The sequence below is a fragment of the Bradyrhizobium sp. ARR65 genome (assembly GCF_000472385.1).
Lineage (GTDB): Bacteria > Pseudomonadota > Alphaproteobacteria > Rhizobiales > Xanthobacteraceae > Bradyrhizobium.
In genome coordinates this window covers 1-57,142 of the sequence record NZ_AWZU01000030.1, presented here as the reverse complement: position 1 = coordinate 57,142, position 57,142 = coordinate 1, and the positions used below count along the sequence as shown (strand labels likewise).

The 57,142-nt window shown below is 62.5% G+C and carries 53 protein-coding genes and 1 tRNA gene (1 of these 54 cut by a window edge); 37 read left to right on the top strand and 17 right to left on the bottom strand.

Features of this window, described 5'->3' with window-relative positions; all coding sequences use genetic code 11:
* The 5 genes in view from F758_RS0127725 to F758_RS0127705 are tightly spaced (at most 19 nt apart) and all read left to right on the top strand, a layout consistent with a single transcriptional unit that may run on beyond the window.
* On the top strand, positions 1–53 hold the 3' portion of the coding sequence (locus F758_RS0127725; protein ID WP_035723281.1) for an ABC transporter ATP-binding protein. It extends 1,057 nt beyond the left edge of the window; the window shows 53 of its 1,110 coding nt (coding positions 1,058–1,110); the start codon falls outside the window, past its left edge; it ends in the stop codon at positions 51–53.
* Positions 54–55: 2 nt separating this feature from the next.
* Positions 56–1,636 carry an FGGY-family carbohydrate kinase gene (locus tag F758_RS0127720; RefSeq protein WP_024510945.1) on the top strand — a complete coding sequence of 527 codons (1,581 nt, stop codon included), beginning with the start codon at positions 56–58 and terminating at the stop codon, positions 1,634–1,636.
* Positions 1,629–2,669 (top strand): 2-hydroxyacid dehydrogenase, encoded by a 1,041-nt coding sequence (locus tag F758_RS0127715; protein ID WP_024510944.1) that lies wholly within the window; start codon positions 1,629–1,631, stop codon positions 2,667–2,669. The genes F758_RS0127720 and F758_RS0127715 overlap by 8 nt, the downstream gene beginning before the upstream one ends.
* Before the next feature lie 19 nt (positions 2,670–2,688).
* Positions 2,689–3,423, top strand: a complete 735-nt coding sequence (locus F758_RS0127710; protein ID WP_024510943.1) for a class II aldolase/adducin family protein — start codon at positions 2,689–2,691, stop codon at positions 3,421–3,423.
* Positions 3,420–4,934 carry a glycerol-3-phosphate dehydrogenase gene (locus F758_RS0127705; protein ID WP_024510942.1) on the top strand — a complete coding sequence of 505 codons (1,515 nt, stop codon included), beginning with the start codon at positions 3,420–3,422 and terminating at the stop codon, positions 4,932–4,934. Before F758_RS0127710 ends, F758_RS0127705 begins: the two co-directional genes overlap by 4 nt.
* Positions 4,935–5,055: 121 nt before the next feature.
* Here F758_RS0127705 and F758_RS0127700 read toward each other — a convergent pair whose 3' ends face one another.
* The 3 genes from F758_RS0127700 to F758_RS0127690 all read right to left on the bottom strand — a co-directional run bounded on the left by F758_RS0127700 (position 5,056) and on the right by F758_RS0127690 (position 7,360).
* Complete coding sequence (locus F758_RS0127700) at positions 5,056–5,838, bottom strand: fumarylacetoacetate hydrolase family protein (protein ID WP_024510941.1); 783 nt, start codon at positions 5,836–5,838, stop codon at positions 5,056–5,058.
* Between the two features lie 5 nt (positions 5,839–5,843).
* Positions 5,844–6,863 carry a 2-dehydropantoate 2-reductase gene (locus tag F758_RS0127695; protein WP_024510940.1) on the bottom strand — a complete coding sequence of 340 codons (1,020 nt, stop codon included), beginning with the start codon at positions 6,861–6,863 and terminating at the stop codon, positions 5,844–5,846.
* Between the two features lie 83 nt (positions 6,864–6,946).
* Entirely contained in the window at positions 6,947–7,360 is a 414-nt protein-coding gene (locus tag F758_RS0127690; RefSeq protein WP_024510939.1) for a CBS domain-containing protein, read from the bottom strand.
* Between the two features lie 237 nt (positions 7,361–7,597).
* Between F758_RS0127690 and F758_RS0127685 the strand changes: the two genes are divergently transcribed.
* The 10 genes from F758_RS0127685 to F758_RS0127640 all read left to right on the top strand — a co-directional run bounded on the left by F758_RS0127685 (position 7,598) and on the right by F758_RS0127640 (position 17,587).
* Positions 7,598–8,449: an IclR family transcriptional regulator gene (locus tag F758_RS0127685; RefSeq protein ID WP_024510938.1), complete on the top strand. Its 852-nt coding sequence runs from the start codon at positions 7,598–7,600 to the stop codon at positions 8,447–8,449.
* A gap of 180 nt (positions 8,450–8,629) precedes the next feature.
* A complete protein-coding gene (gene gcl, locus F758_RS0127680) occupies positions 8,630–10,417 on the top strand; it encodes a glyoxylate carboligase (protein WP_024510937.1) in 1,788 nt (595 codons plus the stop codon).
* A 45-nt stretch (positions 10,418–10,462) separates the two neighbouring features.
* On the top strand, positions 10,463–11,248 hold the full coding sequence (gene hyi / locus F758_RS0127675) for a hydroxypyruvate isomerase (protein WP_024510936.1): 786 nt from the start codon (positions 10,463–10,465) through the stop codon (positions 11,246–11,248).
* A 24-nt stretch (positions 11,249–11,272) separates the two neighbouring features.
* A complete protein-coding gene (locus tag F758_RS0127670; protein ID WP_024510935.1) occupies positions 11,273–12,160 on the top strand; it encodes a 2-hydroxy-3-oxopropionate reductase in 888 nt (295 codons plus the stop codon).
* 260 nt (positions 12,161–12,420) lie between these two features.
* A tRNA-Gln gene (locus F758_RS0127665) sits at positions 12,421–12,494 on the top strand.
* 424 nt (positions 12,495–12,918) lie between these two features.
* The gene (locus tag F758_RS0127660; protein WP_024510934.1) at positions 12,919–14,169 is read left to right on the top strand and encodes an ABC transporter substrate-binding protein; all 1,251 of its coding nucleotides are present in this window, start codon (positions 12,919–12,921) and stop codon (positions 14,167–14,169) included.
* Between the two features lie 83 nt (positions 14,170–14,252).
* Positions 14,253–15,116 (top strand): branched-chain amino acid ABC transporter permease, encoded by an 864-nt coding sequence (locus tag F758_RS0127655; protein ID WP_024510933.1) that lies wholly within the window; start codon positions 14,253–14,255, stop codon positions 15,114–15,116.
* Positions 15,116–16,114, top strand: a complete 999-nt coding sequence (locus F758_RS0127650; protein ID WP_024510932.1) for a branched-chain amino acid ABC transporter permease — start codon at positions 15,116–15,118, stop codon at positions 16,112–16,114. The genes F758_RS0127655 and F758_RS0127650 overlap by 1 nt, the downstream gene beginning before the upstream one ends.
* Positions 16,104–16,871 carry an ABC transporter ATP-binding protein gene (locus F758_RS0127645; protein WP_024510931.1) on the top strand — a complete coding sequence of 256 codons (768 nt, stop codon included), beginning with the start codon at positions 16,104–16,106 and terminating at the stop codon, positions 16,869–16,871. The genes F758_RS0127650 and F758_RS0127645 overlap by 11 nt, the downstream gene beginning before the upstream one ends.
* A complete protein-coding gene (locus F758_RS0127640; RefSeq protein ID WP_024510930.1) occupies positions 16,868–17,587 on the top strand; it encodes an ABC transporter ATP-binding protein in 720 nt (239 codons plus the stop codon). The genes F758_RS0127645 and F758_RS0127640 overlap by 4 nt, the downstream gene beginning before the upstream one ends.
* Positions 17,588–17,639: 52 nt before the next feature.
* Here the strand turns inward: F758_RS0127640 and F758_RS0127635 are convergent, their stop codons facing one another.
* Positions 17,640–20,783, bottom strand: coding sequence for a multidrug efflux RND transporter permease subunit (locus F758_RS0127635; RefSeq protein WP_024510929.1), 3,144 nt, complete (start codon positions 20,781–20,783; stop codon positions 17,640–17,642).
* Positions 20,780–21,949: an efflux RND transporter periplasmic adaptor subunit gene (locus tag F758_RS0127630; RefSeq protein WP_024510928.1), complete on the bottom strand. Its 1,170-nt coding sequence runs from the start codon at positions 21,947–21,949 to the stop codon at positions 20,780–20,782. The genes F758_RS0127635 and F758_RS0127630 overlap by 4 nt, the downstream gene beginning before the upstream one ends.
* A gap of 149 nt (positions 21,950–22,098) precedes the next feature.
* On the opposite strand from F758_RS0127630, the gene F758_RS0127625 reads away from it, so the two are divergent.
* Complete coding sequence (locus tag F758_RS0127625; RefSeq protein ID WP_024510927.1) at positions 22,099–22,560, top strand: MarR family winged helix-turn-helix transcriptional regulator; 462 nt, start codon at positions 22,099–22,101, stop codon at positions 22,558–22,560.
* Between the two features lie 213 nt (positions 22,561–22,773).
* Here F758_RS0127625 and F758_RS0127620 read toward each other — a convergent pair whose 3' ends face one another.
* Positions 22,774–23,037 carry a hypothetical protein gene (locus F758_RS0127620; RefSeq protein WP_024510926.1) on the bottom strand — a complete coding sequence of 88 codons (264 nt, stop codon included), beginning with the start codon at positions 23,035–23,037 and terminating at the stop codon, positions 22,774–22,776.
* Here F758_RS0127620 and F758_RS0127615 point away from each other — a divergent pair.
* The 4 genes from F758_RS0127615 to F758_RS0127600 all read left to right on the top strand — a co-directional run bounded on the left by F758_RS0127615 (position 23,036) and on the right by F758_RS0127600 (position 28,118).
* On the top strand, positions 23,036–24,268 hold the full coding sequence (locus tag F758_RS0127615) for an MFS transporter (RefSeq protein WP_024510925.1): 1,233 nt from the start codon (positions 23,036–23,038) through the stop codon (positions 24,266–24,268). The genes F758_RS0127620 and F758_RS0127615 overlap by 2 nt on opposite strands.
* A gap of 152 nt (positions 24,269–24,420) precedes the next feature.
* The gene (locus F758_RS0127610) at positions 24,421–24,660 is read left to right on the top strand and encodes a hypothetical protein (protein WP_024510924.1); all 240 of its coding nucleotides are present in this window, start codon (positions 24,421–24,423) and stop codon (positions 24,658–24,660) included.
* Positions 24,661–24,867: 207 nt separating this feature from the next.
* Positions 24,868–27,420, top strand: coding sequence for a TonB-dependent receptor (locus F758_RS0127605; protein ID WP_024510923.1), 2,553 nt, complete (start codon positions 24,868–24,870; stop codon positions 27,418–27,420).
* An 8-nt stretch (positions 27,421–27,428) separates the two neighbouring features.
* On the top strand, positions 27,429–28,118 hold the full coding sequence (locus tag F758_RS0127600; protein WP_024510922.1) for a Fe2+-dependent dioxygenase: 690 nt from the start codon (positions 27,429–27,431) through the stop codon (positions 28,116–28,118).
* Between the two features lie 280 nt (positions 28,119–28,398).
* On the opposite strand, the gene F758_RS0127595 is transcribed toward F758_RS0127600, so the two are convergent.
* Both F758_RS0127595 and F758_RS53375 read right to left on the bottom strand, forming a co-directional pair.
* Entirely contained in the window at positions 28,399–30,594 is a 2,196-nt protein-coding gene (locus F758_RS0127595; protein ID WP_084305680.1) for a TonB-dependent receptor, read from the bottom strand.
* Positions 30,595–30,796: 202 nt separating this feature from the next.
* The gene (locus tag F758_RS53375; RefSeq protein WP_084305676.1) at positions 30,797–31,204 is read right to left on the bottom strand and encodes a DUF2946 family protein; all 408 of its coding nucleotides are present in this window, start codon (positions 31,202–31,204) and stop codon (positions 30,797–30,799) included.
* A 530-nt stretch (positions 31,205–31,734) separates the two neighbouring features.
* On the opposite strand from F758_RS53375, the gene exbB reads away from it, so the two are divergent.
* The 3 genes from exbB to F758_RS44655 are packed head-to-tail and all read left to right on the top strand — an operon-like array spanning position 31,735 to position 33,972.
* A complete protein-coding gene (gene exbB / locus F758_RS0127580; protein ID WP_024510919.1) occupies positions 31,735–32,673 on the top strand; it encodes a tonB-system energizer ExbB in 939 nt (312 codons plus the stop codon).
* A gap of 17 nt (positions 32,674–32,690) precedes the next feature.
* On the top strand, positions 32,691–33,164 hold the full coding sequence (gene exbD / locus F758_RS0127575; protein ID WP_024510918.1) for a TonB system transport protein ExbD: 474 nt from the start codon (positions 32,691–32,693) through the stop codon (positions 33,162–33,164).
* A gap of 19 nt (positions 33,165–33,183) precedes the next feature.
* Entirely contained in the window at positions 33,184–33,972 is a 789-nt protein-coding gene (locus F758_RS44655) for an energy transducer TonB family protein (protein ID WP_035723253.1), read from the top strand.
* Positions 33,973–34,026: 54 nt separating this feature from the next.
* Here F758_RS44655 and F758_RS0127565 read toward each other — a convergent pair whose 3' ends face one another.
* From F758_RS0127565 to F758_RS0127555, 3 genes are read right to left on the bottom strand one after another with little or no spacing between them, the layout of a single operon-like run.
* Positions 34,027–34,452 (bottom strand): hypothetical protein, encoded by a 426-nt coding sequence (locus F758_RS0127565; RefSeq protein WP_024510917.1) that lies wholly within the window; start codon positions 34,450–34,452, stop codon positions 34,027–34,029.
* Positions 34,453–34,511: 59 nt separating this feature from the next.
* Positions 34,512–35,189 (bottom strand): site-2 protease family protein, encoded by a 678-nt coding sequence (locus F758_RS0127560; protein ID WP_024510916.1) that lies wholly within the window; start codon positions 35,187–35,189, stop codon positions 34,512–34,514.
* Entirely contained in the window at positions 35,186–36,109 is a 924-nt protein-coding gene (locus tag F758_RS0127555; protein ID WP_024510915.1) for a LysR family transcriptional regulator, read from the bottom strand. The genes F758_RS0127560 and F758_RS0127555 overlap by 4 nt, the downstream gene beginning before the upstream one ends.
* A 111-nt stretch (positions 36,110–36,220) precedes the next feature.
* On the opposite strand from F758_RS0127555, the gene F758_RS0127550 reads away from it, so the two are divergent.
* A complete protein-coding gene (locus F758_RS0127550; protein WP_024510914.1) occupies positions 36,221–37,135 on the top strand; it encodes a DMT family transporter in 915 nt (304 codons plus the stop codon).
* Here F758_RS0127550 and F758_RS0127545 read toward each other — a convergent pair whose 3' ends face one another.
* The 4 genes from F758_RS0127545 to gntR form a co-directional block, all read right to left on the bottom strand.
* Positions 37,136–37,882 (bottom strand): SDR family NAD(P)-dependent oxidoreductase, encoded by a 747-nt coding sequence (locus tag F758_RS0127545; RefSeq protein ID WP_024510913.1) that lies wholly within the window; start codon positions 37,880–37,882, stop codon positions 37,136–37,138.
* 78 nt (positions 37,883–37,960) lie between these two features.
* Entirely contained in the window at positions 37,961–38,695 is a 735-nt protein-coding gene (locus F758_RS0127540; RefSeq protein ID WP_024510912.1) for an SDR family oxidoreductase, read from the bottom strand.
* A 181-nt stretch (positions 38,696–38,876) separates the two neighbouring features.
* Entirely contained in the window at positions 38,877–40,706 is a 1,830-nt protein-coding gene (locus tag F758_RS0127535) for an IlvD/Edd family dehydratase (RefSeq protein WP_024510911.1), read from the bottom strand.
* Between the two features lie 210 nt (positions 40,707–40,916).
* Positions 40,917–41,948: an HTH-type transcriptional regulator GntR gene (gntR, locus tag F758_RS0127530; RefSeq protein ID WP_024510910.1), complete on the bottom strand. Its 1,032-nt coding sequence runs from the start codon at positions 41,946–41,948 to the stop codon at positions 40,917–40,919.
* Positions 41,949–42,152: 204 nt separating this feature from the next.
* Between gntR and F758_RS0127525 the strand changes: the two genes are divergently transcribed.
* The 9 genes from F758_RS0127525 (at position 42,153) to F758_RS44650 (ending at position 51,974) form a co-directional block, all read left to right on the top strand.
* On the top strand, positions 42,153–43,214 hold the full coding sequence (locus F758_RS0127525) for an ABC transporter ATP-binding protein (RefSeq protein WP_024510909.1): 1,062 nt from the start codon (positions 42,153–42,155) through the stop codon (positions 43,212–43,214).
* A 64-nt stretch (positions 43,215–43,278) separates the two neighbouring features.
* Positions 43,279–44,601 (top strand): ABC transporter substrate-binding protein, encoded by a 1,323-nt coding sequence (locus tag F758_RS0127520; RefSeq protein ID WP_024510908.1) that lies wholly within the window; start codon positions 43,279–43,281, stop codon positions 44,599–44,601.
* Between the two features lie 105 nt (positions 44,602–44,706).
* Positions 44,707–45,666, top strand: coding sequence for a carbohydrate ABC transporter permease (locus tag F758_RS0127515; RefSeq protein ID WP_024510907.1), 960 nt, complete (start codon positions 44,707–44,709; stop codon positions 45,664–45,666).
* Complete coding sequence (locus F758_RS0127510) at positions 45,659–46,567, top strand: carbohydrate ABC transporter permease (RefSeq protein WP_024510906.1); 909 nt, start codon at positions 45,659–45,661, stop codon at positions 46,565–46,567. Before F758_RS0127515 ends, F758_RS0127510 begins: the two co-directional genes overlap by 8 nt.
* Positions 46,568–46,632: 65 nt before the next feature.
* A complete protein-coding gene (gene denD / locus F758_RS0127505; RefSeq protein ID WP_024510905.1) occupies positions 46,633–47,619 on the top strand; it encodes a D-erythronate dehydrogenase in 987 nt (328 codons plus the stop codon).
* A 25-nt stretch (positions 47,620–47,644) separates the two neighbouring features.
* Positions 47,645–48,589, top strand: coding sequence for a sugar kinase (locus F758_RS0127500; protein WP_024510904.1), 945 nt, complete (start codon positions 47,645–47,647; stop codon positions 48,587–48,589).
* The gene (gene eda, locus F758_RS0127495; RefSeq protein WP_024510903.1) at positions 48,586–49,236 is read left to right on the top strand and encodes a bifunctional 4-hydroxy-2-oxoglutarate aldolase/2-dehydro-3-deoxy-phosphogluconate aldolase; all 651 of its coding nucleotides are present in this window, start codon (positions 48,586–48,588) and stop codon (positions 49,234–49,236) included. Before F758_RS0127500 ends, eda begins: the two co-directional genes overlap by 4 nt.
* A gap of 52 nt (positions 49,237–49,288) precedes the next feature.
* Positions 49,289–50,458 carry an acetyl-CoA acetyltransferase gene (locus tag F758_RS0127490; protein ID WP_024510902.1) on the top strand — a complete coding sequence of 390 codons (1,170 nt, stop codon included), beginning with the start codon at positions 49,289–49,291 and terminating at the stop codon, positions 50,456–50,458.
* 73 nt (positions 50,459–50,531) lie between these two features.
* The gene (locus F758_RS44650; RefSeq protein ID WP_024510901.1) at positions 50,532–51,974 is read left to right on the top strand and encodes a DUF5107 domain-containing protein; all 1,443 of its coding nucleotides are present in this window, start codon (positions 50,532–50,534) and stop codon (positions 51,972–51,974) included.
* 75 nt (positions 51,975–52,049) lie between these two features.
* Here the strand turns inward: F758_RS44650 and F758_RS0127480 are convergent, their stop codons facing one another.
* Positions 52,050–52,550, bottom strand: coding sequence for a DUF2000 domain-containing protein (locus tag F758_RS0127480; protein WP_198026578.1), 501 nt, complete (start codon positions 52,548–52,550; stop codon positions 52,050–52,052).
* Between the two features lie 137 nt (positions 52,551–52,687).
* Here F758_RS0127480 and F758_RS0127475 point away from each other — a divergent pair, with 137 nt between their 5' ends.
* From F758_RS0127475 to F758_RS0127460, 4 genes are all read left to right on the top strand, one after another.
* Positions 52,688–53,158, top strand: a complete 471-nt coding sequence (locus tag F758_RS0127475) for a MarR family winged helix-turn-helix transcriptional regulator (RefSeq protein ID WP_024510899.1) — start codon at positions 52,688–52,690, stop codon at positions 53,156–53,158.
* A gap of 172 nt (positions 53,159–53,330) precedes the next feature.
* Positions 53,331–55,028 (top strand): methyl-accepting chemotaxis protein, encoded by a 1,698-nt coding sequence (locus F758_RS0127470; protein ID WP_024510898.1) that lies wholly within the window; start codon positions 53,331–53,333, stop codon positions 55,026–55,028.
* A gap of 240 nt (positions 55,029–55,268) precedes the next feature.
* Positions 55,269–55,556: a type II toxin-antitoxin system ParD family antitoxin gene (locus F758_RS0127465; RefSeq protein ID WP_024510897.1), complete on the top strand. Its 288-nt coding sequence runs from the start codon at positions 55,269–55,271 to the stop codon at positions 55,554–55,556.
* 7 nt (positions 55,557–55,563) lie between these two features.
* Positions 55,564–55,920, top strand: coding sequence for a type II toxin-antitoxin system RelE/ParE family toxin (locus tag F758_RS0127460; protein WP_024510896.1), 357 nt, complete (start codon positions 55,564–55,566; stop codon positions 55,918–55,920).
* Between the two features lie 158 nt (positions 55,921–56,078).
* Here the strand turns inward: F758_RS0127460 and F758_RS0127455 are convergent, their stop codons facing one another.
* A complete protein-coding gene (locus tag F758_RS0127455; RefSeq protein WP_024510895.1) occupies positions 56,079–56,516 on the bottom strand; it encodes a hypothetical protein in 438 nt (145 codons plus the stop codon).
* Between the last annotated feature and the right edge of the window lie 626 nt (positions 56,517–57,142).

Genomic DNA, 57,142 nt, shown 5'->3' with positions numbered 1-57,142 from the left:
TCCACATTTTTGGAGCCGATGGCACCTGCATTCGCCACGCGGAGGTCTCCTGACTATGGCAGCTGCGCAGCGTCGCGATGTGATCGTCGGTATCGATGCCGGCACCTCGTTGATCAAGACCGTAGCGTTTACGCGCGCCGGTCGGCAGCTTGGCAATCTCTCGTTGCCGAACAGCTACAATGCCTCCGCTGGCGGTCGGGTCGAGCAGGACATGGCGCGGACCTGGCGCGATGCAGTCGCGGCGCTACGTGGATTGGCCGGCGCGGTACCCGAGCTTGCGTCGCGGATAGCAGCGATCGCTGTTACCGGACAGGGGGACGGCACCTGGTTGATCGACGAGGAGGGGCGGCCGGTTGGGCCGGCGCTGCTGTGGCTGGATTCGCGCGCAGCGGTTCTGGTCGAGGAGATACGGCACAGCGAGCGCAATGCGGCTCTGTACCAGCGAACGGGTTCTGGGCTCAACGCCTGCCAGCAGGGACCGCAACTGGCCTGGATGCAGGCGCATGCGCCGGAAGTCCTCGCGCGCGCCGCCACCGCGTTCCACTGCAAGGATTGGCTCTATTTTCTGCTGACGGGACAGCGGGCGACCGACCCGTCGGAGGCGACGTTCACGTGCGGAGATTTCCGCAAGCGCCGCTTTGATGTCGAGACGGCGCGGTTGCTGGGCATCTCCGATCTCGTCGGCCTTTTTCCGGAAGTGGTCGACGGGGTATCGGTAACCCATCCGCTCAGCCGGGCTGCGGCGCTGGAGGCCGGTTTGCCCGAGGGCATTCCGGTGTCGCTCGGCTATGTCGACGTGATCTGTAACGCGCTCGGTGCCGGCCTCTATGATCCCGCGCCTGATGTCGGCTGCACCATCATCGGCTCGACTGGCATGCACATGCGCCTCGTCCCCGACGCAGGTGCCGTGACGCTGAACGCCGAGGCGACCGGCTACACCATGCCATTCCCGGTACCCGGACATTATGCCCAAATGCAATCCAACATGGCGGCAACACTGAACATCGATTGGCTATTGGATCTTGCGCTTGATGTGCTCGCTGCTGAAGGCGTCACGCGCTCGCGCGCCGATCTCATCCACCGCATCGACGAACACGTGCTTCAGGTGAAGCCGGGCGAGGTGCTGTTTCACCCATTCATCTCCGATGCTGGCGAACGTGGCCCGTTCGTCGCTCACGAAGCCTGCGCGCAGTTTTTCGGCCTGCGCTCGCACCACCGTTATTGGGACCTGATGCGCGCCGTGATGGAAGGGCTCGCGTTTGCCGCACGCGATTGTTACGCCGCAATGGGCGGTCTGCCCTGCGATGTGCGGATCACCGGTGGCGCCGCGCGCAGCCGCGCGCTTTGCACGATCCTCGCCGCCGCGCTTGATTGCAACATTCGCGTCTGCAGCCGCGCTGAGGCGGGTGCGGCAGGCGCGGCGATGATCGCCGCTGTCGCAACCGGCAGCTATCCGGATATGACGAGCTGCGCGGAGGATTGGGTACGGCCACATCTCAAGGAGGCGCAGCAGCCGGATGGGGGATTGGCCGCGCGTTACGACCGGCTGTTCCCGGCCTATCTCGAGGCGAGATTGGCGTCGCGGCCGGTCTGGAAGCAGCTCGCCGCGTTGCGGGCGGGAGGTGCACATGTCTAGGTCCATCGCCATTGTCGGCGACCGCTTCATGCTGCCGTCGGTGTTTGCCGAGCGGATCGCGTCCGCGTGCGGCAACGGCGTCGACATCCGCACGCTGGAGCAGCCTTGGCCGGACCAGCCAATGGAGCATGGCTATGCTGGTTCCTCCCTCCACGGGTTGAAGGAGTTCATGGGGGATCCGGAAGAGGTCGCGGGCTTCATCGGCGATGCCGCGCTGCTTGTTACGCATCTGGCGCCGATCTCGCGGTCGATGCTTGAACGGCTGCCCAAACTCAAATTCATTGCTGTGTCGCGCGGCGGCCCTGTCAATATCGATTTGCAGGCCGCACGCGATCACAACATCCTGGTCGTCAACACCCCCGGCCGCAACGCGAGCGCCGTGGCGGAGTTCACCGTCGGCGCCATTCTTGCCGAGACCCGCCTTATTCGCAGCGGCCATGAAGCGCTGCGGGCAGGCGAGTGGCGCGGCGATCTCTATCGCGCCGATCGGACCGGGCGAGAGCTCAACGAGATGACTGTCGGGGTCGTCGGCTACGGCGCCATCGGCAGCCGCGTCGTCAAGCTCCTGAAAGTGTTCGGCTGCAAGCTGCTGGTGGCCGATCCCTACGTCCAGCTGAGCGCCCAGGACCGCAACGACAGCGTCGAGCACGTGGGATTGCACGAGCTTCTGGCACGCGCCGACGTGATCAGCCTGCATGCGCGGGTCACAGCCGAGACCACCGGATTCATCGGCCGCGAGGCTCTAGGCCGCGTGAAGAGGGGCGCATTCCTCATCAACACTGCGCGCGGTCCACTGGTCGATTACGAGGCGCTGTACGACGCGCTTGCCTCCAGACAACTCGGCGGGGCGATGCTCGACACCTTCGCCGTCGAACCTGTGCCCCCCGATTGGCCGCTGTTGCGGCTGCCCAACGTCACGCTGACGCCGCACATCGCCGGCGCCTCCGTGCGCACCGTCACTGTTGCCGCCGAGCAGGCGGCCGAGGAGGTTCGCCGCTTTCTGGCTGGCGAACCGCCGCTCAATCCGTGCTGAACATGAAAGGTTGCAGGACATGACCCGCGAGGAACGAGAATTGCGTGAGGCGATCATCGCCAAGTGTCGATGGATGAACGCCTCCGGTCTCAACCAGGGGACATCTGGCAATATCTCCGCGCGCTATGAAGACAGGATGCTGATTACGCCCTCGGCCACGCCGTACGATGCGATGAAGCCGGAGATGATTGCGTCAATGCCGCTTGAGGGCGCTTATGGCGAGTGGACGGGGCCGTTGCAGCCGTCGACCGAATGGCGATTCCACCTCGACATCATGCGAGCGCGCCCGGATGTGGGAAGCGTCGTCCACACCCATTCCACCTATGCGACCGTGCTGGCAATCGCGCGCAAGTCGATCCCGGCCTGCCACTACATGATGGCGGCTTTCGGCGGCAACGACATTCGCTGCGCCGGCTACGCGCGCTACGGCACCAAGGAATTGTCCGAGTTCGCACTCGCGGCGCTCGAGGGCCGCAACGGCTGTCTGCTGGCCAACCACGGCATGATCGCAGTCGGCGCCAATCTGGATAAAGCGATGTGGCTCGCCGTCGAGCTGGAGACGATCGCGCGCCAGTATTACCTCTCTCTTGCGCTCGGGCCCGTCATCCTCAGCGGTGAAGAGATTGCCGACACGGCCAAGGGATTTGCGACCTACGGTCTCCAGACCGCGCAGTCGAGGCCTGTGTCAAACGCGCCTGCAACGGCGAAGGCGGCGCCGCAGCCGACTGAGAAGAGAGTTAGCGGCAAACGATGACGGGGACTGCGCCGGTCGCCGGAAGGGACCATGGTCTGGTCGACATCGCCGTGATCGGCGGCGGAATTAATGGTGCCGGCATCGCGCGCGATGCCGCGGGGCGTGGCCTCAAGGTCCTGCTCTGCGAGAAGGATGATTTTGCCGAAGGGACGTCGTCGCGTTCGGGCAAGCTCGTGCACGGCGGCTTGCGCTATCTCGAATACTACGAATTTCGTCTGGTTCGCGAGGCGTTGATCGAGCGGGAGGTCCTGCTCGCCTCCGCGCCTCACATCATTTGGCCGCTGCGTTTCGTGCTGCCGCATTCGCCGGAGCAGCGTCCCGCGTGGCTGATCCGGGCCGGCCTGTTCCTTTATGATCATCTCGGCGGCCGCAAGCAGCTACAGGCGAGCCGGAGCCTCGATCTTGCGGATGCGCCCGAAGGCAAGGCACTGCGGCCGGAGTTCCGTCGCGGCTTCGAATATTCGGATTGCTGGGTCGACGATGCGCGGCTCGTCATCCTCAATCTACTCGATGCGGCGCAGAACGGCGCTCGCGTGCTGCCGCGAACCCGCGCGGTCCGCGCATACAGGGCAGAAGGCCTTTGGCGGCTCGAGATGCAAGACGAGCAGGGCAACGCAGAGGTCGTCTCCGCGCGCGCTTTGGTCAACGCGGCGGGGCCCTGGGTTCAGGAGGTCGTTCAGGGCGTGGCGGGCGTGAATTCGACCCACAGCATCCGGCTGGTGAAAGGCAGTCACCTCGTGGTGCCGAAATTCTGGAGCGGTGCGCATGCCTACCTGCTGCAGAATGATGACCGGCGCGTCATTTTCGTCAATCCATACGAAGATGATTTCGCCCTGATCGGCACCACGGATATTCCCTATAATGGGACTCCCGAGGACGTGGCGGTCGACGAGGCCGAGGTCGCGTATCTCCTGCGGGTGCTGCGGCGCTACTTTCGCAATGCTCCCGATATGCGCGACATTGTCCATGCGTTTTCGGGCATTCGCCCACTTTACGACGACAATGCGAAGAATCCGTCCGCGGTGACCAGAGATTATGTTTTCGAGGTCGATGGCGTCCCCGGGACTCCGCCGCTGCTGTCGATCTTCGGTGGCAAGATCACGACCTATCGCAAACTGGCGGAACATGCCCTGCAGCGTCTGGCGGCATGGTTTCCGAACCTGCCGTCAGCATGGACGGCCAAAAAGCCGCTTCCCGGCGGCGACATTTCCGGAACGTTCGCGGATTTTGCCGCGGATCTGGCGCGCGACTATCCCGGCCTTCCGTGGTCAGTGGTACTGCACTATGCGCGACTATACGGTACGCGCGCACGCGAGCTTCTGGGGCCGGCCCGTAGCTGTGCGGATCTCGGGCGTCACTTCGGAGGAAATTTCTATGAGCGTGAAGCCGCCTATCTCCGGCAAACGGAATGGGCAACGCGGGCTGCTGATTTTCTCGATCGACGAACGAAGCATGGCCTTCGTCTGACGCCAGCTCAACGGACCGCCTTTGAGGCCGAGCTCGGAAAGTGAGGAGCAGGCCCATGAATCTAATCAGGTGAGTTATGCTGACAGCCGATGCGGCGACGTCCTTCCAAAGCAGAGGCTTCTTGTTCGATTTGCTGTTAATTTCGCTTGATTTGCCGCCCACCGCTTACAGGCGAAATTCGTTGGTCAGCTCGCCAATGCCATCGATCGCGACGGTGACTGTATTGATGGCTTCCTTCATCACGCCGACGCCGATCGATGTTCCGCAACAGATGAGGTCGCCCGGCAGGAGCGTCATGTCGTGCGAGATCTTGCTGACCAGTTCTTGCGCGCTGAAAATCATATCTGCGATCGGGTAATTCTGGCGCTCCACACCGTTGAGGATGGTGCGTACCACCAGACTTGCGGGATCGAGGCCCGAGGCAATCACGGGGCCAAAGGGACCATATCCATCGAAGCCTTTGGCCCGTGCCCATTGGGCGAAGGTCGGATCGCGATTGAGGATATCGGCTGCAGTGATGTCGTTGGTGCAGGTGTAGCCGAAGATGAAGGCCTCCGCCTCCTCAGGAGCGACAGCGGTGCAGGTCCTGCGGATGACGATACCGAGTTCGCCTTCGTAGGTCGTCTTGCCCTCGTAGGTCGATGGGCGCCTGATGACGGCGCCGGGTGCAGTGACGCTGGTCGGTGCTTTCAACAGATACAGTGGCTCGGGCGGCTCGGGCGATTTCAGCTTGGCCGCCAGAGCGTGAAAATTGTTCCAGAGCGCGACGATCTTGGTCGGCTGCGTCGGGGCGAGCAACTCGACATCGTGCAGCGCCAGCGTCTGTCCAGTCGGGCGCGCGTCGCTGAACATATCACCGGCGTGCACGGAGATGCCCGACGAGGTGAGCTGTCCCAAGCCGATCTCGGCCTGGTGGCGGAAGCGAACCCAGCGTGTAATCTCGGCCATCGGGATCACGCCACCGCTAGTGATCGTGCTTCACTAAGACCGCCTGCGCCGTCGTAAAGACCCGCGAGGCGGCAGCGCTGGGCGACAAGCGCCAGCACCGCATCAATCGCGGGCGTTGCAATCCCGGTCACCCGACCCATCTCCTGGACCACAGTGATGAGCGGATCGATCTCGACCGGGCGTCCGCGCTCGAGATCCTGCAGCATCGATGTCTTGTGCGCGCCGACCTTGCGGGCGCCTTCGATGCGGCGTTCGACATCGACACGAAACTTGACGCCAAGACTTTCCGCAATTGCCTGGGCCTCCAGCATGATCGCCTTGGAGAGCGCGCGCGTGCCGACATCCGTGCATATCACGTCAAGCGTCGCGTGGGTCAGCGCGCTGATCGGGTTGAAACAGACATTGCCCCACAGCTTGAGCCAGATCTCGTCGCGGATGCGTTCGAGGACCGGCGCCTTCATGCCCGCCGCCGTGAACAGATCGGAAAGCCTCTTGATGTCGGGCGTGATTTCGCCCGAAGGCTCGCCGAGCGGAAAATTGTTGCCATAGACGTGACGGATCACGCCGGGCGCTTCGATCTCGGTCGCAGGATAGACCACGCAGCCGATGGCGCGTTCGGGGCCAAGCTCGCGCCACTGCCGGCCGCCGGGATCGATGCTCTCCAGCGTTGAGCCTTCGTGCCGACCCCCATGCTTGTAGAAATACCAATAGGGAATCCCGTTGACGGCCGTGACGATGCGCGTCCGCGGGCCGAGCAGGGGCTGCATCCGCTCGATGACGCCGGTGATCGAATGCGCCTTGAGGCAGATGATGACGAAATCCTGCTCGCCAAGTTCGGCAGGATCGTCGGTGCAGCGCGGATGCACCACGCGCTCCTCACCACCGATCAGGAGCTTCAACCCGTTCTGCCGCATCGCGGCGAGATGGGCACCGCGCGCGACCAGGCTGACATCGGCGCCAGCGCGCATGAATTCGACACCGAGATAACCGCCGATCGCGCCGGCGCCGTAGATGCAGATCCTCATGAAACCCTCGCGAGCAGAGTGAAGACACAGCACGAGCCGCGCCGGCTCGAACCGATTTGCGTAGTAATGACCGAATAGAATTCTTAGGCCGCCTGCACCGCACCGGCGGCAGCTTCATCGTAGGCAAAGGCGATGTCCCGCAGGCTGACGACGCCGACAAGTCGCCCATTGTCGATGACGGGGACGTACCGGATTTGGTGGCGGGTCATGAGATGCTCGACATAAGCGAGCGTGTCCTGCGAACTGCAGGACACCAGCGGCCGCGGCGAGACGAATTGGCGAAGCTTCATGGCAAGACCGGTCGCGCCGCGCTCGGCGATCGCCGAGACGATATCGCGCTCGCAGAATATCCCGACCACTGCGTACGAAGCATTCCTGACGACAAGTGCGCCGACGTTGCTGGCGCGCATCAGGCCCGCCGCAATGCCGACGGTCTCGTTCGAACCGATCGCCACCGCGTGCGGGCTTTTGTTGCGCAGGATGTCTCCAACGTACATGGCAGCGTCCTCCCGGATTGAGAATGAGTGTCACGAGACAAGCGTGGTATACATTATTCCAGGAGTCAAACGAAAACTAGCGGCAGATTCCGACGAAAAGTGGCACTGTTGCTGACCTATTTGGGTGACCGGTGGCCTTGACAGCGTGGCCTTTTGGCATGCCAAATACCACAACTGGCGCGCTTTTCCGTGCATGTGCAACGAGATCCGAACCGCGAATCCAGAAGGCACCTCGTCATGAAAAGAGATCTGGTCCGGCGCAAGCCATCCGATCCCGGCATTCGCGCCCAGTTGGATCAGGACGCGCGAGACGGCGGCGTTCAATCCGTCGATCGCGCACTGCAAATCATGGAAACGCTTGCCGAGGACGACGAAGGTTATCGGCTCACCGATCTTGCGATCCGCACGGGCTTGTCGCCCTCGACTGTTCATCGCTTGCTGACGACGCTCGAGAACCGCCGGTTCGTGCAGTTCGACCGCGAGGAATCCAAATGGCACATTGGCGCGCAGAGCTTCGTGGTCGGTTCAACTTTCGTGCGCCGCCGGAATTTTGCCGCCCAGGCGCTACCATATTTGCGCAAGCTGCGTGACCAGACCAGGGAAACGGCCAATCTTGCCGTTGTCGACGATGAATCCATCATCGTCGTGTCCCGCATTGAGAGTCGGGAGATCATGCGTTCGCTGACCAAGGTTGGTGGACGCGTCGCAATGATCGCTTCGGGACTCGGTAAGGCGGTGCTCGCCACTTATTCCGATGCCGACGTCAACGCCATCATCCGCCGCCAGGGCATGCCGCGCCTGACGGAAAAGTCGATCGTGCGACCTGGTGAGTTGTTCAAGGAATTGGAGGCCGTGCGGCGCCAGGGCTATGCAGTGGATGATGAAGAGGCTCGGCTCGGCCTGCGCTGCGTGGCTGCGGTCGTCTTCAATGATTGCGGCGAGCCGTTTGCAGCAATCTCGGTATCGGGTATGGCGGATCGGCTGACGGATGAGCGCTTGCCGGAAATCGGCGCAATCGTGCGCGAGGTCGCAGCCGAATTGACGGCCGAGCTGCGCGGGAGCGGCCGCACGCGGGTGGAACGGGCGTGAACCTTGCTCCTTCCCATCTGGCGCGATTTCCAAGGTTTTGCCGTGGCTAATCATTTGAAGACGCGCGGAAAATCGCACGCGCTGCCATAGCGCGGAAAATTCAATCGATTGCATTGAGATCGATGCTCCCCGGCTTGATGATCCTGCTCACGCCAACTCGTAACGAAGCGGGGTCATCAGATGAAAATGCGAGCGGTGGATGCAGCGGTGCGCATTCTCGAACGAGAGGGGATCACTTGCGCGTTCGGTGTCCCCGGGGCCGCGATCAACCCGCTTTACTCGGCGCTGAAGCGGCGGGGTTCGATCCGCCACATCCTGGCGCGTCACGTCGAGGGTGCCTCCCACATGGCCGAAGGCTACACGCGCGCCAACGCGGGCAATATCGGAGTGTGCATCGGCACATCGGGGCCCGCTGGTACCGACATGATCACCGGTCTCTATTCGGCGATTGCGGATTCGATTCCGATCCTCTGCATCACCGGACAGGCGCCGCGGGCGCGGCTCTACAAGGAAGACTTCCAGGCCGTCGACATCGAGGCAATCGCAAAGCCGGTGACGAAATGGGCGGTCACGGTCCGTGAGCCGGCGCTGGTGCCGCGCGTGTTCAGCCAGGCCTTTCACCTCATGCGCTCGGGACGGCCGGGGCCCGTGCTGATCGACCTGCCTCTCGATGTGCAGCTTGCCGAGATCGAATTCGACGACGAGACCTATTCGTCGTTGCCGGTCTATAAGCCCACAGCGACCCGCAGGCAGATCGAGAAGGCGCTCGAGATGCTCAATGCCGCCGAGCGCCCATTGATCGTCGCAGGCGGCGGCGTGATCAACGCGGACGCATCAGATCTTCTGGTCGCCTTCGCAGAGACGGTGAACGTTCCCGTGGTGCCGACGCTGATGGGCTGGGGCGTCATTCCCGACGATCACCCGCTCATGGCGGGAATGGTCGGCTTGCAGACCAGCCATCGTTATGCCAACGCCACCATGCTCGAGTCCGATTTTGTGCTCGGCATCGGCAATCGCTGGGCCAACAGGCACACCGGCTCGATCGAGACCTACACAAAGGGGCGCAAATTCGTCCATGTCGATATTGAGCCGACCCAGATCGGGCGCGTCTTCAATCCCGATCTCGGCATTGTGTCGGATGCAAAAGCCGCACTGGAATTGTTTGCGAGCGTTGCCGCGGAGTGGCGCAAATCGGGGCGGCTGCGCGACCGTCAGGCTTGGCCTGCCGCCTGTCGCGACCGCAAGCGCTCGATGCTGCGCAAGAGCCACTTCGACAATATCCCAATCAAGCCGCAGCGCGTGTACGAGGAAATGACCAAGGCCTTCGGCCGCGACACCTGTTATGTGACGGTGATCGGATTGTCGCAGATCGCCGGTGCGCAATTCCTGAGCGTCTATCGACCGCGCAACTGGATCAATGCGGGGCAGGCGGGGCCGCTCGGGTGGACGCTGCCGGCCGCACTCGGGGTGCGTGCCGCCGATCCCGATCGCGAGATCGTCGCGTTGTCAGGCGACTATGATTTCCAGTTCCTGATTGAGGAGCTTGCGGTCGGGGCGCAGTTCAATCTGCCCTATATCCACGTCGTCGTGAATAATTCCTACCTCGGGCTGATCCGGCAGGCCCAGCGCGGCTTCGATATGGACTACCATGTCCAACTGTCGTTCGAGAACATCAACGCGCCGGAGATCGGCGTCTATGGCGTCGATCACGTCGCAGTGGCCGAGGGTTTGGGCTGCAAGGCGATCCGCGTCACCGATCCCAACGATGCGCAGACGGCATTTGCAACCGCGCGCGAGCTGATGACCAGACATCGCGTGCCCGTGGTGGTCGAATTCATTCTCGAACGCGTCACCAACATCGCGATGGGTACCGAGATCGACAACATCGTCGAGTTCGAGGAGGTGCTGGATCTTCCGCTCGACGACGTGCCGAGCGCGCCGAAGTCCGGCACGCTGCTGCCGGCCTGATGCCATCTGTTCAAGCGCAATTCGAACGCGAAAGGACGTGGAACCGTGCCGCAATTTGCCGCCAACCTGACCATGCTTTTCAACGAGCTGCCGTTTGTCGACCGCTTTGCGGCCGCCAAGACCGCCGGCTTCGCCGCTGTCGAGTATCTGTTTCCCTATGACCACGACAAGGCGCTGCTTGCGGAACAGCTCGCGCGCTACGGTCTGATGCAGGTGCTGCACAATCTGCCTGCAGGCAACTGGGCCGCCGGCGAGCGCGGCATCGCGATCCTGCCCGATCGGACCGAGGAATTTCGCGACGGCGTCGCTCGCGCGATCGAATACGCCAAGGCGCTGGACTGCCGTCAGCTCAACTGCCTGGTCGGAATCGCGCCGCCCGACGCCGATTCAACTCTGCTGAACGAGGTGCTGGTCGGCAATCTGCGCTTTGCAGCGGCTGCGCTGGCCCGGCAGGGGATCAAGCTCCTGATCGAGCCGATCAACACGATCGATATTCCCGGGTTCTTCCTGAACCGAACGGAGCAGGCGGTGCAACTAATCTCGCAAGTGCGCTCGCCCAATCTGTTCATCCAATATGATATCTACCACATGCAGATCATGGAGGGCGATCTCGCGCGGACGCTGCAGAAGCATCTCGATCGCATCGCCCATGTGCAGCTCGCCGACAATCCCGGCCGGAACGAGCCCGGCACCGGCGAGATCAACTACTCCTATCTGTTCAGGCATCTCGATGCGATCGGTTATCGCGGCTGGATCGGATGCGAATACAAGCCGCGCACCACCACGCTCGAAAGCCTCGGCTGGCATGCCGCGCATACGTTCGAGACCTAATATCGGCTCACAGGATCGACCAGGATGAAAAACATTGGCTTCATTGGCCTGGGCACCATGGGGCGCCCGATGGCGCAGCATCTGTTGGCGGCAGGGCATCGCCTGTTGCTGCACGACGTCGCGCCTGTCGCGCCGGAGCTGATATCGGCCGGCGGCGTCGTGTGCGACTCCGCCAAGCAGGTGGCGCAGGAGTCCGATGCCGTGATCATCATGGTGCCGGACACGCCGCATGTGGAGGCGGTGTTGTTCGCGAAAGGCGGCGTCGCGGAAGGGCTTTCGAAGGGGATGATCGTTACCGACATGAGTTCGATCTCGCCGCTTGCGACCAAGGAGTTCGCGCGGCGGATCGAAGCGCTCGGGGCCGATTATCTCGACGCGCCGGTCTCGGGCGGCGAGGTCGGCGCCAAGGCTGCAAGCCTCACCATCATGGTCGGTGGCAAGGAGCGCGCGTTCAACATGATGAAGCCCGTGTTCGACAAGATGGGCAAGAATGTCACGCTGGTCGGCGGCAACGGCGATGGCCAAACCACCAAGGTTGCGAACCAGATCATCGTGGCGCTAACCATCGAGGCGGTGAGCGAGGCCTTGCTGTTTGCTTCCAAGGCCGGCGCCGATCCCGCGCTGGTGCGGCAAGCGCTGATGGGCGGCTTTGCGTCGTCCCGGATCCTCGAAGTGCACGGCGAGCGCATGCTGAAGCGGAATTTTGATCCGGGTTTTCGCATTGAGCTGCATCAGAAGGATCTCAATCTCGCGTTGGAAGGCGCGCGAGCGCTCGGGCTGTCCCTGCCGGGTACCGCCGCAGCCCAGCAGCTATTCAATGCCTGTACCGCCCTTGGCGGCAAAGCGTGGGATCATTCGGCCATTTTGAGAGCGCTGGAGGTGATGGCCGGCCACGAAGTCGCGGCCGCCTGACCTGCACGCCGCTCCCAGCTCCTTTTTCCTGGATCGCCTATGCAGATGACCATCTGCTACGGGTTTGTACTCGTGATGGCAGCGACAGACCCCGCCGGAGGCTCAGGACGGCCGGAAGCGGCTGCGCCTTGTCAACAAGGAGGACTAGACCGCGAACGCCGACGACGCTATATGGACCCCGTCGGGCTGGCCGATTTGCAAAACTCCTGGCCGGCCTTGCAAAATTACCGAAAATAGTGCTGCAATATCAGCATCTTCGGTGGGGAATGGTGTAACGGTAGCACAACAGACTCTGACTCTGTTTGTCTTGGTTCGAATCCAGGTTCCCCAGCCAGCATATCTGCCCCCTCCGCATCCCAGACCTCCAGGCTTGTGGTCGGCTTGATGCCGCCGTCGGTTCGTGCTCGGCGAACGTCCAGCCCCTTATGCGCCGGGCGCCGAAACCGCGCGGCGGCGCGGGACATTGGGGCGAGCGATTGGTGGCCAGGCGCTTTCGATCGAGTCCCTTCCGGGGAGGACTTCGTGCGCGCAAGGCTTTCACGATGTGAGACGTCCGCCGTGCGAGCATGCTTCTACCTGTCGGCAAGGCGCACGCGCTATCGACTAACGATCTAGCGCCACAAACGCATTGTGCCCGATGCATCAGCTTGCCGGGGCCTATGGCGCATGTAATGCTGCAAGAAAAGAAGGGCTGTGCTGCACGCGCGTCTCGCCCTCTAAAAAATTGATATTGGGACCACGTTTCGGGAGGCCATCGGATGCAATTCAAACAGCTCCTCGGGCTCGTCTGCGCCGCCGCGATCGCGATTGGGCTGACGGGTCGGGCGTTGGCCGAGGACAAGGTCATCAAGATCGGCGCGATCTTTCCGATGACCGGTAACGCCGCCAGCGCCGGCGTTCATGCCAAAGCCGCGCTCGAAGTCGCTGAGGATATCATCAACAACGCGCATCCCGAGCTTGGCGATTTGCCGCTCGCCAAGAATGCCGGTCTTGCCGGCCTCGGCGGCGCCAAGGTCCAGGTCATCTTCGCCGACAATCAGGGCAGCCCCGCTACCGGGCAGAACCAGGCGCTGCGGCTGATTACCGAGGAAAAAGTGGTCGCGCTGACCGGCGCGTATCAATCCGGCATCACGCTGACGGCCAGCGCCATTGCCGAGAAATACGGGATCCCCTTCGTCAATGGGGAGTCGGTCGCGGCCAATCTCACCGAGCGCGGCTTCAAATGGTTCTTCCGAACGACGCCGATTGCGACCGATATCGTGAAGGTCTACTATGACTTTCTGGCCGACATGAAGGCGCAGGGCATCAAGGCGGACAGCATCGCGCTGGTCCATGACAACACCGAATACGGCACTTCGGTCGCGAACACCATCGCCGCAGGCTTCAAGGAAAAGGGCCTGAATCCTCTCGATATCGCCTATGTTTCAAACGCGACAGACCTGCAGAGCCAGGTGTTGCAGCTCAAGGAAAAGAAGCCCGACGTCGTCATTATGATCAGCTACACGTCGGATGCGATCCTGTTTGCCAAGACTATGCAGGCCCAGGACTACAAGCCCCCGATGCTGCTCTGCGATGATTCCGGCTATTCCGACCCGTCCTTCATCAAATCTGTCGGCAAGATTTCGCAAGGCGTCCTCAATCGCTCCTCCTGGAGCGTCGGACCTCCAGGCTCACCGACGGCAATCATCGCGGACATGTACAGGAAGAAGAGCGGCGACGAGATGGATGACACCGCGGGCCGCGAGATGCAGGGCTTTTTTGTGCTGGTGGACGCGATCGACCGGGCCGGCTCGACCGATCCGGCCAAAATCCAGGCGGCGCTGCGGGCCACGGATCTCAAGCCGAACCAGTTGATGATGGGCTATAAGGGCGTGAAGTTCGACGAGAAGGGCCAGAACATCCTCGCCTCCGCCGTGATCATTCAGCTGCAGGACGGCGAAAATTACGTCCCGGTGTGGCCGAAGGCCAATGCCGCGAAGGCGCCGGTCCTGCCTTACAAAGGCTGGTGATTGGTTCGAGGAGGGACTGAGATGTCCCGCCCTCGCTGTTTGAACCAGGCGGCAATCGCTTCCACGCAATGGCGCGCGGCCAGATGTCCTTTATTCTTGTCCAGGTAATCGTCGGCGGGCTCCTGTTGGGCGCGGTCTATGCGCTGTTTTCCTCGGGGCTCACCCTGGTCTGGGGCATGATGAACATCGTCAACTTCGCCCATGGCGATTTCGTCATGCTCGGTATGTATGCGGCGTTCGTGGTGTTCACGCTGTTCGGTGTCGGCCCGCTCGCCGGCGTGCCGTTCGCGACCCTGCTGTTGGCGCTGCTCGGGGTCGTGGTCTATTTCGCCCTGATCCGCGACATCATGAAGGGGCCGATGCTGGCGCAGATCCTCGGCACGTTCGGGCTCGCGCTGCTGTTGCGCTATTCAGTGTTCTGGTGGTTCGGCGCGAATTTTCTCTCGCTGCCGCAGGATATCGTGGGCGGCACCTTTGCCTTCCTGGGCCTGCGCATCGAGGCCTCACGGCTGCTCGCCGGTGTGGTCGCGCTTTTCGTGACGCTCGGCTTGCACCTCTTGCTGACGCGCACATCGCTGGGCTCGAAGATGCTCGCGGTAGCCGAAGACGCCACCGCGGCGCAACTCATGGGGATCCGGCCCGACACCATGCAGGCGATTGCCTGGGCGATTGCGGCGGGCGCCACGGGGCTCGCCGGCGCGCTGATCGCGACCTTCTTCTATATCGTGCCCACGGTCGGGGAGACGCTGGGCATCGTCGCCTTCGTCACGGTTTCGCTCGGCGGCTTCGGCAGCGTGCCCGGCGCGCTCATCGCTGGACTTTTGATCGGCGTCATCGAGTCACTCTCCGCCTATCTCATCGGCGATGTCTACAAGGACATCGTCGTCTACGTGCTGTTCCTTTCCTTCCTGTGGTTCCGGCCGCAGGGGCTGATGGGCAAGACGTGATGCGCCGTTTTCTTTGGCCCGCGCTGCTGTTGGCGCTGATAGTAGCCTATCCGCTGGTGTTTTCGACGCCGTTCCTGCAGCGGCTCGGCGCGCTGGTCTTGCTCTATGCCATTGCCGCTTCGAGCTGGAACGTCATCGGTGGCTACGCCGGCCAGGTATCGGTTGGGCACGCGGTCTTCTTCGGCTGCGGCGCCTATGCGGCGATGGGCGCCTATGCGCATTTCGGCCTGTCGCCGCTGGTCGGCATTCCCGCCGGGATCGTGCTGGCGGCCGGCATTGCCGCCATCGTCGGCGTGCCGACGCTGCGGCTGTCCGGGCATTATTTCAGCATGGCGACGATTGCGGTCGCCGAACTGGTGCGGCTGGTCGTCACCAACACCGATTATCTCGGCGCGGCAGTCGGCCTGAGCGGCCCGACCGTGCCGCGCAACGTCTTTGATCTCTCCTTTATCTCCGCACTGCCGTACTATTATCTTTTCCTCGTCGTGCTCGCGGTGACGCTTCTCATTACTTGGTGGATGGCGAACAGCCGGATGGGATTTTACTTGCGCGCGATCAGGGATTCCGAACGTGCCGCGCGCTCGCTCGGGGCGCCGACCAGCCGCACCAAGCTCTATGCCTTCATGCTGAGCGCGGGGCTCACCAGCGTCGCCGGCGCGCTCTATGCCATGATGTTCGGCTTCGTCGACCCGGAGTCGGGCCTTGGCATTCTGATTTCCGTGAAGATCCTGATCATGGCGGCGCTGGGCGGCGCTGGCCTGCTGTTCGGACCGCTGGTCGGGGCCGCGATCCTGGTGCCACTGGAAGAGATCTCCAACAGCCTGCTGGGCGGGCAGGGCGCAGGGCTGACCTTTGTGGTCTATGGCGCGATCATCGTACTGATTGCGCGCTTTCAGCCCGGCGGCATTCTCACGCTGGTCAAGCGCGAGCTGGAGCGGCGCGGCAGGGCTCCGGGCAAGCAAAAGGCGTTGCAGGCAGGAGCAAGCCATGCTCCTTGAGGCACACGGTCTCACCAAAGCCTTTGGTACCTTCAGGGCGGTCGATGCGGCGAGCCTCACATTGGAGCAGGGCGATATCCTGGGTCTGATCGGACCCAACGGCGCCGGCAAGTCCACTTTCTTCAACTGCCTGACCGGTGATCTGGCGGCGACCTCAGGCAGGGTGCTGTTCGAAGGACGCGACATCACCGGCCTTTCGCCTGAAGCGCGCGCGCAGTTGGGGCTCGCCCGCACCTTCCAGGTGCCGCAGACGTTCGAGGGCATGACGGTGCTGGAGAATGTGATGATCGGGGCCTTTCTGCGGGCCCCGCATCGCGCGGAAGCCGAGAAGAAAGCGCGCGCCGTGCTCGATCGCGTCGGCATGATCAGGCTCGCCGAGTCCCAGGCGCGGTCGCTCGGCACGCCCGGCCGCAAGCGTTTGGAAATCGCCCGCGCGCTGGCAACCGAGCCAAAAGTGTTGCTGCTCGACGAGGCGATGGCCGGATTGACCCAGCGGGAGGTGCAGCTCGCAATCGATCTGGTGCGCGACATCCACCGCTCCGGCGTCACCCTCGTGATCGTCGAACACATCATGGAAGTGATCATGGCGCTGGCGAGCCGGGTCATGGTGTTTCACCAGGGCCGCGAGATCGCGCGCGGGTCACCCCGCGAGGTGACCAGCAATCCGGACGTGATCGCGGCCTATCTCGGCACCCGCGCCGCCAAGGCGGCCGCCGGCCACACGCCGGTCGAACTGATGGGCGGGCCCGTGACATGAGGGCAGCTCTGCTCAAGATCGAGCATCTGGAGGTTCGCTATGGAGATCTGATCGGGGTTTCCGACGTGTCCCTCGAAGTGCCCAAGGGCAGCGTAGTTGCGCTGCTCGGCTCCAACGGCGGCGGCAAGACCACCACCTTGAACGCGATCGCCGGCCTGATCCCCGTGCATTCCGGTTCGATTACATTTCGCGGCGAGGAGATCGGCGGCCAAAGCGCGTTTGCGATCGTGCGCAAGGGGCTGGCGTTGTCGCCGGAGGGATGGCGGCTGTTCGTGCAGCAGAGCGTCGAGAACAATCTCCTGCTGGGCGCGACGTCGCTGGGCGATAAGGCGCGCAGGGCCGCGCTGCTCGAGCGCGTCTACGGGATCTTTCCGAAATTGAAGGAGCGCCGCAATCAGCGCGCTGGTACCATGTCGGGCGGCGAGCGGCAGATGCTTGCGGTCGGGCGCGCGCTCATGAGCGACCCGAAACTCCTGATGCTGGATGAACCCTCGCTCGGGCTCGCCCCGGCCGTCGTGGAATCGATGTACGAAACCTTTGGCCGGCTGCACCGGGAGGGCCTGACCATCCTCTTGGCTGAGCAATCCATCGAGCTCGCCCTTGAGGTGTCCGAATTTGCCACCGTGCTGCAGGTCGGCAAGAGCGTGCTATCCGGCACCGCGGCGGCCCTGGCGCAAGATCCGCAGGTGCAACGGGCCTATCTGGGGACGGTGTAACCGGCGATGGGAGACATCACCCGTCCTGTTTCGTCCACCACCGCGGCGGACTTCACTCCGCCGCCTGTTTGACCGCGCGATGCTCGTCGACGCGCTCGCCGTCCACGTCCGAGCGGCCCCAATTGGCGAAGGCGTTGGAGAGCTTGTCGAGATAGAGGTAGATCACCGGTGTCGTGAAAAGCGTCAGCGCCTGGCTGACGAGCAAACCGCCGACCATCGCATAGCCGAGCGGCTGGCGGATCTCCGAGCCGGTCCCGGTGCCGAGCATCAGCGGCACGCCGCCGAGCAGCGCCGCCATGGTCGTCATCATGATGGGACGAAACCGCAGCAGCGCCGCCTGCCGGATCGACTGCTCGGAGGTCATATGCTCGTCGCGCTCGGCGGCAATCGCGAAGTCGACCATCATGATGCCGTTCTTCTTCACGATACCGATCAGGAGAATGATGCCGATCAGCGCGATCAGGCTGAAGTCGTAGCCGAACGCCATCAGAATCGCGAGCGCGCCCACGCCGGCCGAGGGCAGGGTGGATAGAATCGTGATCGGATGGATGTAGCTCTCATAGAGAATACCTAGGATCAGATAGACCACGACCAGCGCAGCCAAAATCAACAGCGGCACGGTGCCGAGCGATTGTTGGAACGCCTGCGCGGTGCCCTGGAAGCTTGAGTTGAGTGTCGCCGGCGCGCCGAGATCGGTCATGGCCTTCTGCACGGCCTCGGTCGCCTGCCCGAGCGCCACGCCCTGGGCGAGATTGAAGCTGATGGTGATTGCCGGGAACTGGCCCTGGTGGCTGATCGAGAGCGGCCGCACCGGCGCGTTGGTCCAGCTCGCAAACGCCGAGAGCGGCACCTGATCGCCCGTGCTCGGCGAGCGGACGTAGATCTTGTCCAGCGAGTCGATCCTGCCCTGCAATTCCGGCAGGATCTCCAGGATCACGTGATAGCTGTTGAGCTGGGTGAAATATTGCGTGACCTGGCGCTGTCCGAAGGCGTCGTAGAGCGTGTCATCAATGAGCTGCGGGGTGATGCCGTAGCGTGAGGCGGTGTCGCGGTTGATCTTGAGCGTCAGCGTGGTGCCCTGCGTCTGCTGGTCGGTGGCGACATCGCGCAGCTCGGGCAAGGTCTGCATCTTCGCCAGAATCTTCGGCGCCCATTCGTTGAGCTCGTCGAGATTGGCATCCTGCAGCGTGAATTCGAATTGGGTGCGCGTCGGCCGGCCGCCGAGACGGACATCCTGCGCCGCCTGCATATAAAGTCGGGCGCCGACGACCTTCTCGAGCTTGGGACGGAGGCGGGCAATGATCTGCTGCGCCGAGGCGTCGCGCTGGTCGCGCGGTTTCAAGGTGATGAACAGGTTGCCGTTATTGCCGGCGCGGCCGCTGCCGCCGATCGCCATCGCAACCGTGGCGACAGCCGGGTCCTCCTGCACAATCTTGCCGAGGATTTCCTGTTGCTTCACCATGTCCTGGAAGGAAATGTCCTGCGCGGCCTCCGAGGTCGCGGTGATCAGGCCGTTATCCTGTTGCGGAAAGAAGCCCTTGGGAATGATCATGAATAGGTAGACCGACAGCCCAAGGGTTGCGAAGAAGATCACCAGCGTGGTTCGCCGCCAGCGCATGGCGAGGTCGAGCCCGCCCTCATAGGCGTGCAGCAGGGCGTCGAACGCCGCCTCGCTCCATTGATAGAACCGGCCGTGCTTGACCTCGCCATGGGCGCGCAGGAAGCGCGATGCCATCATCGGCGTCAGCGTCAGCGACACGACCATGGACACGAAAATGGTCATGGCCAGCGTGACCGCGAATTCGCGGAACAGGCGACCGATGATACCGCCCATCAGCAGGAGCGGGATCAGCACCGCAACCAGCGAGATACTGATCGACACGATGGTGAAGCCGATTTCGCCCGCGCCCTTATAGGCGGCGGCCAGCGGACTTTCGCCCTCCTCGATGTAGCGCGATATGTTCTCCAGCATCACGATGGCATCGTCCACGACGAAGCCGACCGCAATCGTCAGCGCCATCAGCGACAAATTATCCAGCGTGTAGCCGAACACCCACATCAGGGAACAAGCGCCTAACAGCGCGAGCGGCACTGTGATTGCCGGAATCACGGTCGCCCAGAAACTGCGCAGGAAAATGAAAATCACCATTACGACCAGCGCGACGGTGAGCGCCAGGGTGAACTGAACGTCCTCGACCGCAGCGCGGATGGTCTGAGTGCGATCGCTAATCAGTTCGATCTTGATCGAGGGCGGAATCGCGGCGACCAGCCGAGGCAAGAGCGATTTGATCTTATCGACGGTCTCAATGACATTGGCGCCCGGCTGCTTGTAGATGACGAGGAACACGCCACGCTTGCCGTTGGCCCAGGCCGCCTGCTTGGCGTCTTCAGGTCCGGTCACCGCCCGGCCGATGTCGCGGATGCGCAAGGGGCCGCCATTGCGATAGGCGACGATGACGTCGTTCCAGTCCTTGGAATCGAGCAACTGGTCGTTGGCGTAGATGGTGTACGCCCGCTTGGTCCCGTCGATATTGCCCTTGGGGCTATCGACCGTCGTCAGCGCGATCTGGCTGCGGACGTCCTCGAGCGAGAGGCCTTTGGCGACCAGCTTGGCCGGATCGACCTGCACGCGGATCGATGGTTTCTGCTGCCCGCCGATGATGACCTGCGCCACGCCGGATATCTGGCTGATCTGCTGCGCGAGCTGGGCGTCGACGGCGTCGCTGACGGTCGTCAGCGGCAGGGTGTCCGACGTTGCCGACAACAAGAGGATCGGCGAGTCCGCCGGGTTGACCTTGCGGTAGGTCGGCGGCGAGGGGAGGTTCTTCGGCAATTGGCCGCTCGCCGCGTTGATGGCGCCTTGAACGTCATTGGCAGCGCCGTCGATGTTGCGGTTGAGATCGAACTGAATGGTGACGGCCGCGGTGCCCAGATAGCTCGTCGAGGTCATCTGGGCGATGCCGGGAATCTGCGCGAACTGCCGCTCCAGGGGCTGCGCCACCGAGGTTGCCATGGTCTCGGGGCTGGCGCCCGGCAAGGTCGCGGTGATCTGAATGGTCGGGAAGTCAACCTGAGGCAATGGGGCGACCGGCAGCAACGGGTAGGCCACCAGGCCGACGAACAGGATCCCCGCCATCAACAGCGAGGTGCCGATGGGGTAGCGAATGAAGGGTGCCGAAATTCCGCCGCCGTTCATTCCTGCCGAACCTTGCCTTGCGCCGCATCGGTGCTCGCCACCGCGGTGGAGACAAGCGTGCCTGGCTGGACCTTGAACTGGCCGCCGGTGATCACCTGGTCTCCCGGCGTCAGGCCCTCATCAACGACCGTGCGGCCGTCGATGGAATAGCTGACCTTGACCTTGTGCAATTCGGCTTTGTTGTCCTTGCCTACCGTATAGGCATAGAGCCCGTTGGTTGAGTGCTGGATGGCGTCGTCCGGGACCACGGTGGCATCCTTCAATGTCTTCACCAGAAGGCGCGTGGAGACCGATTGGCCGGGCCACAGCGCATGGTTCTTGTTGTCGAACACCGCTTTCAGCCGGATAGTCCCGCTGGTCGTATCGACCTGATTGTTGATGACCGCGAGCTTGCCCTCCGCCAGCACCTTCTTGCCATCAGTGGTGATCGCGATCACCTTCAGCGGACTGACCGCCTGAGCCTCGCTGATGTAAGGAAGCTGGTCTTCGGGCGCGGTGAAGATGACTGCGATCGGCTCGACCTGTGCGATGCTCACGATACCGGTTTGGGTCGCGGCATTGACGATATTGCCGATATCGACCTGGCGCAGGCCGACCACGCCTGAAATCGGCGCCTTGATCTGGGTGTAATCGAGTTGGGTCTGGGCGTTGGCGATGGCAGCGTCGTCGGCCGCGATCTGCGCGGTGAGCTGGGCAACGGTCGAGCGCTGGGTGTCGGTCTGCTGGCGCGTCGCAAACTCGCCGAGCTTGGTGTAGCGCTGCAGGTCCAGATTGGCATTGGCGAGATTCGCCTCATCCTGCGCCTTTTTGGCCTTTGCCTGGTCAAGCGCCGCCTGGAACGGGCGCGGATCGATCTCGGCGAGCAGGTCGCCCTGCTTGACCAACTGCCCTTCCTGGAAACCGACCTTGTCGATTTGCCCGTCGACGCGGGTGCGCACCTGCACGGTATTAAAGCCCTGAACCGTGCCGAGCCCGGTCAAATAGACTGGAAAATCGGCCTTTTCGGCCGGTGCCGTGCTGACGGGAACTGCCTTGGGTCGTGCAGCGGCCGCCTGCTGTGCGCTTTTCGCTGCTTCAGAGGCTTGATAGTGCTGCCAGCCCAGATAGCCGGCACCGCCGATCACCACCAGCAGTAACATCCACCAGATCGTCCGCGACTTCTTCATGTCGGCTCATGGGCTGAAAGGATAAGAATAATGGGTCTTCAAAACCGTTCCCAGCGAGACCAGATATAGTATGCGTGCACTTTATGTGTAAACACACTATGGCTTGAGAATCCTAAACAATTGGCAATCTTCGAGGGAACGCCGGAGTCATGTCGCTCGACCTGAAACGGAAGCTCATTTCACAGCTCGTCGAAAGCTCGAGACTCCTGCGCAACTATATCGATCACCGCGCCAAGGCAAAGGGCACCACCCGTGCGCAATGGATCGTGCTGTTTCGACTGCGCGAACAGGAGGGATTGTCGCAAGTCGATCTCGCCGATGTGCTCGAGCTGCAGCCGATCTCGCTTGTGCGTCTGCTCGATCGGCTGGTCGAACATGGCCTGCTCGAACGACGTCATGATCCCAAGGATCGGCGCGCCAATCGCCTGTTTCTGACTCCACAAGGCCGTCAGCTCGTCGATGATCTCGACAGCCTGCGCGATGCCATCGCCACCGATGTTCTCGACACCGTCTCCACTGAAGCGATCGAAACCAGCCTAACCGCGCTGCGCGACATCAAGGAGCGCATCAAGACGTTGTCTGATCCGTCGGGGCACGTCGCGGCGAAGTAGCGGGGTGCGCGGACACGCGCGCCGTTCGCGCAAAACGCGCCTCTGCATTTTTGAGCGATTATAAATCGGCTTGTTCTGGCAGCGCTTGCGGGAGCGAAAACGCGCGGCTACAAACAATGCGCTGTCATCAGCCGTAAGCGTCTCACGTGAAGCAACGCATCAACCGACGAGGTCGGAAGCGATGCGCCCTTTTTTAATCACGTGACCGACCCGTCAAAATCCCAAAGAGAGAAGATGATTGCAGTTCGCAAGCTGCCGCCGCGGCAGTGGGTCGGCGGCTGTACCGCCGGTGTTTTCCATTGTCGCGACCTCTATCGTTTCGATGATTTCAACCTTGAAGGACTTAAGGTCCGCTGCCTGCGGCCTCGTCGCGGCGTGCTCGGTTGTAACGCCCCGCGCGTAAAAGTGGCGGCTCAGGCAGCCCTCATCACGCGCCGAACACGTTCCGCCTTTCCCAGCCGAAAGTTTTGAGGCCATGGCTTCCGATCAATCGCTCGCGCAGAGCGGAGCCGCGACCCTGACGCGACATCCGCCGTTGCTGCTCTATCTCTGTTCCCGCAGCTTTTCCGAATTCTCCTGCCAGATCGCAACCGTAGCCGTCGGCTGGAAGGTCTACGAACTGACGGGAAGTGCATTCTACCTGGGACTCTCGGGACTTGTTCAATTTATTCCGAGCGCGCTGCTGGTTTTCGTCGCGGGGCATGCTGCCGATCGCTATGATCGCCGCCGGGTCATTCAGCTCTGTCAGTATGTGCAAGGCGCTGGCGCAGTCTACCTTGCGTGGCGGAGCATGGCCGGATCGTTGACGACGCCCGAGATCTTCACGGTCCTGGCGGTGTTCGGCGTGGCCACCGCATTCGAGAGTCCGGCGCTCTCCGCGCTGTTGCCGGGCGTTGCGCCGAACGGAATGCTGCAAAGGGCGACAGCGCTCGCCACTGGCGCCATGCAGATGGGAACGATCGCCGGCCCCGCGATCGGCGGCGCTGCCTACGCGGTCGCGCCGGCCGCGCCGTTTGCCGTGATGGCACTGTTCTGGCTTGGAGCAGCCCTATGCGGTGGCGCAATTCGAATGGAACGATCCGCCGCGAAGGCGGAGTCGCCGACATTTGCTGAGCTGTTTGCGGGATTCGGGTTCGTATGGTCCAATCCGGTCATTCTCGGCACCATCTCACTCGATCTGTTTGCCGTGCTGCTCGGCGGTGCAACGGCGCTGCTGCCGATCTATGCCCGCGACATTCTGCAGGCCGGCCCGTGGGCACTTGGCGTCATGAGGGCCGCGCCCGCGGTAGAGGCGCTTGCGATGACGGCGGTGCTGGCGCGCCATTCCTTTTCCCGCAGGGTAGGATTGCTGATGTTCAAAGCCGTGCTGGCCTTTGGCGCTGCGACCATTCTGTTTGCGCTCTCCCGCAATCTGCCGGTCTCGATCGCTGCGCTGGCAGCGATGGGTGCCGCGGACACCGTCAGCGTCGTCATTCGTGTTTCGATGGTTCAGCTCATGACACCGGACGCCATGCGCGGGCGGGTCGGCGCGGTGAATTTCTTGTTCATCAATGCCTCGAACCAACTCGGCGAGTTTGAAAGCGGCATCGCCGCGTCCCTCTTGGGGGTTGTACCTGCAGCTCTGCTCGGCGGCATCGGTACGATCGCGGTGGCGCTGATTTGGATGAGGCTTTTCCCCGCGCTCCGCCGGGTCGATCGCTTGGAATAGCTCGAACGCGGAGAGTTTCGCCCTGGCTTTGGGCGCGGTGCCGGCGCAGCGCTGCTCCTCAATTTAGAACGAATTCAAATGTGCGGCGCTCCCGTTGTAAGCCGGCGGCGCGTCGGTCATACCACGCGACGCACGAATGCGTGGAGCTGTGGATGGACGAGTTGAACGGAAAGATGATCGCGTGCCAGATCCTGATCACGGGGCTGATCGCGCGCGTGGCCAATGATTCGCGCGATCCCTTGCGGTTCCTCACCGATTTTCGCGACGAGATCAAAGCGGTGGTGAAAGGCGTCAATATCGCCGGCACGAACAATGCCGATCGCGTGAGGCTCATCGCGCAGCAAACGGTCGACGAGCTGTTCTCGCTGATGAAGCCGCCGAGCAGTGACTAATGCGTTCGCGTTGAGCGCTCTTTAGAACGCTTACAAACCTCTTTTAGAACGATTTCAAACTACAAATTAGAATCGTTTTGATCTGGACCTTTTCAAACGTCTTCGCGTCCCGATCGCGTTGACCACGAAATTCTCGCTCGATACCAAGGCCCCGGCGCGCACGCTTGTTGCGCGCCATTGAACACTAAAGTCGCGGGGCGCGTGAATATGGGGCAGGCGGTCACACCGCGATCGTTGCGTTCATTGGCAACGGTCGGCATGGTGAGCGAAAATTTCGACGGTAATTCCGGGAAGAAAGTCTCCGCGGTCGCAGGGCTGATCGCGGTGGCGTCAGTGTCCGGAGCCGAGGCGCAGCAATCAAATCTGCCGCCGGTGACGGTCGATGCACCGGTCGCGCATCCGCGGCCTACCGCCTCAAAGCCGACGCAGGAGCAGGTTCGCGCCCGCAATGCGCTCCGCCGCGCGGCGCGACAGCAGCAACAGCGCGTGGCGGCGGTGCCGTTCCCCAATGCCGGCGGTTTGCCGCCGGATCGCGATCCCTATGCGGATCCGGCTGCACCTTACAAGGTCGATCATCTGCAGGCGTCGGGCAAATTCCCCGAGCCGCTGTTGAACACGCCGAAGACGGTGACCGTGCTCAGCAGGGAAGTGCTCGAAGACAAGAACGCCACCAATCTCAAGCAGGCCGTGCTGAGCACGGCGGGCGTCACGCTTGGCACGGGCGAGGGCGGCAATGCTTTCGGCGACCGCTTCTTCATCCGCGGTTTTGACGCGAGAAACGACATCTTCATCGACGGGGTGCGCGATTCCGGGGTGAGCGTCCGGGAAAACTTCTTCACCGAACAGGTCGAGATCCTGCGCGGACCCGCTTCCTCCTTCGCTGGCCGCGGTACCGCGGGCGGCGCGATCAACATCGTGACCAAGCAGGCGAACACCGAAAACAGCTTCTACAACATGGACACGACGTTCGGCACGGATAAGACCAAACGGGTCGTGCTCGACATCAACCAGGTGATCAGCCCGACCTTTGCGGTTCGCGCCGGCGGGTTGTTTCAGGACGCAGGCATCGCCGGCCGGAGCTACGTCACCGACGACCGCAGCGGCGGCTTTATCGCGGCGAAATGGACGCCCGTTGACGCCGTCAAGATCACCGCCGATTACATCCACACCGACATCCACGGCTTGCCCGATTTCGGCGTGCCTTACTACCGGCCGAGCACGGCGAGCACCGCCGGTGGACCATTCCCGGATTTCGGTGTCAATCGCAACAATTTCTACGGTTTTGCGAACCGCGACTTCTTCCAGGTCCGTCAGGACATCGGGACAGTCAACACCGAGCTGCAGATCACTCCCGATCTCACCATCAGCGACAAGGTGAGGGCGTCGCGGTCGACCTTAAATTATATCGGGACCATCCCGGAATCGCCGGTTCTCACAAATCCGCTGTCCGCATCGACGCTGAGCGCCAATCCCCAAAGCCGCTATCAGCCGACCGAAGTGCTCGCCAACCAGACCGAGGCGACTTACAAGTTCAACACCGATGGCTGGCATCACACCGCGCTCGGAGGCGTGGAAGTCTCCCGCGAAACCTCCAGCATCGACAAATATGCCGGCCTGAGCTCGGAGGCGCTGCCCGGTGGCTTCAGCGGCTCGGGTTCGCTCACCGGCGTCAGCGTGTTCTATCCGCAATATACCCTGCTGCCGTTTGGTGGAACGCCGACGCTGACGGGATTCCCGACCAAGGTCAACATCGACACCAAGAGCGTCTACCTGCTCGATTCCGCCAACTACAATGATTTCGTCATTTTGAATGGCGGTATCCGCTACGACGACTACAGCATCGCGACATCAGGCTACGGCACGGTGAACGGCGTCGCCAACGTCTTCGGCTCACAATCCGCCGATTTCGGTCTGCCCAATTTCAATCTGGGTCTCACGCTGAAGCCGCTGCCGATTACCAGCGTCTATGTCGCCTATGCGACGTCGTCCAATCCGGTCGGAGCCGAGTTCGACGGGACCAGTTCGACCTACGGGGGACTGGCACCGGTCCTCAACGGCGCCTCCAACCAGATTTTTGGGCCTGAAAAGAACACGGCGATTGAAATCGGCAACAAATGGGAATTGTTCGACCGGCATCTGTTGGTCACCGGTGCGCTGTTCCAGACAGAGAAGGAAAACGCGCGCGAATCGCGAAACATCACGTCTCCCGCCACCGCTACGGCGGCCTGTCCCTATCCGACCGGTACAATTGGCACGGTGTCCTGCATAACCGCCGGCGCCGCCTATCGCATCAGGGGCATCGATCTCGAAGTCGGCGGCAAGATCACGGACAAATGGAGCGTTTTTGGCGGCCTGGTCTTGATGCAATCGGAAGTGACGAAGTCGCTGGTGCCGCCGGCCAACACCACGCTCTACACGACGAATGTGGGCTTGCCGCTGGCCAACGTTGCGCATCAATCCTTCAGCATGCTCTCCAAATATCAGTTGGATGACATGTGGGAGATCGGCGGCCAGGCGGTTTACCGCTCGAAGATGTATGGCGGCACATTGCTCGCCGCCAACCAGGGGACGTCGCTGCCGAGCTATTGGCGCTTCGACGCGTTCGCGGAAGCCAAGATCGATAAGCACTGGACGGTCAAGCTGTTCGTCAACAACATCTTCGACAAGCGCTATTACGACGCCTTCTACCAGAGCGCGGCGCCGTTCGTGCTCGAAGCGCCCGGCCGCGCCGCCTATCTGGTCGTCTCGGCAAGATACTGACGACGCTCATGCTGATCTGTGTTCCCAACGTTTTGAGCAAGCAGGATGTGGCGGATTTCCGCCGCATCATGGACGCCTCGGCTTGGGAGGACGGCCGCTCCACAGCGGGCGCGCAGTCGGCGCTGGTCAAGCGCAACGAGCAATTGCCGCCGGACGGCGAGGCGGCACGCAAGCTCGGCAACCGCATCATTTCGGCACTGACGGCCAATCCGCGTTTCCTTTCAGCCGCGGTGCCTCAACATATCTTTCCGCCGCTGTTCAATCGCTACACCGCGGCGGCTGGTCATCGTTTCGGTATTCACGTCGACAATGCCGTTCGCGGCGACCGCCTGACGGGCCTTCGCATTCGCACCGATCTGTCGGTGACGCTGTTCCTGTCCGAACCGGAGGAATATGATGGCGGCGAACTCGTGATCGAGGACCTCTACGGCTCTCACGAAGTCAAGCTGCCCGCCGGCGATCTCGTGCTTTATCCGGCTTCGAGCCTGCACATGGTAACGCCGGTCACGCGGGGCGCGCGCGTTGCGTCCTTCTTTTGGCTGCAGAGCATGATCCGCGACGCTCATGCGCGCAGCATGATCTTCGACCTCGACACCGCGATTCAGGCGCTGGCGGAGCGGCTGGGGCGCGATGACCCCGAAACGGTCAAGCTGACCGGCATCTATCACAACCTCATCCGCTACTGGGCCGAGGTTTAGAGCAGTCGCCGATCCGGGCGAATCGACGGGACGCGCGCCCAACTTCCGACGTCATTGCGAGCGCAAGCCAAGCAATCCAGATTTTCTCCGCGGATGCAGTCTGGTCGCCTTCGCTCCTCGCAATGGCGGGCCCGGTTGAGGGCGCTCGACCGGCTCTGCAGCTTGATGCTTTAGAAGCCAAGCTGGTCTTTGCCGAAGACCGTTGCGACTGCGGTCGGTGAGGCTCAGGCATTCACCAGAAGCTCCATTCCGGCCGCAGCTTGCGCGGCGATGCGTTGGATCAGAACTGCACGGTCAGGCGCCCGTTGAAGGAGCGGCCCGGTCCGGGCACGTTGAAGCCATAGAGCGTCCCCGCTGCGCCCTTGTAATCGGTGAGGTCGGCGCCGCCGAGCGGCAGGACGTAGTATTCATTGAAGAGGTTGTCGATGCCGAGATCGATACGGACCTGCTGCCATTGATAGCCGGTGCGGACGTTGACCAGCGCGTAGGATGGCGTGGTCAGTTCATTGCGAACCAGACTGACGAAGTCCTTCGGTCCCACCAGTTGCAGTTCCACACTGTTGGTCCAGTTACCCAGCGTGTGGTCGAGCCCCAACTTCGCATTGACAGGCATGACATGATAGAGGTCGATGCCGTCGGTGCGTTGGCCGCGAGTATAGCTAAGCGCCGCGCGAAAGACGCCCCGGCCGTAGCTTTCATTATCCCACAGTGCGACCTTACCCGAGAGATTGACGCCATAGAGCGTCGCGTCGTGGTTGGCGAAGCGCAGGTATACGAAGTCGTTCCGCTCGGTGAGATTCATGGCGCCGCAGGACATCGACGTCGCCGCGGTGAAACAACGATCGACATCGATATAGTCCTGAACATAGGTGTAGTACGGCGTGATCTTGATGTCCCAATCCTTCTGCGCGGCATCGTGCCAGCCGGCGGTGATGCTCGCGGTGTGGGCCTTCTCCGGCTTGAGATCGATGTTGCCGACATAGCCATTGCCGTCGCCGAACCAGCCGATCATGTTCATGGCCATCATGTTGGTGGACCAGGCGTAGCGCTCGTACAGATTCGGGGAACGGGTTTTGCGGGCGAAGCCGAGTTCGAACACGCTGAGCTGATCCGGCTCGTATCGGACGAGCGCGGAGCCGTCGAGATTGACATCCGTCCGCGCGTGGTCAAGCGCGTTGAATGCCGCGGCATCGGCGGCATACATCATGTTATAACCCTGCACATTGCCGGTGTTCATCCAAACGACGTCGTTGCGCAGGCCGATCAGGGTGGTCCATTCGCGGCTCCACTTGTGGTCCCATTCGGCGAACGTCCCGAGTCGGTTGCGTGTGCCGTCATTGAGGCTGACGAAAGCGTTGGGGCTCATCATCATCGATCCCGCGACCGGATCCCACCAGTCCCTGAGCTGATTGTGGTACAGTTCGTTGCCGAAGCGGACCACATCCCGGGCAGAGGCAGCGACGGTCGCCTTAAACGAATAGCCGGCGTCCGATCCCTTTGTATCCATCGGCATCTGGCCGACCTTGTCCGGCGCGATGAAACCCATGGTGTGCCGGATCTGGTGTGCGAAAGCGCTTGCTTCCACCGTTCCCCAGTCGAATGCGCCCTCATAGCGTCCGTTCACGAACAGGCCGCGGTTATAGACCATGTCCATGTATTGGTTGACGTAGCCCTGATAGGGGATGAATTGGCCGCCGACCTGTACGGAGAACAGGTTGCCGAACGTCTGCTTGGAAATGGTCAACGTGTGATTCTGCGTTTCGTATAGTGTCGACTTGACCGTGGTGCCGTCGGCCGCGTGATAGTCGCCGGCACGGACCCAACCACCGGTATAACTGATGCTGGTGTCGTGATTGGCGATCGAGGCGGAGGCATCGACTCCATAGCTGTTGTTGTTGCTGCGAAAGAAGCCCGACAGCATGGCACTGCTGACCCAGCCCTGGGATTCCAGCGGGAACTTCGGCGGCGCGGTTTCGACGATGATCTTGCCGCCCGTGTAGTCGCCGCCCGCGCTGACCGGCGCGACGCCAAGATAGGCGCGCATGCTGGCAATCATCGACGGATTGACGAAGGAGAGCGGCGGATTCATTTCGTTGGGGCAAGCGGGACTGATCAGCATGCTGTTGATCGCGACCTGAACGCGATCGGCACCCATGCCGTTGAGGGCCGGAAGGCTGGAAACCCCGCCCGCTCCCCAGACGGCACCGCCGGGAATATCATTCACCAGCGCGGCGCTGTCGCTGGTCGCGAGCTCGCGGTCTGATATGGCCTCGCCCGACAGCGTTGCGGTGTTGGCGGGCGTCGCCAAATCCGGCGTCCGTGGCGTCGATGCGACCGTCGCCTCCGCCGGAGTCGCACGTGCGGCTGTGGCGGGCTGCACGAGATGTGGCTTCCGCTTTGGCTTCTGCACCACGATTCCGGGAAGGGGCTGCGACGCCTCGGCCTGGGCCTGTACGAGCGTCGAGCTCAGCGACATAGCCGAGGCGAGGGCCGCGAGGGCCGTGCGCGCAGTGAATGCGCGCGGCGCGGCGGATCGCTTGAAGTCGGACAATATTTGGACGGGTGTAGAGTTAGGCTTGGGAATTTCGAACACAATTGTGCTCCGCGCATGCGAATTGAACCGCCGAGGATTCAATCCTGGACAGGAAACGGTCTGACAGGCTGCTAGAGAAAGGGTGTCAGGACGCTCGCGGCGGTGCGCGGGAGCTGTAGGGGACAGAGGCCGTCGCGACAGCGCCCCGATCATCCCGAGGTATTTGGATCGGTTGCGCTTGCGCCGTCCAAGGGAAGACGTGCGCCGCCGCTGGAGGTGGGACGGCAAGATGGCTCGCGTGAATCAGCGCGCAAACCGAGCAGCAATCGTTTGGATGCGTATCGTCGAGCGGCTTCGGACCACCGACCTGATCCGAATGATCACCGCCACTCCCGCTGCAGATGATCCCAAAATCGGGATCCGCCAACGCTTGTGCCCTTGCATGGAGCGCGAGCACGGGCAGGAGAGTCTGAAGCAACAAGCCAAAGGCAACCGCCCAGGCCACGACGACGCGGGTCGGACCGTCCCTTAGCTGCGTTAGAAACTTTTTCATCACCCCACTTCGGAGCGCGCGGCCCTCCGATTGCCGTCGGCACGGAGGATATCCTTCCGGATCAGAATGGCAATCGGGGCTGAGATCACGGCGCCCAACTGAATCACGGATAGCACGCCTGGCGAGGGCGGCATTTGAGCTGGCGCAAGATGCTGCAGCCTCATCCTCGATGTGACGAACAAATTACATCGGGCCCGATATTTTCATCGGATTGCTTGGATGATCCTGCGGCATTTTGCGCGTTGCCCAGCGAATTGAGCGGCGGTGCTGTTCGCAGCAATCGAGATCTGCAAGGCTGTGATGCGATGGAAGATCACCCGGAGCGCAAGGAGACGGGCCGTGGCGATTCCCGGGCTCGCCGAAGCGCTGCTGGCTCCTCGCCTAGCCGTTTTCAGCCGCGCAACATCGCCGCGGAAGAGAATGCTAACCGGCTTTCAACTTAGATTCGCTCTCAAACCTGTCGCCGGGTCTTGAACCGTGCCGCCCAAGCGGCTTAACCACAGGCCTCGCTGGTCGGAGATGGTGCGGCAATGTTTAGAACAATTCTTAATTGGGTTACCGCCCTCGCGATCCTATCGCAGGCAGGGGTTGTGTTGGCGCAGCAGTCCGCCCAGGCGCAGCAGCAGGCACCCGCTGTGAGCCAGCCGCTGGCGCAACGAGAAAATCCAACGCAAGCACCTGCAGTTCCGGCAAGCGCGGCGCCGGTGGCGGCTTCTGCCAGCGCGGCGGGCGCAGATACAGCCGACGCGGATAGCGCGGCAAAGGCGCTGAAGCCGTCGCTGCACGAGCTGTCGCCATGGTCGATGTTCCTGTCCGCCGATATCCTGGTCAAGATCGTGATGAGCGGGCTCGCCTTCGCCTCGCTGATGACCTGGACGATCTTCATCGGCAAGACGATCGAGCTGTCGGTGATCCGGCGCAAGTTAACCGCGGCGCTCGGGAAAATTCGCGGGGCGAGGTCGCTGGCCGAGGCGCAGTTCGCGCTCGGGGGGAGCGATGTCGTGCTGTCACAGCTTCTTGACGCAGCGATGCAGGAGGCGCGGTTGTCGGCGGGAATCGCCAATGACGGCGGCATCAAGGAGCGCGCCGCATCGAGCTTTGCGGAGATTTCGCGCGCGGAGGCGCGTCGCATCCGGCTGGGCATGGGCCTCTTGGCTTCGATCGGCTCGACCTCGCCCTTCGTCGGACTGTTCGGCACCGTGTGGGGCATCATGAACAGTTTTATCGGGATCTCAAAAGCGCAGACGACCAATCTTGCGGTGGTCGCGCCGGGCATCGCGGAAGCGCTGCTCGCGACCGCCATCGGCCTTGCGGCGGCGATCCCGGCCGTCCTCATCTACAATCATTTCGCGCGCGTGACCAAGACCTATCTCGAGCTGGTCGCACGTGCTTCCGGCGCCGCCGCGCGCCTCTTGTCGCGCGATCTCGATCGCGGTCATCGTGGTGTGCTGGCGCGGGCGGCGGAGTGAGCGGGGGAGCTTAAGCGATGGGCGCTTCGATCGCGGAAGGCGGCTTGGACGACGACGAGGAGTTTTCGGAAGCCCACGATATCAACGTCACGCCATTCATCGACGTCATGCTGGTGTTGCTGATCATCTTCATGGTGGCGGCGCCGCTCGCGACGGTCGATCTGCCGATCAATCTTCCGACATCGACGGCGACACCTGAGAAGAAGCCCGACAAGCCGACCTATGTCAGCATCAAGCCCGATCTGTCGCTGGCGATCGGGGAGACGCCTGTCAAACGCCCCGACCTGGTGCGCTCGCTCGATGCAATGGCCGACGCCAGTAAGGACCGTTTCATTTTCGTGCGCGCGGACCGCGCCGTGCCCTATGGCGAGATGATGGACGTGCTGGAAATCCTTCGTGCGGGCGGTTACGCGAAGATCAAGCTGGTGGCGCTCGAGGGTGTGCCGGCGGCATCCGGGCAGTCGCCGCCGGCCGCGGTTGCAAAGCCGTAATCGCGAGGACGGCATCAGGATGGGTGATCTCGACAGCAGACGCACGTCGTCGCGGCGCTTGTGGATTTGCGCCGGCGTCGCCTCGCTGGCGCTTCATCTCGGCGGAGCAGCGTTCGCGTTGTCGCATCGTAGCATCGAGAGCGACGACGACGGCCTTGGCGCGAATGCGGTTGAGATCGGCTTCGAAATGGCCTCGCCAAAGGTCCCCGACGACGATCTCCCGGCCGGACCGGACTCCTCCGCTTCGCAAGCCTCGCCTGAGGTGGCGGAGCAGAAGACCGAGGTCAAGGAGACGGATCTGCCAAAGGATGTTCCGGACGAGACGAGCGATGCGGATCGCGTCGTAACCACGAACGATTCGAAGAAGCCCAAAGAGGATGAGGCCAAGGTCGCGGCGGTGCAGACCCAGGCCAGCCAGGCATCGGAGAACTCGGAAGAGAGCTCGCGAAAGTCGCTCGAGGACAGCGCCGTCGAGTCGGAGAAGGCGAAGGCGCCCAATGTCGGCATTGGCAAGGACAAGCTGAGGCTCACCGCCAATTGGGGCCGGAAGATCAGCGCCTACTTTGAACTGCACAAGCGGTTCCCCGCCGGCAAGAACAAGGCCGCGAAGGTGCGTTTGAATCTTGTGCTGAACCGTCGAGGCAACGTGGTCTCGGTCGATGTCGCGGAATCGTCGGGAGATGCCGCTTACGACGCGGCGGCGATTGCGATGGTCCGCCGTTCCGATCCGGTACCTCCGCCGCCCGCGGGCCTCACCGACGATCAATTCTCTTTCAGTTTGCCGGTGGACTTCAAAGCCGCCAAATGAGCGGCAATCGTCCGCCGAGGCGAAACTGCGGAGTGTCAGTCGCGGAACTTGGCCCTAACGCCAGAAATACCTGATCCCGACATAGACGATGACGAGGCAAGTGAAGATCAGCGCCACCGGAAGCCGCTGCTGTTGACCTTGCCCGCCGAAGCCGAAACTTGCGCGAAAGCTGGACGGTTTCGATCGCGCCGCCGGCCGTCTGAAGGCCGTGACATTGTCGGCCACCGGTGCGGTCGGAGCCGGGCGGACCTCCGGCGGCGTGCCGGCCCCGCCCATCTCTTTATAATACGTCGCGTACATCTGGCGGATAGTGGCTTCGGTTGCATCCGCCTCGCCCATGTCCTTGAGCAGGGCCTTGTAGCTTGCGAGAAAATTCTGGGCGTCGGCGGGAAGGGAGGAGGCACCATTGAGTTTGGCGATCATTTTCCAGGTCGCGAAATCGGCGCGGGCCCTGGTGTCGGCGCGGCGCGCGATCATCATATCTGCAGCTTTGACCAAGGTGCCCTCGGCTTTCTCTCGCCAGTCCTTATGATGGGCTACTAATTACCGGTTAAAATGAGTATGAGGCGGATCAAAAAATCGGTCACCGTCCTCAGCCCTGCTGAAATAACATTAAGATTTAGACCGAACTGCGAACCTGCCAAGGGCAGCAGGATCAAAATTCCTATCAGAATCAACATGCCAAACGGCTCCAGGCGGGAGAGCGGCACCGCCAGCGGCCGCGGTAATATCCCGACCGCGACGCGCCCGCCGTCGAGCGGCGGAATCGGCATCATGTTGAAGACCGCCAGCACCACATTGATGAGAACGGCGTTTTTCAGATTGGCCGCGACCCACAATGCTGCATTCGCGGGAACGATCGGGAGCAGGTGAAAGGCGGCGGCCGCGGCGAGCGCGAGCAAGATATTGGTGCCGGGTCCGGCCAGCGCCACCAGGATCATGCCGAGCCTCGGCGCGCGGAGCTTGCGGAAGTTGACGGGAACCGGCTTGGCGTAACCGAACAGGAACGGTGAATGCGACAATAGCAACAGCGCCGGCAGCAGCAGCGTCCCAAACGGATCGATGTGGCGCAGCGGATTGAAGCTGACCCGCCCGAGATCCCAGGCCGTGCTGTCGCCAAAGGCGTGCGCGACGAAGCCGTGCGCCGCCTCGTGAAAGGTGATGGCAAACACCAGCGGCAGGATCCAGGTGGAGAACTCGTAGGCGGTAGCGTTCAGGGGCACGCGACGATCTCGTTCGGTTCGGCCGATGCGACAGCGCTAGCACGGGCTCGTTGCAAGGGCACCTCGTTTCGGATGGCCGTCCGCAGGTGATCCGCCAAAAGGATGCCGGCGCGCGACAGATTGGCGGCGCGATGCAGGCAGATGTCGGCGGCGGGCAGGGGCGGCATGCCATCGCGATCAGACAGCGCGCGAAGCCGTGGCGGAAAAGTCCCCGCTTTCACCACGGTCACGGCCAGGTTTTGCGCCGCGATCGCCTCCACGGCCGCGAGGCTGTGGCTGACGAAGGCGAGGCGCCAGCGGCGCTTGGCGGCATCGAGTGCGTCGATGGCCCATTTCCGGAACAGGCAGCCTTGGGGATAGAGCGCGACGGGCAGCGGATCCTGCTCCTCGATGGAGTGAGAGGCGCTGGCCGCCCAGACGGCCTGCTCGCGCCGGAGGAACTCGCCTTCGCCGCGTCCTGCCGGGTGCATGGCAATGACGAGGTCGTAGGCCTCTCCGAGTCGGCCCGGCATCGAGGCCGTCAGCCCGGTCTCCATCTCGACATGAATGAGCGGATAGCTGGCAATGAAGCTTGCCAGCAAGGGCGGCACGATGAAGGTGCCGTAATCGTCCATCACGCCGAGCCGGACGACGCCTTCGACCTTGTGCTCACGCAGTCGGCCGACGGCTTCGTCGTTCAGCAGCAGGATGCGTCGGGCATAGCCGAGCAGACCTTCGCCGGCGGGTGTCAAATCGACATTCGCCTTGGTCCGTTGAAACAGTTCCACCCCGAGCCGATCCTCAAGACGCTTGATCTGCATGCTCACTGCGGACTGGGTGCGGTTGAGACTGGTTGCCGCGCGCGTGAACGAGCGGTGATCGGCGACGGCGACAAAGGCCTTCAGGAGATCCGGATCAAGGACAGGAAGGTTCATCAGCAAGCGTGATGTGTTGGATCAAAGAAATTCCATTCCTTGATTAGTAGCGCCTTCCTATCCTCGTCGGCAATCGAGAAGCACGAAGGTCGAAGAAGGAGGGTCGATGATATGGGGGAAACCTGGGGCGTTCTGGCCGCGGTCCTATCCAGCAGCTTGGGGGGAACCTCGATCGGAGCCACGCGGTACCTGGTCAATGCGATCGATCCTCTCGCCATCGGCTCCTTCCGCTTCGGCATCGGTTTTCTGCTTCTGCTGCCGCTCGCGGCTCTCAAAGGCGACCGCTGGCCCGCACGCCGGGACTGGATCGGCACGGCGGGACTGGGTGTGCTGTACTTCGCCCTGTTCCCGATCCTGTTCAATGCGTCCCTGATTTTCACGACCGCAGCACGTGGCGCCCTGGCGTTATCGACGCTTCCGCTTCTGACCATGGTTGTCGGTGCGTCGCTCGGCAGCGAAGCCTTGACGGCCCGCAAGTCGATCGGGGTCCTGGTCGCGATGGTGGGCGTCGCGCTGGCGCTGCTCTCGGGGCTCTCCAGCGCGCCGAATGGGGCCTGGCGCGGTGATCTTCTGATGGTCGCTGCCGCGCTCTGCATGGCGCTCTACAGCATCTGGTCCAAGCCGCTCATCCGCCGTTCTGGCCCCATGTCCTTCACGGCGACGTCCATGGGCATTGGCGCGGCATGCCTCATCATCGTCTCTTGGTTGCGGGGCAGCTTCGGTCCTGTCGCGACATTCGGCGCGCCGCAATGGTTCGCCGCTGGCTATCTCGGCGCCTTCGGGGCTGCGCTCACCTTCTATCTCTGGGCGTTCGCGCTGCAGCGGACGACCCCGACGCGCGTTGCGATCTCGGTCTGCGTCAATCCGATCGCGGCGTCAGCGGTTGGAGCGGCGCTGCTTCACGAGCCGCTGCACTGGAATCTGATCGTCGGCATCGTCGCGGTCTTCGGCGGCATCTGGATCGCGACGACCGAGACTCGGCGCCGCGCCCAGCCGGCGGATGGATTGATGTCGAGCGAGCCCTGACTAATACGTCGCCCGGCCGCCTGAGATATCGAACACCGCGCCGGTGGAGAAGGCGCAATCCTCGGACGACAGCCAGGCGACCATCGCCGCGACTTCCTCGACCAGCACGAACCGGCCTTTCGGAATCTTCGAGAGCATGAAATCGATGTGCTGCTGAGTGAGCTGGTCGAAGATCGCGGTCTTCGCCGCGGCCGGCGTCACCGCGTTGACCATGATATTCTGCTGCGCGAGCTCCTTGCCGAGCGATTTTGTCAAAGCGATCAGGCCGGCCTTGGACGCCGAATAATGCGCGGCGTTCGGGTTGCCTTCCTTGCCGGCAATGGACGCGATGTTGACGATGCGGCCGTAATTCTGCTTGAGCATCGCCGGCACGATTGCCTTGCAGCAGATGAAGGGGCCGTCGAGGTTGATGCGCAGGACCTTGCGCCATTCCTCGAGGTCAGTCTCCCACACCGTCTTGTTGACGCCGGCAATGCCGGCATTGTTGACGAGAATATCGATCTTGCCGAAGGCTTTCAGCGTGGCGTCGCGGGAGGTTTCGACCGCGCTGGGATCGGTGACATCAACCTTCAGCGCGGTGACGGCGCTGCCGATCTCCTTCGCGGTTTTTTCCGCGAGCGCCTGATCATGGTCCCAGATCGCGACCTTGGCGCCGGAGGCGGCAAAGCGCTCGACGATAGCGCGTCCAAAACCCTGCGCGCCGCCGGTGACGACAGCGCAGCGTCCATTGAGATCGATCTTGTTCATGGTAAGGGTCCTCTGAGTTGTTTCATTCCGTCATTCGGGGTTCATGCTTCACGTGCCCCGGAATGACGGAGAAATTGTCTACAGCGTCCAGCCGCCGTCGATGACATGGGCAACGCCCGTGGTGAAAGCGCTCTCGTCGCTGGCGAGATAGACCGCGAGCGCGGCGATCTCTTCCGCCGTGCCCAGCCGGCCCATCGGCTGGCGCGCGACGAACATCTCGCGTCCGCCGGGGCCCGCCGCTGCCGCACGCTGCAGCATGGACGGCGTCTCGATCGTGCCCGGGCAGATGCAGTTGCAGCGAATGCCTTTACCGACGAAGTCGGCAGCGACCGAACGGGTCAGCGCCGCCACCGCGGCCTTGGTTGCACCATAAACGTAGCGATTTGGCGCGGCCTTGAAGACGCCGGCGGCTGAGGAAATGTTGACGATGGCGCCACCGCCGCCCTCCAGCATGGCCGGCAGGAATGCTCTGATAGTCCGGTGCATCGACTTGACGTTGAGGTCGAACGAGAAATCCCAATCCTCGTCCGAGCAGTCGAGCACCGTGCCGTGATGCACGAAGCCAGCGGCGTTCAGGAGAATATCGACTTTGCCGACGCGCTTGGCGGCCGCGGCGACGGCCGCGCTGTCGCGCACGTCAAGCCGTAACACTTCGGCAATGCCATCGTTCTTGAGCGTGCCCAAGCCTTGCTCATTGACATCGGTCGCGAACACCGTGGCGCCCTCGCGCGCAAAGGCGATGGCGCAGGCGCGACCGATGCCGGCCGCCGCCGCGGTCACGAATGCGCGTTTGCCCTTGAGGCGGTCTGACATGGGGGTCTCCTGAATTTCGATTTTCGTTAATCAGTGATGAGTAGCGAGTTGGGACAGCGTCATTCCGGGGCGATGCGAAGCATCGAACCCGGAATCTCGAGATTCCGGGTCTGGTGTTTCGCACCATCCCGGAATGACGTCGCTGCTTCGTCGCTGACGCTCCTCGCAACGATGGCGGTGCCTAGTGATTATCCCGCGCCACGCCGACCTTGTTGGCAATGTCGTGATAGCGCGTGGCGAGCTCCATGCAGGCACCGGTGGCGTGCTGGCCCACGGTCTTGCGGTAGAGCTCCTGCCAGGGCGTCTGGTCGGCAGGATGCGGATAGCCGCCCTTGGCCTTCAGCTCGGCGCGGCGGTGCTCCAACTCGTCCTCCGAGATCAGGATATTGGCGCTGCCCTTGTTGAGATCGATGCGCACCTTGTCGCCGGTCTTCAGGATCGCGAGGCCTCCGTTGGCGGCGGCTTCCGGACTGGCGTTGAGGATCGAAGGCGAGCCCGACGTGCCCGATTGCCGGCCGTCGCCGACGCAAGGAAGTGCCAGGATGCCGCGTTTGATCAGCGCGGCCGGGGGCTGCATGTTCACGACCTCCGCACCGCCGGGATAGCCGATCGGCCCTGCGCCGCGAATGAACAGGATGCAGTGCTCGTCGATGTTGAGCGCTGGGTCCTCGATCCGCGCGTGATAGTCCTCGGGACCGTCGAACACGATGGCGCGGCCTTCGAAGGCGTTCGGGTCCTTCGGATTGCTCAGATAGCGCTCGCGGAATTCCTTCGAAATTACGCTGGTCTTCATGATCGCGGAATCGAACAGATTGCCGCGCAGCACCAGGAATCCGGCGTCCTTCACCAGTGGCTTGTCGTAGCTCCAGATCACGTCGCTGTCAGGCTTGGGCGCGTCGCGGCAATTGTCGCCCATGCTGCGGCCGTTGACCGTGACGGCGTCCTCATGGATGCGTTTGTGCTGTATCAATTCGCGCACCACGGCCGGCACGCCGCCGGCGCGGTGAAACTCCTCGCCGAGATAGAAGCCGGCCGGCTGCATGTTGACCAAAAGCGGCACGTCATGGCCGATCTTCTGCCAGTCGTCGATCGACAGCTCCACGCCGACATGGCGCGCCAGCGCATTGATGTGGATCGGCGCATTGGTCGAGCCGCCGATTGCGGAGTTGACCACGATGCAATTTTCAAACGCTTTCCGCGTAAGAATGTCCGAGGGCTTCAAATCCTCCCAGACCATCTCGACGATGCGCTTGCCCGTCTCATAGGCGATCTGGCCGCGCTCGCGATAGGGCGCGGGGATCGCGGCGCAGCCGGGCAGGGACATGCCGAGCGCCTCCGCCAGCGAGTTCATGGTCGAGGCGGTGCCCATGGTGTTGCAATGGCCGACCGAGGGTGCGGAGGAGGCGACGATCTCCATGAACTCTTCATAGTCGATCTCGCCGGCGGCGAGCCGTTCGCGGGATTTCCAGACCACGGTACCGGATCCGGTCCGCTCGCCCTCATGCCAGCCGTTGAGCATCGGGCCGCCCGAGAGCACGATCGCCGGCAGATTGACCGTGGCCGCCGCCATCATGCAGGCGGGCGTTGTCTTGTCGCAGCCGGTGGTCAGCACCACTCCGTCGAGCGGATAGCCGAACAGCACTTCGACGAGGCCGAGATAGGCGAGGTTGCGGTCGAGCGCCGCGGTGGGACGCTTCCCGGTCTCCTGGATCGGATGGGTCGGGAATTCCATGGCGATCCCGCCGGCCTCGCGGATTCCTTCCCTGACACGATGGGCCAGTTCGAGATGATGCCGGTTGCAGGGGGACAGGTCATTGCCGGTCTGGGCGATGCCGATGATGGGCTTGCCCGACTGCAGCTCTTTTCGGGTCAGCCCGTAGTTCAGATAGCGCTCGAGATAGAGCGCGGTCATGCCGGGATTATGAGGGTTGTCGAACCATTCGCGGGAACGGAGCTTGCGCTGCTTGCCCTTGCTGGCAGTCCCGTGCCCGTTTGTATCGTTTCTTGTCATTTGGTCCTCCCTGCAATGTGAATGCGCTCGCAGGCTCTCTTGGGAGCCCGTTGGCTCCTAACATGCTTCAAAATGACGCGAGCCACAAACTTGCGGCAAGCGGCTGCGGGCATTTGTCACGACACTAGTCCAAAGTCGATGCTAGCGCTACCATTTTGTCCATTTCGATCGTTCGGACGTCAAGGCCAGATGTTTTCGCAAAACAATGCCTCATGAGCCTCGCGGCCATGAGCTTTGACGCTCCATCACCTTGAAGCCGAGATCGACGATTGGTTCCTGCGGGCGCCGGCCTTCGATGCTCTCGACAAGCATCACGGCGGCATCCCGGCCCATTTCGTAGCGATTGGTCCGCACGCTCGTGAGAGTAGGGACCGTCGCCTCCATGAACTCGAGATCGTTGAATCCGACAATCGCCAATTGGTCGGGAACCGCGATTCTGCGCCGCTGGCACTCGAACAAGACACCCAAGGCAACGTCGTCATTGGCGCAGAAGACCGCGTCGACATCGGGGGCTTTCGACAGCAGATCGGCCAGGAGCGCGCCGCCGATTTTCACTGAACTCGGCAAGGTCGTGGTGACGACAAGGCGTGGATCGAGCAGGGCAGCCTGCTTCAACGTAGCCTGGTAGCCTTCGAAGCGCCGTTGCACCCGTGGGTCCATGCGCGCGCCGAGAAAGCCAATGCGGCCAAATCCCTGTGCGAGAAGATGCGAAATCGCTGCTCGGCCAGCTTCATAATGCGAGAAGCCGATCATCATGTCGATCGGGTTGGAGCCGATCTCCATGATCTGAACGATCGGGCAATCCGCCGATTCCATGATCGACCTGGATTCTGCGGTCTGATCGATCCCGGTCACGATCAGGCCGGCCGGCTTTTGCGCCAGAAACAGGCGAAGAAGCTTTTCCTCCTGCAGGATGCTATAGCGGGTGTTGGCAAGCTGAATGCTATAGCGGCTCCCGTCCAGTGCATCATAGATGCCGCGCAGGACATCGGCGAAAACATTGTTGGTCAGCGAAGGGATCAGCACGCCGATCACTTCGGTCCGCTGCGAGGCGAGCGCGCGAGCGGCGAGGTTGGGGACGTAGCCGAGTTCCTTGGCCGCGCTTTCCACGCGAACTCGCTTGGCAACAGACAAGGCTTCGGGAGTCCTGAAGAAACGCGATGCGGTGATCGGACTGACACCCGCCAGTCGGGCGACCTCCGCGAGCCGGATCTTGCCGGGTTTGGTGCGTTTTCGTCCCATTAGGCGCTCATACCATAGGCGCCTTGCCAAACAAGCCAATATTGACAGCGCTACCACGCGAAGGCTAAGCAAAGAAATTGCCAAGACTGCACAAACAACCGACAATATCGATCGGATAAGCTTCGCTGCGAGCGAAGCCACAACAAGAGCAGCGCGGCAGCGACGAGTGTCGCACGTGGTCGGGAAACGGAGGGAGTAAGCTTAATGTCGTCGGTGCACATTCGCGACGTGCGGAAGTCGTTCGGCGGGTTTGAAGTCCTGCACGGCGTGACGATTCCGATCGAGGACGGGCAATTCGTCGTCCTGGTGGGTCCCTCCGGTTGCGGCAAGTCGACCCTGCTGCGCATGCTCGCCGGGCTGGAAAACATCACCTCCGGAACGATTTCGATCGGCGAGCGGGTCGTCAACAATGTCCAGCCGAAGGAGCGGGACATCGCCATGGTGTTCCAGAACTATGCGCTCTATCCGCATATGACGGTCGCCGACAATATGGGCTTCTCCCTGAAGCTGCGGGGCGCCAGATCGGACGAAATCAAGAAGGGTGTGAAGCGCGCGGCCGAGATTCTGGCTCTGACCCCGCTGCTCGACCGCTATCCCCGGCAGCTCTCCGGCGGCCAGCGCCAGCGTGTCGCGATGGGCCGCGCCATCGTGCGCGATCCCCAGGTGTTCCTGTTCGACGAGCCGCTGTCCAATCTCGATGCCAAGCTGCGGGTGGCGATGCGCACCGAGATCAAGGAACTGCACCAGCGGCTGAAGACCACGACCGTCTACGTCACCCATGACCAGATCGAGGCCATGACCATGGCCGACAAGATCGTGGTGATGCATGACGGGATCGTCGAGCAAATGGGCGCACCGCTTGAACTCTATGACAAGCCCGCCAATCAATTCGTCGCCGGCTTCATCGGCTCGCCCGCAATGAATTTTTTGAACGGACATCTGAGGTCCAACGGGCAGGCCTATGTCGAAACCGACAACGGCAGCAAATTGCCGCTCGCGAGCGCGCCGACGGCTTCGGAGGGCCGGCCGGTCGTCTATGGTGTCCGGCCCGAACATCTGGAACTGGCGAGCGACGGCATCGAGGCCGAGGTTGTCGTGGTCGAGCCGACCGGCTCCGAGACGCAGATCGTGGCGCGCATCGGCACGCAGGACATCATCGCGGTGTTCCGCGATCGCCATGACGTCAGCCCGGGCGAGAAGATTCGCCTAAGGCCGCGCGCCTCGGCCGCGCATCTGTTCGACAAGGAGAACGGACGGCGTATTTAACGGCACCCGCGCAGGCCCATAACAACAATCAAACAAAATTACGAAAGCAGGGAGAGCACTTACTATGACTGATTTTTCGACGAGCCGACGTTCGCTGTTCAAGGGCGGCGCCAGCCTGTTGGCCGCGGCGGCCACCATGTCGGGCGATGAATTGCTCGGCTATGCCAAGGCCTGGGCGGAGACCTCGCAGTGGAAGCCGGAAGCGGGCGCAAAAGTGAATCTGTTGCGCTGGAAGCGCTTCGTCGAGGCCGAGGATGTGGCGTTCATGAAGATCGTCGACGCCTTCCAGAAGGCCAACAACGTCACCATTAATGTCTCCAACGAATCCTACGATGACATTCAGCCCAAGGCGTCGGTCGCGGCCAACACAGGCCAGGGCCTCGACATGGTCTGGGGCCTTTACTCCCTGCCGTTCCTGTTCCCGGCCAAGTGCGTCGACATGAGCGACGTCGCCGATTACCTCGGCAAGAAGTGCGGCGGTTGGGCGCCGTCCGGCGAGGCCTACGGCAAGTACAACGGAAAATGGATCGGCATTCCGGTCGCCGCGACCGGAGGCCTCGTCAACTATCGCATGTCGGCCGCCGAAAAGGCCGGCCACAAGGAGTTTCCCAAGGACCTCGCCGGCTTTGCTGATCTCATCAAGGGCATGAACAAGAATGGCACGCCGGCGGGCATGGCGCTGGGTCACGCCTCGGGCGACGCCAACGGCTGGCTGCACTGGGCGCTGTGGGCCCATGGCGGCAATCTGATCGACAAGGACAACAAGGTCGTCATCAATTCGCCGGAGACCGCCAAGGCGCTGGAATATGTGAAGGGCCTGTACGAGAATTTCGTGCCGGGAACGGCGTCCTGGAACGACAGCTCCAACAACAAGGCCTTCCTGGCCGGTCAGCTCTATCTGACCGTCAACGGCATTTCGATCTACGTCACGGCGAAGACCGAAAATCCGCAGATGGCGGCCGACATCAACCACGCGCATCTGCCCGCGGGCGTCGATGGCAAGACGCGGGAATTGCATCTGGGCTTCCCGATCCTGGTGTTCAACTTCTCCAAGTTCCCGCAAACCTGCAAGGCGTTCACGGCCTTCATGCTGGAGCCGGATCAGTTCAATCCATGGGTCCAGGCCGCGCAGGGTTATCTGTCGCCGTTCCTGACCGGCTACAACAGCAATCCGATCTGGACCTCCGATCCCAAGAACACGCCCTATCGGGATGTGGCGGCGACCGCGAACACGCCTGCGGGCATTGGCAAGATGGGCGAGGATGCCGCGGCCGCGATCGCCGACTTCGTGGTGGTCGACATGTTCGCGAACTACTGCACCGGTCGCGAGGATCTCAAGACCGCGATGATGACGGCGGAGCGTTCGGCCAAGCGCATCTTCAGATAAGACGAGAGGGCCGGCGCGGCATGTCGCGCCGGCCTGCTTTTGCTTGAGAATCGACCGACGCTCCCTGCACAGGTGAATGCGTCCAGCGGCTGGAAACAGGGTGGCATGAGTACCCTTCAAACATCTGTTACCGTAGAGGCACCCCGCGCGGATGCGCCTTCGCTCTGGTCGCGGCTGCGGGTCAACCGCAACTGGCTGGGGATGTGGTTCATGCTGCCGGCGGCGGCATTCCTTGTCCTGTTCCTTGCCTATCCGCTCGGGCTCGGCATCTGGATGAGTTTTACCGACGAGCGCATCGGTCGCCCGGGAATCTTCATCGGCGCCGAGAATTATCAATGGCTGTGGGATGATTCCATCTTCTGGCTCTCGGTGTTCAACACGCTGCTGTATACGTTGATCGCCAGCGCCATCAAATTCGCAGTCGGGCTCTATCTCGCGCTGCTGCTGAATCGGCACATGCCGTTCAAGGCGCTGATCCGTTCGATCGTGCTGATCCCGTTCATCGTGCCGACCGTGCTGTCGGCGATCGCGTTCTGGTGGATCTACGACGCGCAGTTTTCGATCATCTCGTGGTCGCTGATCAGGCTCGGCATCATCGAGCACAACATCAACTTCCTCGGCGACGGCAATTGGGCGCGTGCCAGCGTGATCTTCGCCAACATCTGGCGCGGCGTTCCCTTCGTTGCCATCACGCTGCTGGCGGGCCTGCAGACGGTGTCGCCCTCACTCTATGAGGCGGCAACGCTCGACGGCGCGAGCAACTGGCAGCGATTCCGCTACATCACCTATCCGCTGCTGACCCCGATCATCGCGGTCGTCATGACGTTCTCGGTGCTGTTCACCTTCACCGATTTCCAGTTGATCTGGGCGCTGACCCGCGGCGGCCCCGTCAATGCCACGCATCTCATGGCGACGTTGAGCTACCAGCGCGGCATCATCAGCGGCAGGCTCGGCGAGGGTGCCGCGATCGCGACCGCCATGATCCCGTTCCTCTTGGCGGCAATCGCGATTTCCTGGTTCGGCATGCAGCGCCGGAAATGGCAGCAAGGATCGAACAATGACTGATTCAGCCTTGCAATCCAAAGCGCCCGCCATCGTCCAGAGCGACGAGAGCGAAGGCATGAGCTATCTTGAGTCGCTGCCGCGGCGGCTGGTGACGCTCTATTTGCCGCTCGGCATCATCCTGTTCATACTGCTGTTTCCGTTCTACTGGATGGCGTTGACCGCGATCAAGCCGGACGAACAGTTGATCGACATGAACACGTACAACCCGTTCTGGGTTGTCCATCCGACGTTCAAGCACATCTACAGGCTGCTGTTCGAAACCCAGTATCCGCGCTGGCTGTGGAATACGATGTATGTGGCGATCGGCGCAACGACGCTTTCGATCGTCGCCAGCGTGCTCGCGGCCTATGCGATCGTGCGCCTGCGCTTTAAGGGCGCGGAGACGGTCGGCGTGCTGATCTTCTTCGCCTATCTGGTGCCGCCCTCCATTCTGTTCATCCCGCTGGCCTCGGTCATCCAGGCCTATGGTCTGTTCGACTCGCCGCTGTCGCTCATCCTGGTCTACCCCACGCTGCTCATTCCGTTCTCGACCTGGCTGTTGATGGGATACTTCAAGACCATTCCCTATGAGCTTGAAGAATGTGCGCTGATCGACGGCGCGTCGCGCTGGCAGATCCTGGTCAAGATCGTGGTGCCGCTGGCCATTCCCGGCCTGATCTCGGCCTTCATCTTTTCCTTCACGTTGTGCTGGAATGAGTTTATCTACGCGCTGACGTTCCTGCAGTCGACGCCGAACAAGACCGTTCCGGTCGCGATCGTGAACGAGTTCGTCGATGGCGACGTCTATAAATGGGGCTCGCTGATGGCGGGTGCGCTGGTTGGCTCGCTGCCGCTCGTCATCCTCTATGCGTTCTTCGTCGAACATTATGTGTCGGCGATGACGGGAGCCGTGAAAGAATAGGAACGAATAGGCGCGAGCCCGAGTAACGAAGAACAAGAACGAAAAGAACAAGAAGGAGTTGGCTGTTGCATATTCTGGTTCTGGGCGCCGCCGGCATGGTCGGCCGCAAATTGGTGGAGCGCCTGCTGCGCGAGGGCCGGCTCGGCAACAGCGACATTACCCGCCTGACGCTGCATGACGTCGTCGCGCCGGCCAAACCCGATAAGGCCGGCTTTCCGGTCGAGGCTGTCGCCGGCGATTTCGCGGTTCCGGGCGCCGCGGAGAAGCTGATCGAGAGCCGGCCCGATGTGATTTTCCATCTCGCAGCGATCGTCTCGGGCGAAGCCGAGCTCGATTTCGAGAAGGGCTATCGCATCAATCTCGACGGCACGCGCATGCTCTTTGATGCGATCAGGCTCGCGGGCGGCGGCTACAAGCCGCGGGTGGTATTCACCTCGTCGATCGCGGTCTATGGCGCGCCGTTCCCGGAGGCGATCGGCGATGAGTTTTTCCACACGCCGCTCCTGAGCTACGGCACGCAGAAGGCCATCGGCGAGCTCTTGCTAGCGGACTACTCGCGCCGCGGCTTTTTTGATGGCATCGGCATCCGCCTGCCGACCATCTGCATCCGCCCCGGCCTGCCCAACAAGGCGGCCTCCGGCTTCTTCTCCAACATCCTGCGCGAGCCCTTGGCGGGTAAGGAGGCGATCCTGCCGGTCTCCGAGGATGTCCGCCATTGGCATGCGACGCCGCGCTCGGCTGTGGGCTTCCTGCTGCATGCGGGCACCATGGATCTCGCTGCCGTCGGCCCGCGCCGCAATCTCACCATGCCCGGTCATTCCGCCACCGTCGGCGAACAGATCGCCGCGTTGAAACGCGTGGCCGGCGAGAAGGTCGCCGCGCGGATCAAGCGCGTACCCGATCCCTTCATCATGGGCATTGTCGACGGCTGGCCGCGCAATTTCGAAGCCAAACGGGCGCGCGCGCTCGGTTTTACCACTGCGGAAAAGAACTTCGACGACATTATTCGCATTCACATCGAGGACGAGCTTGGCGGCAACTTCGTCGCTTGAGCCGACCCGGACAGTCGGATCGGCCTTGGCCAAGGTCGCCTGCATCGGCGAGTGCATGGTCGAGCTGAAGCAGGCGGAAGGGGGCTTGTATTCGCGCGGGTTTGGCGGCGACACCTTGAACACCGCCGTCTACCTCGCCCGTCTCGGCATTGCCGTCGACTACATCACCGCGCTCGGCGATGACCCCTTGAGCGACGAGATGATCGCAGGCTGGTCGGCGGAGGGCGTCGGAACCGGCCAGGTCGCGCGGTTGCCCGGCAAGTTGCCGGGCCTCTATTTGATCGAAACCGACGAGAAGGGCGAGCGGCGGTTCTTCCACTGGCGCGAAAGCTCCGCCGCGCGCAGCCTGCTCGATCTGCCCAATACCAACGAGCTTCTGGGATCGCTTGGCAGTTACGATCTCGTCTATCTCTCGGCGATCACGCTTTCGATTTACAGCGAAAGCGGACGGGCGCGGCTGCTGGCTGCGCTGGCATCGGCGCGCCGAAATGGCGCCGGCATCGCCTTCGATACCAATTTCCGCGCCCACGGCTGGCCAGATCTCGACGTTGCGCGCCGCGTCTTTCGCGAAGCATTCGATATCGCGAGCATGACGCTGGCCTCGACGGAGGATCTCTTGCCCCTCTATCCCGGAGAGAACGCCGAAACTTTGATGGCGCGCATCAGCAGCCCCGAGACCGTGCTGAAGCTGGCCGAGCCCGCCAGCATCGTGCGCTCCGGCGGCGTTTCGCAGGCGCTGCAAGCGGAGCCCGTCAGCGGAGCCGTCGTGGACACGACGGCGGCGGGCGACAGTTTTGCGGCGGCCTATATCGCCGCGCGGCTTGCGGGCGCCGAGCCGCTCGAGGCCGCTCGCGCGGGTCATCGTCTGGCCGGCGTCGTGGTCTGTCATCCCGGCGCGATCATTCCGCGTATCGCCATGCCGGACACTGCCGCGTTCGGCCCGGCATCATCTCGCAAGGTATCCCCATGACCATGGCTGCAAAACAACAGAAGCTGACGGCGGTGTTCGAGGCTGCGCGCGTCATCCCCGTGCTCACGATCGAGCGGGTCGAGGACGCTGTGCCCCTGGCAAAAGCGCTGGTCGCAGGCGGCGTGCGAACGCTGGAAGTGACCTTGCGTACCAAGGTCGCGGCGGAGGCCGCCAAGGCGATTATCGCGGAGGTGCCGGAAGCCGTCGTCGGCATCGGCACGATTTTGAACGGAGGCGACCTCGCGCGCGCTGCGGCGCTCGGCGCCAAATTCGGCATCAGCCCGGGATTGACGCCGGAGCTGTTGCAGGCGGCCGCCAGCCATGACCTGCCGTTCGCGCCGGGCATCGCGACGGCATCCGAGCTGATGCAGGCGCTGGCCCACGGCTTTGAGGTGACAAAGTTCTTCCCGGCCGAGCAGGCCGGCGGCATCAAGGCGCTGCGCGCCCTCGCCGGGCCCTTCCCGAATGTCCGGTTCTGCCCAACCGGCGGCATTGGCGAAGCCAATGTGGCGCAGTGGCTCGCCGAGGCCAACGTGATCGCGGCGGGCGGTTCCTGGCTGTGTCCGGCGGCGGATGTCAGGGCCGGCAACTGGGCGCGCATAACGGCCATCTGCGAGCAGACGATGCGCTCGCTGAAAGCCGCGTGAACTCTTCGGCCTGATGGGCTAAAACCCTGGCCGAACAGCCAGGGAGAAAGCCATGACCGCCAGCATCGTCGGATGGGCGCATACGCCATTCGGCAAATTCGACACCGAAACCGTTGAAAGCCTCGTCGTCCGCGTTGCCAACGAGGCGCTGGCCGATGCCGGCATTTCCGCCGCCGATGTCGACGAGATCATGCTCGGGCACTTCAACGCCGGCTTCTCGCCGCAGGATTTTACCGCTTCGCTGGTGCTGCAGGCCGACCCGCAGCTTCGCTTCAAGCCGGCGACCCGGGTGGAGAACGCCTGCGCCACGGGGTCGGCGGCGGTGCACCAGGGCGTCCGCGCCATCGCCGCCGGGCAGGCGAAATTTGTTCTCGTGGTCGGCGTCGAGCAGATGACGCGCACGCCCTCGGCCGAGATCGGCCGCAACCTGTTGAAGGCCTCGTACTTGCCGGAAGACGGCGACACGGTCGGCGGCTTCGCAGGTGTGTTCGGCAAGATCGCGCAAGGTTATTTCCAGAAATATGGCGACCAGTCGGATGCGCTGGCGATGATCGCCGCGAAGAACCATAGGAACGGGGTCGCCAACCCGTTCGCGCAGATGCGCAAGGACTTTGGCTTCGAGTTCTGCCGCTCCGAAAGCGAGAAGAATCCTTATGTCGCTGGCCCCCTGAAGCGCACCGACTGTTCACTGGTCTCCGACGGTGCCGCTGCGCTGGTGCTGACGGATTCCGAGACGGCAAAGACCATGGGCAAGGCGGTCAACTTCCGCGCCACAGCGCATGCGCAGGATTTCCTGCCGATGTCGAGGCGCCACATCCTGCAGTTCGAAGGCTGCACCGTGGCCTGGCAGCGCGCGCTGGAGAAGGGCGGCCTTAAGCTCTCCGATCTCTCCTTCGTCGAGACGCATGACTGCTTCACCGTCGCCGAGCTGATCGAGTACGAGGCGATGGGGCTAACACCGCGCGGGCAGGGCGCACGCGCGATTCTGGAAGGCTGGACGCAGAAGGACGGCAAGCTGCCGGTCAATCCGTCCGGCGGGCTGAAGGCCAAGGGCCATCCGATCGGCGCCACCGGAGTCTCCATGCATGTGATGACTGCGATGCAGCTTGTCGGCGAGGCGCCCGAGGGCATGCAGCTCAAGAATGCGCAGTTGGGCGGCATCTTCAACATGGGCGGCGCTGCGGTAGCGAACTACGTCTCGGTGCTGGAGCCGGCAAAGTAGCGCAGGCGTGAGGTGGGCAGAGGCGCGCGAGCGCCGTGCCCACCGGCGCGCCGCTCATTCCAAGGCGACGGACATGGCGATTCTTGCTCGCTTGCGTATCCGTGCCCGTTTCAAGCTTGCCGGCCTGTTGGCGCTTTGCGCGTTTCATGCCGCCGCGCATGCGGCCTCGCCGGAGTCCGACAGAGTGTCTCTCCGCGACTCGACGGTGACATGGAGCACCGTCAAGTATGCAACCGATGCGGAGAACGGATTTATCAGCGGCTCGCTCGACAAGAAGACCATTGTCGATCGCACCTTCAAGACCCACGTGCTCGAGAACCGCTATCTGAAGGTCACGCTGGTGCCCGAATTTGGCGGGCGCATTCTCTCGATCATTTACAAGCCGACCGGCCACGAAGAACTCTATCGCACACAAGTCGGCGTGCCCTACGGGATCAAGGCCGGCAATTTTTATTACGACTGGTTGATGGTGTATGGCGGCATTTTCCCAACCTTCCCTGATCCCGAGCACGGCAAGACCTGGCTGAAGCCGTGGGATTACAAGGTGGTGAAGGAAGACGCCGATGAAGTCACGGTGTCGATGTCGCTGAAAGACGATTTCGACTATTCGGCGGCGCCGGGCAAGTTCAGGCATTCGACAGGCTTGGAGGCGACCTACTACGTCACGCTGAAAGCCGATCGCGCCGCGCTCGATGCGCGCATGGTGCTGAAAAATCCGCAACCCCGGGCTCTCCAATACGAATATTGGACGTGTACGACGCTGGCGCCAGGATCGGATCCGGCCAATCCCCAGACGACCGGCGGTGCCGAAATCATCGCGCCGATCAGGGCCTACAGCACGCCAGCGTGGTCGGCCAATCTCTCCCACGGCGACACGCCGGCGGGCATCGGAAGCTATAGCTTCGATAAACTGCGCTATTTCAAAAATTGGCCGACAATGGGCATCGCCTACGCGGCGCCCGACATGGAGGGCAGGAATTTCTGGGGCGTGATCAACCACGACAACGAAGAGGGTATCATCCGCGTCGCCGACAACAGGATCACGCGCGGCTTGAAGATGTGGACGTGGGGATTTCCATCGTTCACAAACAAAACCGACCCGCGCAAGGATCCGAGCGAGCAGCGGCCTTACGTCGAATTGTGGGCGGGCGTGTCGGACCAGTTTTTCCACAATGCCAGTTTTCCGGCACGAGGCGAAGTGGACATCCCGGAAACCTACAGCCCGACGGTCGGCATGAGCAACGTGACGGATGCGAACGGGCACATCCTGGTCGATCTCTCGGCCGACGGCTCCGCCGTGAACGTTCAGTTCTTCAGCATGGAGCCGGCCACACCGTTGCATGTGACGCTCAGGCGCGGCGATACGGTCCTGTTCGACGACGGTGTGACAGCGGATCCGAGAAACGGAAATCGCATTTCCGCAGCTCTTCCCGCCGGCGGCGGCGACCACGTGCGGCTGACGATCAGGACCGCGGAGGGCAAAGAGCTGATTGCGGCCGAGGCAAGGATAAAATAACCGTCGTGTTGAGGCAGGAAGCTCGCCTCTCATGCCCAGAACGTCCGGAGCGCGACGATTTAAGCCTGATCATTGTCATTGCGCCTCGGCATCCATTCGGTCAGGCCTTGACTGCGGCCGGCACTCATCGGCGCGGGCTTGAGACCGTAGCAGACTGTAGCGACCTACGAGGCGGGAGACCTTCTTCTTCGTGCCGTAGATCATGATGCCGAGATAGCGAAGCGCCTCGGGACTGGTCTCGCTCACCAGGCGCTGGAACTCGGCATAGTCGGTCGTCTGCTGTCCCTGAGCGGGAAAATCCACGACCTCGAGACCTGCGGCGATGGCCTTGCCGCGTACGGCGGCAAGTTCATCCGCCGGAGCGCCCAGCACAGGGATGCCGATCGGAATCAGGCCCGGGTGAGCGTCGCCCGACGCGTCGACCAGCGGTTCGCCGGCAAGGTGCGGTTGTCGCTTGCCCATCGTCAGGGCCAGCACGGCGGCGGCGTTGGCGGCGTGACCGATCGGAAGCGCATGGTCGATTACCGCGACGCAGCGCATTGGCTCGACGGCCGGTTCTTCCATTTCGGTTGTCACGCACGCGCCTCCATGTCAACGTTCCCTTCTATACGAGTAGCTAGTATGCAAGTTAAATTGCTTGTATGCAAGCCATATGAGTTGCGTGCGAGCCATTTCGCTCGCGCTGGCGATGGACCAGGACGCAGGAGGGGATCGTGGAGCGGCTTGAGGACTGCCTCAGCTTTCTGATCGGCAAGGCGCAGCAGCAGGTAACCAAGGCATCGCGTGAAGCCTTGGCGCCCTACGGCGTTACGCCCGTGCAGTTCGCGATCCTGAAAGTGTTGTGGGAGCGCGATGGGCTGAACGGCGCGGAGCTGTGCGCGCGTCTCGTGCTCGACAGCGCTACCGTGACCGGGCTGATCGACAGGATGGAGGCGGGTGGCTGGCTGGAGCGCCGGGCCGATCCTGGCGGTGACCGGCGGATGAGCCGGGTCTATTTGACCAACAAGGGCGCGCAGTTGGAGGCGCCACTGGACGCGGTCATGGACCGGGTCAACAAACAGTTCGTGAATGCACTGGGCAGGGACCGCGCTGCAAGTCTGTGGCGGGACCTGGAAACCATTGGAGGCGTATCGAGGGAGCCAAAGGCGGCGAGACGCAGTCCGGCGTCTTCAAGATTCGGATAGCGGTGCGGATGCCGCCATCGGCGCTACCGGCGTGTCCGTGCAGGTGATGGCTGCGATACGGCCCTGAGTGCCAACGGGCGATGCGGCGCGCATCGATAACAATCGATTAAGATCGATAACAATCAATTAAGGTTGCGTTGCTATCCGTGAGCTACTTGCAGGGGGCTAACGGATGCGCCATCTCACGATTTATCAGCGCCTGGCGACGATCATTGCCGTGCTTTCGGTCGCCTTTTTCGCCATTTCGGTCATGCAGATCATGGAGCTGCGTGACACAGTTCTCGATGAGCGGCGAACCACGATCCGCAACATGGTGGAGGCTGCGGTCAAGGTGCTCGCTTTCTACGATGGCGAAGTAAAGGCCGGTCGGCTCGATCCCGACCGGGCGCGTCAGAGTGCCTTCGCGTCGATTGGCGCCATGCGCTGGGGCCAATATGCTGATTATGTCGGTGTCTATGGCGCGACAAGCTCGGACGCCGGGGTCACTTATGTGCACAGCAATCCCAAATACATCAACGTCAACCGTTGGGATTTCAAGGACAGCCACGGCAAGCTGCTGATCCAGGATATCGTGCAGACCGCGCGCGCCGGCGGCGGTTATGTCGAATATTTCGCGCCCCGCTCCGGCGGCGGCGCCGAACTGCAGAAGCTCTCCTATGTCGGCGCCTTCACCATGGGCGACAAGCTTCTTGCACTTCAGGCCGGGGCCTATGTCGACGACATCGACGCCGTCGTCCTGCATCGGTCGATCTGGGCTGCGATCATCGCGCTGTGTGGGCTTATGATCGCCGGATTTACCGCATTCTGGCTCGGCCGCGGGATCGTCGTTCCGCTCGCACGGACCTGCGAGGTGATGGATGGTCTCACTAAAGGCAAGCTCGATGTCGATGTTCCGTTCGTCGATCTGAAGAACGAGGTCGGCCGGATGGCACGAAGCCTCCAGGTCTTCAAGGATCACCTTGTCGAGACCACGCGGCTGCGCAACGAGCAGGAAGAGCTGAAAGCCCGCGCCGTCGAGGATCGGCGGGCCATCCTGGTCCGTATCGCGGACGAGTTCGAACGCAGCATTGGCGCCGTCATCGAGGCGACGGCCGCCGCTGCCGGCGAGCTGCAGAACTCGGCATCATCGATGTCCAAGATCGCCGAGGGGACGACGGGCCAAAGCGTGAAGGTCGCGGCGGCCGCGGAGCAGACCGCCTCGAACGTCCAGACCGTTGCCGCCTCCGCGGAGGAGCTGTCCTCCTCGATCAAGGAGATCGCCCGCCAAGTCACCCAATCGACGTCGATCGCGCAGAACGCCGTCGAGCAAGCAACGCGAACGGAATCCATGGTCGAGAATCTGGTGCAGTCCACGCACAAGATCGGCGAGGTGATGGCCCTGATCCAGAGCATCGCCGGACAGACCAATCTGCTGGCCCTCAACGCGACGATCGAAGCCGCGCGCGCGGGCGAAGCGGGCAAGGGCTTTGCCGTCGTCGCCAACGAGGTCAAGGCGCTCTCGTCGCAGACGGCCAAGGCCACAGACGAAATCGCAAGCCAGATCCAGGCCATCCGCGAGGCAACCGGCTCGACCGTCGATGCTATCCGCGAGATCGGTACGACAATCGGGCAGATGAACGAGATCGCCGGCTCGATCGCCGCGGCCGTCGAGCAGCAAGGCACCGCAACCCAGGAAATCGCGCGGAGCGTGCAGCAGGCGGGGCAGGGCACACAGGATGTCATGCAAACGATCGTGAATGTCCGCGAAGCATCCGGTCAGGTCGACGCGGCGGCGAACCTCGTGCTGAATGCCGCGGGACAGCTTACCGCCCAATCCGATCGGCTCAAGGGTGAGACCGGAAAGTTCCTGAGCAATATCCGGGCGGCGTGATCGCTGGCGGGGCATTTGCCGAGCGGGACGATCCTTCGTCGCCGCGCTGATGCCCCACCGCCGATGAGGCGAGCACTATTCGTTCGCCTTGACGCTATGACGACGTCGAAACCGCGATCGGGACGACGATCACTCGCAGCGTTTTGCCTAGGGCACGCGGCGCGGGTTGAGGCTGTGAAACGGTTATGGCATATTATGCCATAGGGACGCCCTGCTTTCGGGTGATCTGAGAGGATGCCAATGCCCACCAGAAATGTCGTGCTGACGGAGCGCCAAGAAGAACTCCTTGAGAGCCTCGTCAAGTCCGGCCGCTACCAGAACGCCAGCGAAGTGCTGCGTGATGGGTTGCGGCTCGTGGAGCAACGCGAGGCGGAGGATGCGGGTAAGCTGAAAGCGTTGCGAGCGGCGGCGCGCGTCGGTATCGGGGCGTTGGATCAAGGAGAGTTCAAGGAATTCGACAATATCGAGGAACTGCAAGCCTATTTGAATGACCTCTCGGAGAAGGTCATCTCCCGAGCAACCGAATAGCGCCCTGATGGCCGAGCGTAGATGGCGCGTTCGTCTCGGCGCTGCCGCAGAAGTCGACTTTGCCAACATTCTCAAATGGACCACGGAGAATTTTGGTGCGCGACAATCGCGCGTCTATCGGGATACGCTCATTCAGGCGATTGGCGAACTCGCTGACGGTCCCGATGTCGCAGGTTCCATGGCTCGGGACGAGATCATGGTAGGCCTTCGCACGCTGAACGTTGCGAGACGGGAGCGCCGCGGAAGCCACTTCCTGCTGTATCGGGCAGCGTCAAACAGAACGATCGAAATCCTGCGCATCCTCCACGACAGAATGGACCTTCGGCGCGGCGTTCCATCTGCACCCGACGAGAGCACCGAATAGAGCTTGCGGTGGCATTGCTGTGAGAGCCGGCGCAAATCTGGACACGGCAGCGTGCCCTGGCAAAGTGGCGCCGCCGCCGAAGATGGCCCGCGTCAACAAAGCATTGATAGTCGGCTTCGACCCTGACGCCAAAATGGTCGAGTCGAACGCATGGACGGTTATCGCTGCTGGCGAGGCCACTGCGGCGGCTGGGGATTGTTGGCTGGATTGGTATCGTATTTGGAGATGCGCGTGATCAGTCCGCTGGTCGCGAACGGTTGCAAGTCAGCCTCCAGCGCGTCGGCGATCTCCTTGGCATAGACCTCTTGGTCGTCCACATAGACCGTGAAGGACTTCAGATATTTTTCCTTCTTTGCCGGATTCTCGATCGTTACCTTTGTCCATTGATAAAGCGGATAGTTTTCGGTGCCTTGCTCTTCTGCTGCGGCGACATAGTCGGCAAAGGCATCGAATTGGCATTTTGGCGCAGCGCGATGCTTGGCGAGCGCATCGAGTAACGGCGCCACCGCCGCATCACGGCGCTTTCGGCGCAGCGATTCCGCCGTCGCGGAGTCGTTCGCATCAAATCTGACCTGATACTGCCACTCAGAAGTCACCTGGTCTCGCTTTCTGGTCGCCCCCGATTTGCGCGTTTCCGAACGCGGCCGGGACACCGTGATAGCTTACGGCGACAGCGCCGGTGATGGAAGACCGCAGTTTTACCGCACGTGGGCTCGCCTCATCTGGTTCGCCTGCGAGCCGATGCCGGCGATCACTTGCAACGATCGCAGCAATTGATTTGCCCGACATGCGCGCGCGCCAAAAGTCTGTCAATCTGCACGCTCAAAAATATTTCTGTTTTTCAGAAATCAGATTCCGTGTATCGTGCGAGCATCCCGCCTCGGCAAGAGGGGCGTATCGCGATCGTCACGACACGCGAGGCGGGATGCGGTGGACGCGACCGTGCCGAGAGACGAGCGGCATCGGCGCGGACGGCGAAGTCGTGTGGTCCTGGCGCCCCGAGGCTGGCGCTAAGGTCGCGACGATGCATTCGCATCGCGCGGGTGACGGTGACAACAAAGTCTGGTTTACCGGGGAGAGCTCGAAGTAAGCCGTAAACCACTGCGCAGGGAAGGCCGGAGTGTTCTCCGCCTACACCTGTGGTCTTCGCGCTCTTGCGCGTACTTTTTCGCGCGAGGGCCCACGGGTGCCGGCGGGCACCCGGTCTTCCCTGCGCCCTCTG

Bases quoted from the DNA above. Each gene is read 5' to 3' on its own strand.
- F758_RS0127685 (WP_024510938.1), top strand. From the start codon at position 7,598: ATGAAAAGAGATCTGGTCCGGCGCAAGCCATCCGATCCCGGCATTCGC.
- F758_RS0127535 (WP_024510911.1), bottom strand. From the start codon at position 40,706: ATGACAAGAAACGATACAAACGGGCACGGGACTGCCAGCAAGGGCAAG.
- F758_RS0127630 (WP_024510928.1), bottom strand. From the start codon at position 21,949: ATGAAGAAGTCGCGGACGATCTGGTGGATGTTACTGCTGGTGGTGATC.
- F758_RS0127545 (WP_024510913.1), bottom strand. From the start codon at position 37,882: ATGAACAAGATCGATCTCAATGGACGCTGCGCTGTCGTCACCGGCGGC.
- F758_RS0127710 (WP_024510943.1), top strand. From the start codon at position 2,689: ATGACCCGCGAGGAACGAGAATTGCGTGAGGCGATCATCGCCAAGTGT.
- F758_RS0127705 (WP_024510942.1), top strand. From the start codon at position 3,420: ATGACGGGGACTGCGCCGGTCGCCGGAAGGGACCATGGTCTGGTCGAC.
- F758_RS0127510 (WP_024510906.1), top strand. From the start codon at position 45,659: ATGACTGATTCAGCCTTGCAATCCAAAGCGCCCGCCATCGTCCAGAGC.
- F758_RS0127700 (WP_024510941.1), bottom strand. From the start codon at position 5,838: ATGGCCGAGATTACACGCTGGGTTCGCTTCCGCCACCAGGCCGAGATC.
- F758_RS0127695 (WP_024510940.1), bottom strand. From the start codon at position 6,863: ATGAGGATCTGCATCTACGGCGCCGGCGCGATCGGCGGTTATCTCGGT.
- F758_RS0127635 (WP_024510929.1), bottom strand. From the start codon at position 20,783: ATGAACGGCGGCGGAATTTCGGCACCCTTCATTCGCTACCCCATCGGC.
- F758_RS0127670 (WP_024510935.1), top strand. From the start codon at position 11,273: ATGAAAAACATTGGCTTCATTGGCCTGGGCACCATGGGGCGCCCGATG.
- F758_RS0127550 (WP_024510914.1), top strand. From the start codon at position 36,221: ATGGGGGAAACCTGGGGCGTTCTGGCCGCGGTCCTATCCAGCAGCTTG.
- F758_RS0127690 (WP_024510939.1), bottom strand. From the start codon at position 7,360: ATGTACGTTGGAGACATCCTGCGCAACAAAAGCCCGCACGCGGTGGCG.
- F758_RS0127540 (WP_024510912.1), bottom strand. From the start codon at position 38,695: ATGTCAGACCGCCTCAAGGGCAAACGCGCATTCGTGACCGCGGCGGCG.
- F758_RS0127465 (WP_024510897.1), top strand. From the start codon at position 55,269: ATGCCCACCAGAAATGTCGTGCTGACGGAGCGCCAAGAAGAACTCCTT.
- F758_RS0127605 (WP_024510923.1), top strand. From the start codon at position 24,868: ATGGGGCAGGCGGTCACACCGCGATCGTTGCGTTCATTGGCAACGGTC.
- exbD (WP_024510918.1), top strand. From the start codon at position 32,691: ATGGGCGCTTCGATCGCGGAAGGCGGCTTGGACGACGACGAGGAGTTT.
- F758_RS0127460 (WP_024510896.1), top strand. From the start codon at position 55,564: ATGGCCGAGCGTAGATGGCGCGTTCGTCTCGGCGCTGCCGCAGAAGTC.
- F758_RS44655 (WP_035723253.1), top strand. From the start codon at position 33,184: ATGGGTGATCTCGACAGCAGACGCACGTCGTCGCGGCGCTTGTGGATT.
- F758_RS0127640 (WP_024510930.1), top strand. From the start codon at position 16,868: ATGAGGGCAGCTCTGCTCAAGATCGAGCATCTGGAGGTTCGCTATGGA.
- gntR (WP_024510910.1), bottom strand. From the start codon at position 41,948: ATGGGACGAAAACGCACCAAACCCGGCAAGATCCGGCTCGCGGAGGTC.
- F758_RS0127720 (WP_024510945.1), top strand. From the start codon at position 56: ATGGCAGCTGCGCAGCGTCGCGATGTGATCGTCGGTATCGATGCCGGC.
- F758_RS0127625 (WP_024510927.1), top strand. From the start codon at position 22,099: ATGTCGCTCGACCTGAAACGGAAGCTCATTTCACAGCTCGTCGAAAGC.
- F758_RS0127595 (WP_084305680.1), bottom strand. From the start codon at position 30,594: ATGTCGCTGAGCTCGACGCTCGTACAGGCCCAGGCCGAGGCGTCGCAG.
- F758_RS0127470 (WP_024510898.1), top strand. From the start codon at position 53,331: ATGCGCCATCTCACGATTTATCAGCGCCTGGCGACGATCATTGCCGTG.
- F758_RS0127615 (WP_024510925.1), top strand. From the start codon at position 23,036: ATGGCTTCCGATCAATCGCTCGCGCAGAGCGGAGCCGCGACCCTGACG.
- F758_RS0127650 (WP_024510932.1), top strand. From the start codon at position 15,116: ATGCGCCGTTTTCTTTGGCCCGCGCTGCTGTTGGCGCTGATAGTAGCC.
- F758_RS0127565 (WP_024510917.1), bottom strand. From the start codon at position 34,452: ATGATGATCGCGCGCCGCGCCGACACCAGGGCCCGCGCCGATTTCGCG.
- F758_RS44650 (WP_024510901.1), top strand. From the start codon at position 50,532: ATGGCGATTCTTGCTCGCTTGCGTATCCGTGCCCGTTTCAAGCTTGCC.
- F758_RS0127655 (WP_024510933.1), top strand. From the start codon at position 14,253: ATGTCCTTTATTCTTGTCCAGGTAATCGTCGGCGGGCTCCTGTTGGGC.
- eda (WP_024510903.1), top strand. From the start codon at position 48,586: ATGACCATGGCTGCAAAACAACAGAAGCTGACGGCGGTGTTCGAGGCT.
- F758_RS0127515 (WP_024510907.1), top strand. From the start codon at position 44,707: ATGAGTACCCTTCAAACATCTGTTACCGTAGAGGCACCCCGCGCGGAT.
- F758_RS0127610 (WP_024510924.1), top strand. From the start codon at position 24,421: ATGGACGAGTTGAACGGAAAGATGATCGCGTGCCAGATCCTGATCACG.
- F758_RS0127600 (WP_024510922.1), top strand. From the start codon at position 27,429: ATGCTGATCTGTGTTCCCAACGTTTTGAGCAAGCAGGATGTGGCGGAT.
- F758_RS0127520 (WP_024510908.1), top strand. From the start codon at position 43,279: ATGACTGATTTTTCGACGAGCCGACGTTCGCTGTTCAAGGGCGGCGCC.
- F758_RS0127555 (WP_024510915.1), bottom strand. From the start codon at position 36,109: ATGAACCTTCCTGTCCTTGATCCGGATCTCCTGAAGGCCTTTGTCGCC.
- F758_RS0127660 (WP_024510934.1), top strand. From the start codon at position 12,919: ATGCAATTCAAACAGCTCCTCGGGCTCGTCTGCGCCGCCGCGATCGCG.
- F758_RS0127525 (WP_024510909.1), top strand. From the start codon at position 42,153: ATGTCGTCGGTGCACATTCGCGACGTGCGGAAGTCGTTCGGCGGGTTT.
- F758_RS53375 (WP_084305676.1), bottom strand. From the start codon at position 31,204: ATGAAAAAGTTTCTAACGCAGCTAAGGGACGGTCCGACCCGCGTCGTC.
- exbB (WP_024510919.1), top strand. From the start codon at position 31,735: ATGTTTAGAACAATTCTTAATTGGGTTACCGCCCTCGCGATCCTATCG.
- F758_RS0127620 (WP_024510926.1), bottom strand. From the start codon at position 23,037: ATGGCCTCAAAACTTTCGGCTGGGAAAGGCGGAACGTGTTCGGCGCGT.
- F758_RS0127490 (WP_024510902.1), top strand. From the start codon at position 49,289: ATGACCGCCAGCATCGTCGGATGGGCGCATACGCCATTCGGCAAATTC.
- F758_RS0127645 (WP_024510931.1), top strand. From the start codon at position 16,104: ATGCTCCTTGAGGCACACGGTCTCACCAAAGCCTTTGGTACCTTCAGG.
- F758_RS0127715 (WP_024510944.1), top strand. From the start codon at position 1,629: ATGTCTAGGTCCATCGCCATTGTCGGCGACCGCTTCATGCTGCCGTCG.
- gcl (WP_024510937.1), top strand. From the start codon at position 8,630: ATGAAAATGCGAGCGGTGGATGCAGCGGTGCGCATTCTCGAACGAGAG.